The following is a 57,671-nucleotide window of genomic DNA, read 5'->3' on the forward strand; positions in this document are numbered from 1 at the left end:
ATCGTCAATACTTACGTCTCGTGAAAGACTTTCATCCGGAGTTAAAGGTTTATGTCCCGGAGAAAACACCGTCCGTTAAAATGAAAAAAGATAAAAAACATCAAAATAAAGTAACCGGACAAATGTCCTAATAGTAAGTAAGCGACAAAAGTTATAAGTGAAGGTTGTTGTAATAAGATTGGGGCTGGCTTTTTTGAGCTAGCCCCAATTTGTTTTTCATCGGTAGCAAGGTTTCAATAGAGCTCAACGAAGATGTAGGATTTTATTGAAGGTCGCACTATCAGGTAAATAGATTTATGATGTCTTGGGGATACAAAAATTTAATATCTAATTCATTGGTCTCGATAGTCTTATGACCGGCGAAAAGAACACACGTACTCTCTTTCAAATCATGAATTAAAAGTATCGAGTCAATAAAAGATACTTGACGTGAATTTTACTATTCCTCTCTCAAAGAGCCATTTGCAATAGTCTCGATATACTTAACCCTAAGTAATCGGGGCAGCAAATAATCCCAAACTATGCGATAGCAGTTGCCTCACCACTTTGAAGTACTGTAAGCCCTTTTTCCTAAGGAATTTACAGAAATTGATCTCTCATGCAATGCATGAGAAAATGGATTTCTTCGGAATTCTATAAACCCATTGAATATAAAGAGTAATTCATGTCGTCATTGATCTAATGCATAATTTGGGATAATTTATCAATGCATGTTTTTAAAGTAGCATGGTGTAAGGAAATAAATATTGATTATACCTAATTAACCAAGTCAAAATTAAATGGATTATAAGATAAATTTCCATGATCTCTGGTTGAGTAATAGCTAAAATATTGAGAATAATGTTTTCGTTTGAGGTGCTTGTAACTCAGCTAAATGTGATATAAATTGTTTCGGAAACATCATCTTACTATTTATTGATGTAATGTGATTAAAAAACATTTATTTATTACCGTTTTCGTGCTTACCCTCGTTGCGATTATTTTGGGCTGGCTATCCATGTTAACAAATGTGTTCAGCCGCTCAGGATCCCTGGAACCAGTACAAGTATATTTTGCAGATAATATTTCCCAAAGTCACGAGTTGGTGATTCAAGAATTTAATCGGTTGTATCGGGGAAAAATTGAAGTTATTCCCGTAAATCTACCGTTTGAAAAGTTCAGTACGAACGAGCGTAAAGAACTACTCATACGATCTCTGCGAAGTAAAAGTGATATCGATCTATTTGCTGTGGACTTCATCTGGGTACCACGGTTCACTCGGTGGAGTGAACCTTTGGACAAATATTTTTCGAAAAAAGAAAGAGAACGACTGCTATCCTATGCCATGGAGTCCTGTACCTATGATCAGACCCTTGTGGCTATGCCATTGTATATTGATGTTGGACTAATGTATTATCGAAAAGATATCATACGCCGTTTGCCCAAAGCTGAAGAGATCGAGCAACGGCTGCAATCCTCAATAACCTGGGATGAATTGCTAAAATTACGAGAACAACTAAAATATGGAACAAAACCATTCTATATTTTCCAGGCGAAAGATTATGAGGGTCTCGTCTGTAATTATTTTGAAATAGCCGTAAGTCGTAAACCAGATTTTTTCAAAAATAATTCGATCCCATTGACCTCCTCAGCTGCCGAAGAAGCACTCTCCATGATGGTCGGATTTGTCAAAACAAACGTGTCCCCAATAGCTGTACTCGACTTTGAAGAAAACCTTAGCTATCGATATATGCTTGATCATGATGCTGTTTTTGTGAGAGGCTGGCCAAATTTCATCGAAAATTTTAGACGGTTCTATCCAGATACAGTAAAACTTTCCAACATAGGGCGAGCACCATTGCCGCACTTCAACGGAGAAAAGCCTACATCAATATTAGGAGGATGGAATCTTATGGTTTCCAAATCCTCTACAAAGAAGGAAGCAGCGGTTGAGTTCATCCGTTTTCTACAAAGCGACCACATTCAACGCTTATTGTTTGAACGAGCTGGATATATGCCCGTTGTTAATTCGGTGTATCAAGATTCCTTGTTTTTAGTTTCTCATCCTGAACTTACTTTTTATAAAAAAATAATGCAGAACGGTTTCCATCGTCCGGCTCTTGTTGAATATACGAAAACCTCAAACATTATTTCTCACTTTATAAATTTAGCCATTAAGCAAGACCTCAAAGTCAAAGATGCTCTTCAACAGGCAAATGATATGATTCAATCGAATGCTATTCTGATAAAATGAAAATTCAAATGAATAAACGATTGTTCCAAATTCTCGAAGGATATCGTAAGTATCAATTCGAAATTCGACATTTGATTGTCCTGGCGTTGGTTCTCATCGTATTTCAATTTATCGTTTTATTTTTAAACCAAAACTCGGTGCAACAAGTTTTTGTTCAATCACAGCAGTGGTATCAACAAGACGAAGCAGAACGCATCGCGAACTTGACAGCTACCTCGTTAGAGTTATTACTGGCATCCAAAGGTTCGAAGAGCAAGTTTACAGAAAGTGAAGGACGTCAAATTGTTCAGGATTATAATATTATATTTAGCCAGCAGCTTTTAAATAAAAACGTTAAAAGTATTTGTATCCTTATTCCGCAACCCAGTACTATTATTGCAATTGATGATGGACAGCAATTGTTCAACTACTTATTCGGCGGTGGCGTAGTACAAGTTGCGAACGAAAATTCCCATTCTAAAGCAATTCGTTTGTTTACTCAATTGAAAGATTCATTGATCAAGTGCGAACAAACCATAACAGTAGTAGAAGGACAACAGATCTTTCATGTTTTTATACCATTTGTTCCCCGCGGAGAATTCATCGGTGCGGTGTATATGAAAATTACTCCCAATCTTTCATTTTTCACTCAAGAAATGTCGTCCAATTATGATAAAACAGCGTTTGTGTATTCAGGTTTAATTATTATTGGTCTGCTTGCTATGTTCTATATCTCGACACGAACACTCAATGAGCGTAATGAAATTCAGCGATTGTTTTATGAAGAGCAAAAGAAATATCTTACAGAGCAAATCAATCACCAGAATGAAATGCTCTTCACAAAACGAATTTATCATACGCACCATAAAGCAGAAAAAATTGGCGGTTTTATTAGTGAGGATCTCCGAATCCTGACATCAGAGAACATTGATCAGATAAAGTACCGCATCGATAAATATTCAAGTTTTATTGCTCGCGTTATCTACGACATGAAATGGTATAATCCACCTCTACACACGATACGGGGACCGATGTTTAGAACCAACGTAAATGAAGCTATCCAATTCATTGTTGAGAACATTTTTAAGCGGGTCTCAAAGGAATATGCTACATTTGAATTGAACCTCGATCCCGCAATACCTGATGTTGCTATTAATGAATATGTGATTTGGGAAGTACTGGAACCTATAGTTCAAAATGCATTGGATCATTCAGGGAATGATAATACACGAGTGCTCATCACGACAACGTATGATCCTACTTCACGCCAATCCACTATTCGTATTGAGGATAATGGTAACGGTGTTGATCCAAAACTCCTTGAACTTGATGCAAGCGGGGTGAAAAAAATATTTCTTGATCACGTAACTTCGGGCGAACCAATGGGGAAGCAACATTCTGGTTATGGTTGTTACATCGCCTATGAAATTGCAACGCAGCGTTTCGGTTGGACAATAGATGTAGAGAACAAACCGACAGGTGGATGCCAATTTACATTTACTATGTATCATTAATAATACCAGAGAGATATGATGTTTATTAATGGAATAATAAGAGTTCTTTTAATCGAGGATGAAGACTTTGATGTACGTCGTGTGCGCAATACGATACGTCCATTTAGTGATCAGATAAAAATCCTTGAGGTAGTTTCTAATGGCGATAGTGCCTTGAAATTGCTCGGAAGAGGAAAAGATCAATTTGATGTCGTGATTATGGATATGCAAATCTCTGGGCGGATCATGGGCGATTCTCTTATTCATGCTATCAAAAAGATTTCATCATCATTGCAGATCATTGTAATCACAAAAATGACTGTCAACATTACCGATTTTGATTTCGCCAATAAATTGCTCAATGCTGGTGCCTTTTGGTACTGCACAAAATATCCAACAGATATCAAAGATTTTATCTATCAGCCGACAGATTTTATTATCAGTATAGTAAATGCATATCAAAGGAAGAACCTTGAACGTGAACAATTGAGAGCTCAAAGAAAACTTTTACACAATGTTGAAGATAAACTCGCAAGTGTCCGGATTCTTGGGATTTCTGAACAAAGTCAAAAAATCCGAAGCCAAATTAAACAACTTTCAACATCCGATGCTACAGTATTAATTACAGGACCAACAGGGACAGGGAAGGAACTGGTTGCAACCAATCTCCACTATGAGAGCAAGCGAAAATTCGAAAACTTTGTTCCAATCAATTGTAGCAGCATTCCGCACGACCTTATCGAAAGTGAACTGTTTGGGTATGAAAAAGGAGCATTTACCAACGCTACAACGAGTAAGCCGGGATTATTCGAAGTAGCAAATCATGGAACACTTTTTCTTGATGAAATAGCAGATCTTCCACCACAAGCACAATCCAAGTTACTTCGTGTACTTGAGGGGGGAGAGATTGCAAAAATCGGTAGAACAGATAAAATCAAGGTTGATGTCCGAATTATTGCTGCAACGAATAAAATTCTGCAACAAGAGGTATTGGCAGGAAGATTTCGAGAAGATTTGTTTTATAGACTTAATGTTGTCCCTATCTACGTTTCGCTTCTCAAGGATCGTCCTGAAGATATTCTTGTTCTTTGGGAGCATTTTATTCGACAGATAAGTATAGACATTGGTAAAATACCGCCAGTTACCGCGGATAATGCACTTGATCTACTTAAAAAGTATTCATGGCCAGGAAATGTCCGTGAATTAAAAAATGTCGTCCAGCGCGTCCTATTGCGCAATGAGACCATTATTTCCGCTGAAATCGTGAAAGAAATCTTTCATCTGCAATCACAGCTCCAGTCACTCAGTACGATCGATGGAGTCTTATTTCCTCACCCAGAAGGTGAGAAGACCTTGTGGGACATGGAAAAATATTTTCGCAAGAAATATTTCGAATACATCCGGAAAAATTCTGCAACTGACGCAGAGGCAGCTAGAAGACTTGGTCTTGCTCCGCCCAATTATCATAGAATATGTAAAGAACTTGGCCTGAAATAGCGGCCCCAAAAAGACTGATTGTTCATCCGAAACGCCATCTCCCCTTAATCATTGCAAGCGGAAATTGTAATTCCAACATTATCAAACCCGATAACGCATCGGTTTCAAATTGATAACACAAAATAACACAGCCGCTATTTTTAAAAGAATGACAATAATTTTTATGGTATATAACTTGATGAATAATCTTCTGGAATAGCTGGGCTGGGTTTGGCACTTCTATGCCGGATAAAAGATGGCATGTAATTAGATTTCATGCCAGGAATGAACAGAGTGAGGGCGATCAATGGACGACTTTTATGTTCTACCTGCAAGGTGCGTCAGCGATCGATACATTGGTTGTATCAAACAGTTCATTTTTCCAACCAAACAAATGCTTCCTTTCTCAGTGAAAACTAATTACACTCATGACTGTGTAATCCATTTATTTCCACAGGTTCTGTCAGATATTGGTATTGCATCCTGTTGGGTCTCCTTGTCGTTCACTTTTTCTGATTGAATAATTTAAGTCTTCTTCACCAGATGCTTTTTTTCAACCTGTACTGTGTTGCGGAAAACATTTTTTTAAAAGCATAAGTTATTTTCAAATATTGGAAATATAAGGAACCTCGCATTGTATAAAGGAAATATGATTATTCTGAAAATTATTTTAATGATAATTCAAGTTATCATTCTTTTGTCTATAGAATCGCAGGCTTCGGATATCCATAACGATACATGCTCATCAAATGATAGATCCAGAAAATCGTTTTATAATACATCGCTAAATGATCAAAAAGCAATATACCTTACTCCGGAAAATTTTCCTGTAACTCCAAACAAGGACGGCGATGATTCTGATGCATTACAGGAAGCAATAAATAGAGCAGAAGAAAAGTCTGTGTTTGGTGTTGTCATGATTCCCGAAGGTGTATATCAAATCAGCAAAATTATCTATGTCTGGAAGGGAATACGTTTGATTGGGTATGGAGAGAACCGGCCCGTTTTTGTTCTTGAAGATAATACACCAGGATACCAGGAAGGTAATGGGAAATATATTATCCAATTTGCGAGTAATAGACCGGGAAATGGTCGTCCAATTCGTGACGCCAATCCCGGTACATTTTATAGTGCTATAAGTAATATCAACATTAAAATCAAAGACGGAAATCCAGCTGCAATTGCAATCCGCTCACATTTTGCGCAACATTGTTATATTGCCCATGTTGATATTGAAATTGGTAAGGGCAGGGCAGGTGTTGAAGAAGTAGGTAATGAAATTGATGATTGTCGTTTTATTGGTGGTGAATATGGTATAATAACTAAAAAGCCATCACCAAGCTGGCCGTTTTTAATGATTGATAGTTATTTTGAAGGACAGACAAAAGCTGCTATTTCAACTGAAGAAGGAGGACTTTCACTAGTTCGAAACAGTTTTAAGAATGTTCCGAGCGCAATAGTAGTAAATCCTGATCGTGCGGAAGAGCTTTTTATTATTGATTCGCGGTTTGAAAATATTAGCGGTCCCGCAATTATCATGAGCGATGAGTATAATGCTCGGGCGCAATTCAACTTAAAAAATATTGTTTGCATCAATGTTCCTATACTTGCATCATTTCGCTCGAGCAATAAACAGATCAAGGTTTCATATAAAATATATCAGGTAAAAGATTTTTGTCATGGATTACAAATAGCTGACCTTGGATATTCCCCTGAAATTAAAACCACTTCAAATATCATGCCACTTGAAAAGGCACCTGAACCGGTAGACTCGGATATTCCGGAACTGCCTGCATGTAAGGATTGGGTGAACCTTGTTTCTTTAGGTGCGAAGGGTGATGGCGTAACGGATGATACAGAAATTTTGAAAAAGGCTATTGCTCAATACAAGGCAATATATCTTCCCACAGGACGCTACATTGTAAAAGAAACCATTGCACTTGAACCGAATACAGTTTTGATCGGTCTTAATCCAATATCTACTCAGATTGTTCTCGCTGATAAAACACTTGAGTTTTGCGGTAAAGGATATCCAAAGCCGTTACTCATGGCGCCAAAAAATGGATCTAATATCGTAACAGGTATTGGGTTAGACGGAGGCGCATTCAATGAACGCGTTGTAGTCGCTAAGTGGATGGCAGATTCCAATTCAATGATGAACGATGTTCGCTTTATTGGCGGGCATGGAACCTACAATGTCGATGGATCCGGTGTTCAAGTTTATAACCAATTTCGAAACAGCGATCCATTTGTTGACCGCGATTGGGATTCACAATATTGGAGTTTGTGGATTACAGACGGCGGCGGAGGAACCTTTAAAGATATATGGACGCCAAATACATTTGCCCAGGCAGGAATTTACGTCTCTCATACAACAACACCCGGACGTCTTTATGCCATGTCTATTGAACATCATGTTCGGAATGAAGTCATTATACGAAATGTTTCGAATTGGAAAATTTATGATATGCAAATGGAAGAGGAGAGTGCAGAAAGTCCGCATGCATTACCTCTTAGGATAGAAAATTCAAGTAATATTACTTTTGCCAACTTATACCTCTATCGTGTTATCCGTATGATATCTCCATATCCTAACGCAGTAATTGTATATGCATCACGAGATATCGAATTCTGTGGAATTCATGTTTACAGCCCCACCAAATATTCTTATGATAACACTATTTATGATCAATCTTATGATTATCAAATTCGCGATAGGGAAATTGCCAGGTTAAATATTTCCGGCAAGCCTCTGAAGGAAAATAAAAGTGCAAATAATTCATCTGTCATATATCCCGGCGCACAAGTGGAAAAGGTCGTAGGAGGTTTTGAATTCATAGACGGTGCTGCAGTTGACAGTAAAGGGAATGTATACTTTACGGATTCGCGGTGGCGTCAGATTTATCGGTGGTCGACCGCAGATAATAAATTAACTCTTATGAGAGCACTTCTTGTTACTCCTGTGGGGCTTGCATTTGATCAGTCTGACAATCTTCTTGTAACTACAGGTGACGGTCAAGTTGTTGCATTTGATCCTCAAAATTCAGAAGATGATCTTCAAATCCTTAAATCTGTTCCCCCCGATTCACATCATGCAAAAATTGCTTTGATTCCAGGGCACAGGTGGCGTGACGGACATGATTTTTTAACAATCACGACCTATTCTAAAGAAAATCCGCCGATTACGGGTTCATCTTTTACTGCTTATCAACGTGAGGCTGTTAATCCGCTTACTGATCATTTTGTCTCACCGGATGGAACTACTTTTTTACCTCAGTGCAGTGATTTACGCAGAGCTTATTCTCTTCGTACCGCAATTTCAGGAACTCCATTTTTTATGGCAGATGAGTTCGGCCAAAAAACCTACAAGTTTTCGGTTAATCCCGATGGATCGCTTTCGCATCCCGAGCTTTTTGCGGAACGAGGCGAACTAGATGTTGCAGTAGATTCTAAAGGTAACGTCTATATTCCTGCCGGGAATATTTTTGTCTATGATAAATCGGGTAAACAAATTGATGAAATTAAAATACCGGAGCGTCCTACGTGTGTTGTCTTCGGAGGAAAAGATAGGAGTACACTTTACATTACAGCTCGATCATCATTATACAAAATTAATATTCAAAACAGTGGCCAGACTATAACTAAATAATAGGCAAGACAAATTATTCTTTCGAAATAATTATTGCAAATTGAATTATCTCTCATAAATGTCTCACGTATATCGTTCTTGTTAAAATGTCCAAAAAATAGATGGTCTATATTATTGGTGGAGAAAAATCGATGGAAAGATACTCGGAGAACAAAATACTGAAAAAAGTAAGAACGGTTTTTCTTTTCATGCTTATCGTTGTCTCTGTAAATATTAGTTATTCGCAATACACAACGAAAGACCAGGATATTATAAACATAAAAACGGGAGAAAAGGTTATTCTCCGTGGTTTCGGATTGGGATGCTGGTTGTTACCGGAAGGTTATATGTGGGGAATTCGAAAAATTGACAGGCCGTGGCAGTTTGAAAAAGCAATTAAAGGTCTCATCGGCGTGGAAGATGCAAAAGAATTCTGGCGTCTCTTCCATGAAAATTATTTGACCGAAAGTGATATCGCAGCAATGAAATTATGGGGGGCGAATTCTCTTCGTATTCCGCTACTGGCTTCAGTTCTTCAACCGCGAGAAGGACAACCGAATAATCCGCCTTATAATTATTCCCAGAATGGATTTGATTTGTTGGATCGTTTGGTAAAGTGGTGTAATACGTATGATATTGGAATTATTTGGGATTTGCATGGCGCGCCAGGTGGGCAAAATGCCGAAAACATTTCCGACAGCGATGGGGAAGCCCGGCTGTGGACGGAAAAGGAAAAATATTGGCCCATGTGTATCGAACTTTGGTATAAGATTGCCGAAAGATACAGAAATGAAAAATGTATTATCGGTTATGATTTGTTGAACGAGCCTTTGCTCATCCGCTATAATACTATTTCCCCAAAACTTCTCCGCGAACTTTATATTCAACTCACTGATACAATTCGTACAGTTGATTCGGAAGGCATAATCTTCATCGAAGGAGATGATTGGGCGCAGACGTTTGATTTTTTGGAGCCGATGAATTGGGATAAGCATCTGTCAATGGCATTTCATTCATATCCACCTACATCAAACCAGGAAGCACTCGGACGATGGGATGCGCTACGTAAAAAATATAATATTCCTCTTTGGCATGGAGAAACGGGAGAACAAGGTCCACCTTATGCACGCAATATTGAAGCGACAATTTTTCTTGAAAGCGCTAATGTAGGTTGGAGTTGGTGGACGCATAAAAAGTTTGATTTGCAGAGTCAACCATGGAGTATCATTAGAAGCCCGGGATTTTTAAAAATATTAGACTATTGGAACGGAATTGGAGAGAAGCCTTCTAAGGAACAGGCTACGATCTGGCTATTTGAACAAGCAAAAATGACTCATTCGGATTACTGCGAGTTCTTCCCGGAAATGGTACGATCTCTTGTTTCTTTAAATCCTGATAAATATGTAGAAACGATGGAAGTTAGGCAGCCGGAAATTGTCATTCAACCAGAAAATATGAAATCGGAAGTTGGCGGTGCCGTTCAAACTATTGTAAAAGCGCGAGGCTTTCCTTTGAGTTATCAATGGTCCAGGGACGGCAATATATTACCCGATCAAACAACAAATCGTTTGCATATTTCCAATCTTGCCATAAAAGACAATAGCAGCACATTTGTTGTAAAAATATCAAACGCAAAGGGAACGTCTCAAAGCCAAAAAGTTACTTTAAGCGTAACTCCATTTACCGGTCCAATTATTCAAAGCACATCCATTCCGATAAAAATCGATGCAAGTACTGACGACGTCTGGGAAAAAGTTCAGCCACTTATACTTAGTCATCTTGTTTTTGGAGAAAAGAAATCCGAGTCCGATCTATCTGCTTGGGTTAAACTTCTCTGGGATAAGGAGAATCTTTATTTGTGGGTGCAAATCACCGACGATATTATAAGCAACAGGAGCAACAGAAGGAATGCACAGGATGCATTAGAAATCTATTTGGATACGGACAATAGCAAATCGCAATCTTATGGAAAATATGATTATCAATTGCGTTACACGAGAAATGATTCCTCCGTTTTAGCAGTTCAGGGTAATCTTAACGGAAAAATAAATGCCGCACAAAAAAATGTGAGCAACGGATATCAGATGGAACTGGCAATTCCATGGACAGCCGTCCAAGGTAGACCTCACGCTGGACAATTTATAGGTATTGATGTGCATGTATTAGATAATGATAATGAGCGTCGCAGCTCGAAAATTACCTGGAACGGAAAACAAGATTCAGCGCGAAGATCTCCCATGTTTTTTGGAACCATGAAACTTTCAGATAAATAATAAGTTGCTTCTTGGCCTTAAACGTTATAATAAAATAATGTTAAAATAAATTAGTGGAGGATTTTATGAAGCAAGTTACAGGAGTTCTTTCCCTTTTTGTGGTCTCCATAATTACACTGACTTGTTTATCTTCAAATGCTTACAGTCAGAAAAAAGAGGTCATGGAAGCCACAGTTTACGTAACGGCACAATCATCGGAAGATAATATGTTTAATCATGGCCCCCAAGTTTTCGTACCCTTGGAACAACCGGATGAAAATTATCCAACTATTTTTGTCGATGGAAACAAAACTTTTCAAACAATCGAAGGTTTTGGTGGTGCATTTACTGATGCAACAGCGGTCATTTTTTCAAAACTATCGAGAGAACAAAAGGAAGAGTATATTAAAGCACTTTTTGACCCGATAGAGGGGAGTGGTTATTCTCTATGCCGCACCACCATTCATAGTTGTGATTATTCCGATGAAATGTATACCTATGACGACGTAAAGGGAGATAAGAAACTGGCGAATTTTTCTATTGATCATGATAAGAAGGACCGTCTGCCTCTTATGCAAATGGCTTTAAAAGCAGCGAGTGGAAATATTAAAATATTTGCTTCACCATGGAGTCCACCTGCATGGATGAAAACCAATGACAATATGCTTTACGGTGGCAAGCTCAAATCGGAATATTTTCAAACATGGGCAGATTATTTTGTCAAGTACGTAAAAGCTTATGAAAAAGAAGGAATTCCCTTGTGGGGTCTTACAGTACAAAATGAAGCCTTAGCGGTTCAAGTTTGGGAATCATGCATATACACCGCTGAAGAAGAAAAGGATTTCGTGCGGGATTATCTCGGACCGACTCTGAAAAAAAATGGATTGTCGGACTTAAAACTGATGATTTGGGATCATAACCGGGGAGTAATGTATCAACGCGCACAAGTTGCTTATAACGATCCTAAGGCTTCTCAATATATATGGGGAATGGGTTTTCATTGGTACGTCGGAGAGCATTTTGATAATGTCAGAATGGTTCACGACGCCTTTCCTGATAAAGGATTACTTTATACTGAAGCAGGAATTGGTGGAAGTTGGAATGATGCATTTCGTTTGACCAAGAATATGATAATAGATTTGAATAACTGGGCACAAGGTTATACATATTGGAATATGCTTTTAGATGAAACCGGCGGTCCCCGCCATGCTGGTGGCTTGTTTCGAGGATCGAATGTTGTTACTTTTAACACCAAAACAGGAAAGCTGATTTATAGTCCCACGTATTATATGTTTAGTCATTTTTCAAAATTTGTGAAACCTGGTGCAAGGAGACTTGCTTGTACATCCAGTAGCGATCACTTTATTGCTACTGCATTTAAAAACATAGATGGAAAAGTTGCAATCATGGTTTTAAACGTTAGCGATGCGGATCGCGACTTTCAAGTTTGGGTAAATGGAAAAGTAATCAGATATTCAAGTCCGACACATGCGCTTACTACCGTTGTATTTTAAAGGACTAATTAGTTACTGATGTTACGCAAAGTAAGTTGATTTATAGCCACGACGTTTACGTCGTGGACAAATATAAATGAAGTAGCATTGGCTTTAGCCACATAGTGTATCGTTTTTGGCTAAAGCCCAGATTTATTAAGGAGATATTAAAACCACGACCTGTCCCGAAAGGGATGCCCTTGGCAAAGGTCGTGGCAATATTTTGTCGGATTCTGCGTAACATCAGTTAGTAAATAAAGAATTATGATCTTCAATAAAGGGATAGAAATTAATTTTCTATCCCTTTAAAAAATGCTTATAGACCGTTAAATTATCGTTTAGTAGAGAAGTGTATCTTATCATTTTTTTTGTAGGGGAAAATTCTCAACGAAGTGCTTTAAGTGTTGCATTCAATGGAAATAAATTTTTGCAAAGAAATATTTTGAATTTATGTGGAAAATTCGACAAATTAAGCAAAAGCAACTTGAGAACTTGATTTTACTGCACCCGATTATCTTAGAATATCTAAGGAACTTAATCTGAAGTAGTGACCAAAAAGGTTTGTTGTTAACGCTAAATGTTACATCCTTATAATTAATGCTAGCAAAAAGATATTCTCCACATTATCAAGTCTGATAATGTTTCGGTTTTAAATTGATAACACCAAATAACACAGCCTTGGTTTTAGAAAGAATGCTCGTAATTTTTATGGTACATAACTTGCAGGTCATTCTCATGAACAAATAATGCGTTTTCTATAAATGCAAAGTGTATTTTGGTTGCCGAAACCATTTGTGGAAAATTAATGTGCTTCATAGATCATGCATAATTATTTTTGGAGCAGTACAAGTATTGAGTTATTATTAATCCATTCGAATCATTTTGACGTTATCGAAATGTTTCGTATAATCATTTAGAAAAAAATGAATCTAAGTAAGTTATAAAAAAGAGAAGGTGTTCCAACTATGTCGAAGACATCACTCAATTTTCTAGGTCGTCTCCTTGTTGTGTCATTTCTCCTTTTTCCGGTGATGGCAGATGCAGGTCAGACAGGCAAAATCGCTGGTCGTATACTCGATGCGGCCACAAATGAACCGCTCATCGGTGCTAATGTGAGTGTGAAGGAGACTTCACTCGGCACAATAACGGATATCGATGGCTATTATACAATTAACAATATCCCTCCGGGAAAATATTCTGTTGTTGTCGGATTTATTGGATACAGAAAATTTACCATGACGGATGTTATCATAAAAATCGATCTCACAACACAGGTAAATGCTAATTTGCAGACAGAGGCAATACTTTCCGACGAAGTGGTTGTTATGGCGGAACGGCCTATTGTTCAAAAAGACCTCACATCATCATCGGTGACGGTATCGAGTGAAGAGTTGAAGCGCATTCCGACAGAGAGTATCTCTCAAGTTATTAATATCCAAGCTGGCGTTGTTGGCGGTCATTTCCGCGGTGGCCGTTCGGGCGAAGTCGCGTACTTGATTGACGGAGTCTCAGTCAACGATCCCTACAATGGCTCGATGCCCATGCAAATCGACAATTCGGTTGTTCGTGAAATGGAAGTCATCAGCGGAACGTTCAATGCAGAATACGGGCAAGCAATGTCAGGCATCGTCAATGTTGTTACGTCTGAAGGATCGTCATCGTATCACGGTTCCATTTCCGCTTATACGGGTGAATATGCCACTTCGCATACTGATATCTTTCCGAACAATGGCAGTCTCAAGAGTCTTGGAATAAAAAATATTCAAGGAAATCTTAGCGGATATATTCCTTTCATTCCAAATTTGACTTTTTTTGTGACAGGTATGTATTCCTCAGACAGAGGTTACCTCTATGGTCAGCATGTCTATGATGTTTCTGATCAGACACCAATCCGAATGACAGACGCTATAGGTAATCCAGTGTTTTATACAGACAATAATGGCAACCCAATGTATGACTATCCAGTGTATGTCTACTTTGTTAGGGGTCAACTGAAGATGCCTGCAAGTCCAAGTCCATCCGATATCGCCGCACTTATTGGTAATCCAGAATATGTAGCAATGAATCCGTCTCAAAGACGTTCACTCAGTGGAAAACTTGCCTATTCTATTGGGACTCTTAAATTTGTTTATAACGGTCTTTGGGATGATAACTGGAATAAATACTATGACCATTCATTTGCGTGGACCCCGGATGGTATCCAGAACCACTATCGTACTGATTGGATTCACTCATTTCAGATCACACATTCCCCGACTGCCAATACTTATCAAACGCTGAAGTTCGGCTACAATTGGTATGACTATAAGGGATACCTTTATGAAAATCCTTTTAACACCCTCTATGTCAATCCTGACCAAGGTGCACCGACCGGCGGTGGTACTGCCTATACATTTCGCACAGGTGGCAACCAAACTAATCGCTATGATCGGTACTCCAAAGCAGCCATAGCCCAATATTCATTTAGCTCGCAAATTAATAATAAACAAAAAATCGGCGTCGGGGTTGAATGGCGCGCGCATGAACTTTATTCACATTCAACAGATTTAAACTCTTATATGGTATATCCGGACCTTGGCGCCCCGGGTAATCAGTTTTATCTTAAAAAGCCGACCGAACTATCCGCTTATGTTCAGGACAAAATTGAATACGATATGATGATCATTAATCTCGGCATCCGATTCGACCAATTTGATCCGGCTTCGTCTTATCCTATGGATCTAAAGAATCCGACAAAAAATCCCCTGTTTCCTTATCCTGACGTCTGGCAACCTGCAAGCAAAAAAACTCAATTAAGTCCGCGGTTTGGAATTTCTTTCCCGATTACTGATCAGGGTATCATCCACTTTTCGTACGGACATTTCTTCCAAATACCGAGTTTCGATAACCTGTATAGAAACTCCGATTATTTAGTTCCGGAATCAAGCACTCTCAACACAATCGCTGGGAATCCAGACCTTGAGCCACAACGGACTACCAAGTATGAACTCGGCCTTCAACAAGTTCTTTTCACTAATGTCGGTTTAGACCTTTCCGTGTACTACAGCGATATCCGTAACCTGCTCGGTGCGGAAATCATACATACTTACGAAGGACGCATTTATGCCAGACTTGTTAATCATGATTATGGCAATGTGAAAGGATTTATTCTTTCGCTCGATCGACGCTTTTCAGATTTTTACGGTGTGAAGCTTGACTATACGTATCAATTAGCTTCAGGCAACGCATCCGATCCCTTGTCGGTATATAATAATAACCAGACCGACCCTCCAATCGAAACTCCCAAAACTGCAATGCCATTGGATTGGGATCAACGATCGACTCTCAACTTGTCATTCACAGTGGGCAAACCTGAGGATTGGAATGTCGGACTCATTTTTTCGTATGGATCAGGATTCCCCTATACAGAAGATACTCGCGTATCGAGTGGTATACGCTTCGAAAACGGAGGACTCAAACCTTCTTCATACAATGTAGATATGCGTGCCGAAAAGACAATTTCTTTGGCAGGCGGTCATATAACTCTCTTTGCATTGATCTATAACCTCCTCGATACAAAAAATGAAGTCAATGTGAACGCGGCGAGTGGTAGAGCGAATATCGATTTATACACATATCGGTCGGGTCCCATTGTCGGTCTGAATACAATACAACAATACTTGAATAATCCGCAGAGTTACTCTGCCCCGCGTCAGGTTCGGCTCGGGTTCAGGGTTGATTACTAAGAATAGATTTCGAATTCAGGAGTTCATCATGCTTCGAAAAAAAACACTCATTGCATTCTTTTTAATACTGGGAGTCGCATTCTCATTTGGACAACCGAAACTTACATTCAACACACGATCGATTGATTTTGGAAACATAACAGTTGGAGAACTTTCGAATCTCGACACAACTTCCATACTGATTGCGAATATCGGGACTGACACGTTGAAGATTACGAGCATTATTTTTACCCAACCAGAGTTTTCAATAAATCAAGCGGCGTTCGCCATTGCACCGGGGTTACAGTCCATTGGTACAATTATATTTACTCCCACCCGCTCAGGCCTCGTTTCAGGGTGGCTTATTGTTACAAGCAATGATCCGACATCGCCAGATTCGCTGCCGATATCGGGATTGGGGCTTGTGGGATCTTTCGTTGACGCAAAGACTCAAGCTTATCGCGATGAACCCAAAGGCAACGCCCAATATAAGAAAGAGGGCGTCATGAATGGGAATCGCATTAATACTGTTTACAGAAATGATGGTGAAGTCGGATATTATCAAGAGAGCCCATCCGCTGAATGGCCCAAAGGTTCAGGAAGACAATATCTCGATGGAACCGCGGTGTTGGTTGCATCGAAGATTACAGCACCGGGGGGTCAGACCATCACTCCATTGGAATCCGCCTATCGAGAGGAAGTCAATACGGATCCCAAGAACTCACTTGTGCAATGGATTATGCAGCCTGTTCCCGGTTATGTAAATCCATCTTCTACAAGACCCGCGGTGAATAGGGATACTACAACTTTTCCACCGAAATGGCCTGCTGCGCTTGGCCTCACGTCGGCTTGGGATGGACACTGGTATGGCTATTTCGGACTTGGGGTTTCGAATGCTGATTTTGAAACATTTTTTGTTTTAGATGATTCACAAGACAAACAGTGGATCCGCGCCCCATATTATTATTACCCGATTGCCTCCGATACGAATAGAGGTGGGCTTGGACTACGGGTTGAAATACGTGGATTTCAATGGTCGCACGTCTTGGCGGAAGATTGCATCTTTTGGCATTATGATATCGTGAATATTTCTGATCATAACTATGATACGACCTGTTTTGGTTTTTATACAGATCCTGGAGTGGGTGGAGGTGGAGGTGGAGCCAATTATGCGCTGTATGATAGTAGCGCACGTGGGGCGGGACAATCACTTGCCTTGACTTATGCATGGTGTCCTACGTGTGGCCAAGGCGTACCAAGTAAAACCAACTATAAAACTGGTTACATTGGGTATGCCTACTTAGAAAGCCCAGGAAATCCTTATGATGGAATCGATAATGATAAAGATTTATTGATTGACGAGCGTCGCGACAATAATATTGATGATAATCATAATTGGATCACTTACGCAGACGTGAATCATAATGGAAGGTGGGATCCGGGCGAACCTTTGAATGATGACCTTGGCCGGGATGGTGTTGGTCCTACAGATATTCAATACACCGGTCCTGATGAAGGAGAAGCTGATGGCATTCCAACACATGGCGAACCGAACTTTGATGAGACTGATAAAGGCGAATCGGATATGATAGGACTGACCGCCATGACAATCAGAGCTCTTGGCGATAAAAGTCAAAATGGACCTGGATTATGGGTCAAAAACGATAGTACGATGTGGGTTGCTATGAATAACGGCTTCCGTGAGACAGCAGCTGTTAGCACTAATATTCAAATGGTGTTTGCTTCTGGTCCATTCCCGCTGAAACAGACAAAACGGGAACGATTTTCAGTTGCGATTATTTTTGGCGATAATTTAGATGCTCTCGTTTTCAACTTGATAACGGTACAAGCTATTTATAACGCGAACTACCAATTCACGAAACCGCCGCTAACTCCACATCTTACAGCAATTCCGGGCGATCAGAAGGTTTCTCTATTTTGGGATAATATCGCAGAATCATCAACAGATCGCTTCTATGGATTTGAAAACGGCGATATTGCACAGGGATATTTTAAAAGTTTCGAAGGTTACACGATCTACCGAAGTCAGGAACCGGAATTTGAAGACGATAAAAAAATAACGGATTCTTTTGGTAATCCTAAATACTATAAGCCGATTGCTCAATTTGATCTCGTGGACAGCATTTCGGGACCGGATCCCGTTGGTATCAATGGCGCTCGGTTCTGGCGCGGTTCGAATAGTGGTATACAACATGCATTTGTCGATACAACGGTCACAAATGGTATTCGGTATTATTATGCTCTTTGTTCATATTCGAAAGGTGGACCGACACCGAACGGAAAACCGTTGCAGCCAACAGAATGTTCAAAAATCATTATGCAGGACAATGCAGGGAATGTCAAGTTCGTTGATATCAATTGTGCTGTTGTGACACCCCAGAAACCGGTCGCGGGTTTTCAGCCGGCGCAAACAAGCGGAGATCTGGATCACGTAGCTCAGGGTTTAGGAACAGGCAAACTAAAGGTAACAATTATAAATCCATCGCAAGTCCATGAGGGTGATCAATATACAGTTCAATTCAAATCTGATGCGCCCATACCAAAATATCACACACAGTCATTTGATATTTATAGGACACGTAACAATGTCACGGACACTTTGATCCGTGGCGCGGATACTGCAAGCATAGGCAGTGGCAGGTTCACACCAATGTTTGATGGTATGGTTCTATCTGTTTTGAACGATTCAATTGTTTTAAATACAGGCCTCACAGGCTGGCTTGTTGGGTCTGGCAATGTGAATATTCAGGTGACGCAAGATGATTATGATTACCTCAGGGTTGCGTGGCCGGCTGATTATGAAATACGATGGGATAGCACAATTGTGGATAGTTCTGAATTTTCCTTTTATACTAAAAAATATAGCCGAGGATTTTCTGCTGGCCCGAGAATACCTGTCAATTTCCACATCTTCAAGAAGGATACTACTATCGATTGGGTTCCAGCGAAGTTCGTTATTCAGGATTTGGATACCTCTCACACATTAACAGTAGGAGATACAATCCGGATTGTCGAACAATTTGTAGATAAAAATCATTTCAATTGGGCATGGAAGATATCTTACGGCAGACCGTTTATGCCGCTCAGAGAACCACAACGAGGAGATCGTTTTGCCATAAAAACATACAGACCGTTTCTTTCAGGAGATTATTTTTTGTTTAAGACGATTGGTTCTCGAACAGACAACGATGCAGCGAAGAATCAGTTGAGTCAAATTACAGTAGTTCCAAATCCATATATATCTACAGCAAAATGGGAATCTCGTACGCTTTTCACAACTGGCCGCGGAGATCGTCTCATCCAATTCATGAAACTGCCGGCGAAATGCACTGTTAGAATTTATACAATTACCGGCGCTCTCGTGAAGACACTCTATAAGGATACGACGCCTACGGATGGTTCTCTGGCTTGGAATCTCGTCTCGGATGACGGAATGAATATTGCGTTTGGTCTTTATATTTTCCACGTCGATGCACCTGGCATTGGTGAGTATATCGGCAAATTTGCGGTAGTAAAGTGAGGTGCATCATGAAAATGAGAATTGAATATATTCTGATAATGATTTTTCTCTGTAGCGTAATCGTACATGCGCAATCGACCGACGTTTCAAAACGAGGTACTACAGCAGCACCATTTCTTTCCATTGCGCAAGGCACACGGGCGCTCGGTATGGGAGGCGCCTTTGTAGCTGTTGCGGACGATCCAAGTGCAATGTATTGGAACCCTGCGGGTATAGCTGATTTGCAGGGAATCCAAGTACTCGTTGATCACACAAGTTGGATTGCTGACCTTCAATATCAGTACATTGGCGCTACGACATCTCTCGGTTCGTACGGTGCGCTTGGTTTGAATGTTACGGTTTCTAACTATGGTGACATGAAGGTAACCACAGTAGACCAACAGGATGGAACAGGTGAAGTTTTCGGTGTTACCGACCTTTGTGTTGGCTTGACATATGCGTTGAAATTGACTGATGCGTTTTCGATCGGTTTTACTCCGAAGATCATCTATCAACAAATCTGGAAAATGAGTGCAAATGCTATTGCGCTTGACATGGGCGTAAAATATCGGACGCCCTTCAAGGGTGTCATGCTTGGAATGTCAATATCCAACTTCGGCTCAAAGATGCAAATAGAAGGTGAAAGTGCATTGGTTCCTTATGATCCTGATTTGTCAACGCAAGCCAATAACGCTAATATACCGGCATATCTGGCAACGGATGCTTGGGATTTACCGATGAATTTCCGAGTTGGTGTTTCCTATGATGTTCCGATTGGCTCCTTAGGGAAAATGACACTCGCAGCTGATGCAATGCATCCGAACGATAATTACGAATGCGTGAATGTAGGAGGCGAGTATGTGTTTTATGATTATCTGTATCTAAGGGCTGGAATGAAATCGTTGTTTCAAAAAGATTCAGAAGAAGGATTAACACTCGGTGTGGGCGTGAAACAATTTCTGATTGGTAACATGCAATTTGCAGTCGATTATGCGTATCAGGATTTTGGACGCCTTAAATATGTGCAGAAAATTTCTTTTGGTGTAAATTTTTAAAAGTCAACATAATGATGCACATATTATTTAGAACAAAGAAACTAAAGTTCGGAATATGCACCGGGAGTTATTAAAGAGACAATTCTTTATATCATATATGGTCGATCGATATTCTCATACCGAGCGAATGACAGAAGCCGTATATCTCTGCAGCAGTTTGAGGTTCGGAGGTAAATAACGGGCAAGGAAAGAACGTTCGCATCATTTTTTACATAGTATGATCCCGATAATTTATGGAATGAAATCTACTTCGAGATCTTCGGTCGCTCTATCGACGATGTACTTAGTATGATAACTCTCCTTGGCAGGTGAACCATGTAAATCGCGATTTTGTCAATGCTTTCGAAGGATCAGTCTGATCAGTGATAGAAAAATTTCATTAGTTAAAATGAGAATGTCCAATGAAAACAACAATTATCGTTATGGTCTGGTGTTTACTCGTAATGACTGCGTATGGTCAGAATGACAATATGAAGGATTATAAAACAGCAAAGGTGTATCAAAGCTCTAAAAGTGGCGACAAAGTCACACTCAAGGAAACTCTTAAATTGTCCACATCAAAGAATAATACATTTCCGATGATCATTGTATCGCCTGACACCATGTATCAACAGCTCGAAGGATTTGGCGGCGCATTCACACAATCCTCGGCATCCGTACTCAACAAACTGAGTCCCCCAAAAAGAAAAGAGGTTATTGACGCATATTTTCGTTCTGACAAAGCGGGGTACACGCTTACGAGGACGCATATCAATAGCTGCGATTTTTCAACACTGAATTACGCATATGCTAATACACCGGGTGATAAAGAATTAAAAGATTTTAGCATAGCGCGGGATATGGAAGATATTATCCCGTTAATTAAGGATGCTATGAAATGTAAAGGAGCCAATTTTAAAATTCTTGCATCGCCCTGGACTGCTCCACCATGGATGAAGGATAATCATGCCTGGAATAATGGATCTTTACTTCCTGAATATTATTCGACTTGGGCTTTATACTTTAGTAAGTATTTGTATGAATACGCGAAACAGGGAATAAACATCTGGGCAATAACGGTAGAAAACGAACCGGAAAACAATAGCGGACAGTGGGAGTCGATGATCTTTACTCCAGTGAGCACGAGAGACTTTGTCAAGAACCATCTTGTTCCACAGTTTCAAAAAGATAATTTGTCCACAAAGATTTTAATTTATGATCACAATCGAGATAATGTAAAGCCATGGGTAGATACACTTCTGGGTGATCCTGCGATTGCAAAATATATCTGGGGAACCGCAGTGCATTGGTATAGTAGCACTATCGAATGGTATCCGGATGTATTGAATTATATCCATAAAAAATCTCCGGATAAGCAAATCTTGCAAACTGAAGGGTGCATCGATTCTGAGATTCCGCGTTGGCAAGATGATACATGGTATTGGGAAAAGGATGCAAGGGATTGGGGATATACATATGCGACAGAAGCAGATAAACCGCTTCATCCCCAATATGTTCCGGTCTATCGCTACGCTCGTGATATTATTGGCGGGCTGAACAGTTGGATGGCCGGATGGATTGATTGGAATATAGTGCTGAATACTCAAGGTGGTCCGAATCATGCTAAGAATTGGTGCATTGCACCAGTCATAGCAAAACCGGAAACAGATGAAGTTTATTTTACTCCGCTTTTTTATGTGATGGAGCATTTTAGCAAATATTTTAGACCGGGAGCTTATAGAATAGGTGTTTCATCAGAATTAAAAGATCTCATGATTACATCATGTAAAAATCCCGACGGTACGATTGCAATTGCTCTTCTCAATCAAAAAGAAGATCTTGTTAATTATACCATTCTCATTGGAAATAAAACTGTTTCTACAAAAATCGAGGGTAATGCTCTTCAGACATTAATCATCGAATAACTTCGATAAATAACTGTACAAACAAACGCATAAGGTATTAGGAAAAAAGAAAAAATGTTTCTCACCACTCTTTAGCTGGAGAATATAATGGACAATGATTCGCAAAAACTTACTGTAAAAGAAAAAATCGGTTATGGACTTGGGGATACGGCATCGAACTTCTATTGGCAGATGTTCATGAGTTTTATCCTGTTTTTCTATACTGATGTATTTGGTATTTCTGCTGCAGTAGCAGGAACGATGTTGCTCGTAACAAGAATCTGGGATACGGGTATTGATCCGATCATGGGCGTGATCGCTGATAGAACCAATACAAAGTGGGGAAAATTTCGACCGTATCTTCTGTGGATGGCACTGCCAATCGGTATCATTGGTGTGCTCACTTTTACAACTCCCAATCTCAGTTTGAGCGGGAAAATAATTTATGCGTATATCACAAGCACACTTATGATGGCGGCATATACGGCAATCAACACTCCTTATTCGGCGTTAATGGGAGTTCTTACACCAAATTCGTTAGAAAGAACAAGTGTCTCTTCATATAGATTTGTTCTCGCCTTTGTTGCGATATTCATTGTCCAAGGTACAACTCTTCCACTGGTACAATATTTTGGAAAAGGAAATCAGGCGACTGGATTCCAAATGACAATGGTCGTGTTTTCTATTGTAGCTGTTATATTGTTTATTGTTACGTTTTTAAATACTCGTGAAAGAGTTCATCCACCGAAAGATCAAAAATCTTCAATCAAGAGCGATCTGCGAGACCTTCTTCACAATCGGCCGTGGATAGCCCTGTTCTTCATTGGGATATTTGCCCTTTCATACAATTCTATTCGTTCTGGATCGATCATATACTATTTCAAATACTATGTAGGCAATGAAATTTTAACTTCCGCTTTTATGGTAAGTGGTACTATTGCCGCCATCGCAGGGGTTATGGTCACGAAGTATTTAACGAAGTTGCTTGGGAAACGTACTCTCTATATGATCTTGTGGTTGGTTGTCAGCATTCTCACAGTCTCATTCTATTTCATACCGAAGGAAAGCATTATACTCATTTTCGCTTCCCATATTCTCATTTCATTTATTTTGGGGCCGACAGCTCCTTTGATTTGGGCAATGTACGCCGATACCGCGGATTATTCGGAATGGAAATCGGGCAGGAGAGCGACAGGTCTGGTTTTTTCAGCCGCAACGTTTGCTCAAAAATTAGGTTGGGCTATTGGCGGTGCTTTCACCGGATGGTTATTGGCATATTTCGGCTTTATCGCAAATGTCGTGCAAACCGAAGGGGCACAAGACGGTATTCGTTTGATGATGAGTATTATTCCTGCTGTCGGTGGTTTCTTAGCGGCAGCGGCTATGTGGTTTTATGTATTAGATGAAAAAATGATGGTAAAAATTGAAGAAGATCTATCTGCCAGAAAAAAAGAATAAATATAGAGGTAAGAATAATGAAAACGAAAATGATCCTTAATTATTCTTTAGCGGCTCTAATTTGTTTTCCGGCTATTCTAGTAGGTCAAAAGAATGATGAAAAAATTGACTTGACACAACAAAAATGGTTCGGTAATGCAATCTGCTACTCCGGATACCGAGAAGGCCAGCACCCTGATTCCAGTAAATATCCCTCCCACGCACAAATTCTTGAAGATTTTAAGATTTTGGAAAAACATTGTACGCTGATTCGGACGTACGGTTCCGATCGACACAGTAGAGATATTTTGGAAGTAATTCGACGGGAGAAAATTCATCTTCACGTGATGCTGGGGGCATGGCTTAGTGCCGAGCCTGGAAATGAGGCAAGCAATGCCAAGCAAATCGCAGAGTGCATCCGCCTTGCTAACGAGTACGGGGATGTTGTTATCGCGGTGAGTGTTGGCAACGAGATTCTGGTTGATTGGTCTAATCACAAAGTGCCCGTAGCCAAAGTGATCGAGTATGTCAAACAGGTCAAATCCGCAGTTCATGTTCCCGTGACAGTAGATGATGATTTCATGTTCTGGATTAAGAATGGATCGAAGCTGGCAGATGAAGTTGATTTTGTCGCCACGCACATGTATCCCATGTGGGGAAAACATGATATCGACAGTGGATTTGCTGTCACCGTGAGATTGTACGATATGGTGAAAGCAGCTTTACCGGGAAAGCGCATCGTCATTGGCGAAGCCGGATGGGCAACCTTCACAGTTGGTAATCTGCATGCACCGAGAGCAGGAGATGAAAAAAAACAAAAGCTTTACTTCGAAGCACTCACCTCATGGGCGCAAAAGAACAAAATCACAGTATTCTTCTTTGAGGCATTTGATGAGCCATGGAAAGGTGAAGGAACAGAAGGACATTGGGGTCTATTTTCTGTTAAACGGAAAGCGAAGCTAGCAATGCAACAGTGGTATCCGGAACTTATAACAAGTGAGCCAACATCTCCAAGTTATGATGATAAGAAGTAATGGATTGTATCTCTCCTCATTCGAGTGGCTAATGAGAATGTGATGTATAGGAATTTGATATGAAGCGAAAATCTATTCTTGTTGGAAAAGCTGATCTGAAAGTTGAACAACGCAAAGTTGTAGGCGACTATGTTAACATTCAGGGAGAGCAATTTTATAAAATTGCCAACTATGATCAAATGCCCCCGTTTTTCATGAGCATTGTTAGTTCGTCGGATCATTGGATGTTTATCTCAAGCAATGGAGGACTAACCGCAGGCCGTAAAAACCCAGACATCGCTCTCTTCCCCTACTATACGGATGATAGAATCCATGATTCGAAAGAGAACACCGGCAGTAAAAGCATCATCTTTCTTACTAAGGGTACGAAAACATTTTTATGGGAACCCTTCTCGCAAGTCTATGATGGCATCTATCGAAAAGAAAGAAATTTATACAAAAATGTCTATGGCAATAAATTGATCTATGAAGAAATCAATCGAGACTTACATGTTTCATTTCGATATGCATGGTTCAACAGCGAGAAGTACGGCTTCATCAAACGATCCCAAATTGTGAACCATAATCTGGGACCGATTAAAATAAAAATCTTGGATGGGATACAAAACCTGCTTCCTTCTGGATTAAATCGAAGATTCCAATTGGAATATAGTACGCTCGTTGATGGTTACAAAAAAAACGAATTGCAAACTGATTCCGGGCTGGGGCTTTTTATACTCAGCTCGATTCCAGTAGACCGAGCCGAGCCAAGCGAGGCTTTGAAAGCAACAACTGTCTGGTCGGTTGGTATCAAGAAATCAAAAAAGCTTGTCTCATCACTGCAGTTGGATGCATTCAAAAAAGGAATGCACATTAAACAGGAAACCGATATCAGAGCTTCACGGGGGGCTTATTTTGTTAATACCGAATTTTCTTTAAATAAAAATGAAGAGAAGGAATGGTTCATTGTCGCCGATGTCAATCAAGATTCTTCTGATGTTGCCACTCTATCTGAATTGATTAAAAAAGGTAAAAATATTCAGAAACAGCTTATGGATGATATTGCACAAGGCACCGATAATCTTGTGAAGAATGTCGCCAGTGCTGATGGTCTTCAAGTCACAGAAGATATGCTGATCTGTTCCCGCCATTTTTCGAATACGTTGTTTAATGTTATGCGTGGTGGTTTTTTCGATAACGATTATTGGGTTGATAGAGAAGACTTTATCTCCTTTATCAAAACCGCTAATAAACATGTAGCCGAAATATACAACGGCTTTCTGCAGACTCTTCCGGAAAAGATATTTCATTCCGATTTACTGTCGAAGATACTTGCGCTCAATTCAGTTGATCTGGAAAAATTGTGTTATGAGTACCTGCCGCTCACATTCAGTCGGCGCCATGGTGATCCAAGTCGTCCATGGAATATCTTCTCGATAGAAATTAAAGATGAGCATGGGAAAAAAGTGTTGAACTATCAGGGTAACTGGCGGGATATTTTCCAAAATTGGGAAGCATTAGCATTGAGTTTCCCTGGCTATGTTGAGGGGATGATGACGAAGTTTGTCAATGCGTCAACTGCTGATGGATATAATCCGTACAGAGTAACGCGAGATGGTTTTGATTGGGAAGTGCTCGATCCGCATGATGCCTGGTCATACATCGGATATTGGGGGGACCATCAAGTCATTTATCTAGTTAAGTTGTTAGAAATCTCGGCTCGTTACCATCCTGGGAAGATTCAAGAATTCCTGGTAAAGGATATCTTTGCTTATGCTAATGTCCCGTATCGAATAAAACCATATGTTGATTTACTCAAAGATCCTTGTAAAACAATTGACTTTGATATGGCATTAGAACGAGAGATTGAAAAACGTGTGGAACGGATGGGAACTGATGGAAAATTTCTTGCGAACCAGCATGGAGAGATCATTCATGCCAATTTAACCGAAAAATTTCTTGTCTCAATTTTAGCGAAGCTCTCTAATTTTATTCCTGAGGCCGGTATTTGGATGAATACACAACGTCCGGATTGGAACGATGCTAACAATGCCTTGGTGGGTTCAGGAGTTTCGATGGTTACCCTCTACTATCTCCGAAGATATTTGACGTTATTCCGCGAACTAATCCAATCTTCGAAAATATCGGAGGTTCAAGTATCAGAAGAAGTAGCAGAGTTGTTTGTCTCGATTACTGAAATATTCAAAACGCATTTGATATTACTGAATGGATCGATTTCCGATAAAGATCGAAAAATCATTCTTGATAAACTTGGCAAAGCCGGAAATGAATATCGAAATAAAATTTACTCGAAAGGTCTTTCTGAAAGAAAGAAAAAGATTACAAGTGCAGCATTAAAAGAGTTCTTTGAGTTGTCTCTCAGGCATATCGACCATACTATCGAAGCAAACAAGCGTAAAGATAACCTCTATCATGCGTACAACCTGATGAAAGTTGAAAATGGAGATGGAATCTCTATCCGTCACTTGTATGAAATGCTCGAAGGGCAGGTGGCAGTTCTAAGCTCTGGTTATCTCTCTGCAGCAGATTCTGTAGAAGTGTTGGATGCACTGCGAGCAAGCTCTTTATATCGAAAAGATCAATCGAGTTACTTGTTATATCCGGATCGACAATTGCCCCGCTTCATGGAAAAGAATATTATTCCAAAGGAAGAATTCGAGAAATCCGCCCTATTGAAGAAACTTATTGAGAATGGAAATAGGCAGATCGTTCTTTCTGATCTAAAAGGCGGGATACACTTCCATAGCAATTTCCGGAATGCTGACATTTTAAAGACTGCCCTCGAAGGGTTACAAGTTAGCGAATATCAATCTCTACTGCAGAAAGAAAAGGAATTTATTCTAGATATCTATGAACGTCTGTTTGATCATCAATCATTTACCGGACGTTCAGGAACATTTTATAAATATGAGGGATTGGGTTGCATTTACTGGCATATGGTTTCTAAACTGCTGCTTGCTGTTGCAGAAGTTATTACTCGAGCAGAAAAGAACGACGAAACTGCTGCAATGAAGAAGCGTCTGGCGGATCATTATCATGAAATTCGTGAGGGTATTGGAGCTCATAAGTCACCCGATAGTTATGGAGCATTTCCAACAGATCCTTATTCTCATTCACCAGGACATATTGGGGTTCAGCAGCCAGGAATGAGTGGTCAAGTAAAAGAAGATATCATTTCGAGATTTCTTGAATTGGGGGTTCTGATAAATAATGGCAAGATTGCTTTCAAGCCAATTCTTTTGAGAAAAAATGAATTTTTGAAAGCTCGAAAATTATATCACTACTATAATACCGATGGCATAAAGAAAAGTATCAACTTGAAAAAGGGTACATTAGCATTCACATTTTGTCAAGTCCCAATTATTTATTATATTTCAAGTGATCAAAAAATTTGCATCACACAAAAAGATGGAAATATAAAAGAGATTAGAGAACTTGTTCTTGATGAACATTTAAGTACTTCAATTTTTAATCGGATAGGTGAAATCCAGAGAATTGATGTGTTTATATCTCCAATTGTGACTTTGAAAAACAATAGTAAAATGATTCAGAGGAGAAATTGATGGCAAGTATCATAACAAACAATAACACGACGAGCGGGTCAACAGGTAAACAAGGAGTGAATTACACACCGGCGCTGACGGTTCTTACCTCTCTTTTCTTTATATGGGGATTCATTACCTGTTTGAATGATATCATCATCCCGCACTTAAAAGCTGTGTTTGATTTAAACTACGCACAAGTAATGCTTATTCAATTTTGTTTTTTTACTGCATATTTTGTGATGTCTATGCCTTCAGGCTGGTTGGTTGAACGTGTAGGATATAAGAATGGAATCATCATTGGATTGCTTACTGCAGCCTTTGGGTGTCTCATGTTTTATCCGGCTGCAGGTGAACGATCATATACCACATTTCTAATCGCGCTGTTCGTACTCGCATCTGGTTTTGCAATGTTGCAAGTTGCGGCAAATCCATATGTTGCTATTCTTGGAAAACCGGAAACTGCATCTAGTCGGCTCACGTTAACACAGGCGTTTAACTCGCTTGGGACGACTATAGCGCCTATATTTGGATCTATCTTGATCCTCGGAACAACTATAAAATCATCTGCCGAGCTTTCCTTTATGAGTCCGGGAGATGTAGAAGCATATCATATTACAGAGGCAGCATCTGTACAAACACCATACATTGGTCTTGCTGTAACACTCATAGCGATTTCCGTACTTATTGCTTTATTCAAACTTCCAAAAATTGAAGCATCAGAAGGAAAGTCAGCTTTGGATGGTGGAAATGTCCAGGACCATCTTCATGACAGTGCATGGAAGTATCGCCACCTGGTGCTGGGTGCTATAGCTATCTTCACGTACGTAGGTGGAGAAGTGGCAATCGGAAGTTTTCTCGTTAATTATATCAGTCAACCTTCAATTGGTTCAATGTCAGTCGCCGAAGCAGGGCGATACATTTCCTTCTATTGGGGCGGTGCGATGGTTGGACGGTTTATCGGTTCTTTTGTTATGAGATATGTCAAACCCGGAAAAGTCTTGATGACTAACGCTTTTACGGTTATTGCGCTTGTTATCATTTCAATGACTTCCACAGGTCACATTGCGATGTGGACGATTCTTGCGGTCGGCCTCTTTAATTCGATTATGTTTCCAACGATTTTCGCTCTGGCTATTGATGGACTTGGAAAACATACTGGACAAGGATCAGGAATATTATGCATGGCAATTGTCGGCGGGGCGATTGTTCCGCTGCTCCAAGGTGTACTCGCAGATAAGATTGGAATTCAAATGGCATTTATCCTTCCTATTTTTTGCTATGCGTTTATAGCATTCTATGGTATGAAGGGGCATATTCCAACGTATATGGAAGTTGAAAAAGCATAATGAAATATTAGAAGACTTGCATTATGACTAAAAATCAAGTCACACTCGGCATTGATATTGGTGGAACCAATACAGTCTTCGGCTTCGTAGATCGGATGGGTAATTGTTACGCAGATTCCTCGATTCTGACGAACGCTCATCAATCATCTGAAATATTCTTTGATCGATTGCAAAAGAAGGTAAAAATTTTATTTTCGAACCTGCAAGGAAAATATGAGTTCAAAGGAATAGGTATCGGAGCGCCGAATGCAAATTATTACAAGGGAACGATTGAAAATCCGCCCAATCTTAGTTGGGAGTATGTAAATGTTCTAGAAGAGTTGGGGAAGTTCTTCGAAGTGCCAGTATCCGTAACCAACGATGCAAATGTTGCAGCGCTCGGTGAAATGATGTTTGGTGCAGCGCAAGGAATGAAGAATTTTATTGTGATTACACTTGGCACAGGTCTGGGGAGTGGGATTGTTGCCAATGGTGAACTGATTCTTGGTTCAGATGGATTTGCAGGAGAGATTGGACACACAATAGTAGATCCAAAAGGCAGAGAATGTGGATGCGGCCGTCGCGGTTGTTTAGAGGCATATTCTTCTGCAACTGGGCTCCGAAGAACTGTTCAAGAACTTATGTGCACAAAGACGATGTCAAGTGAGTTGCGCAATATTAGCTATGAACAATTGACATCACGTATGATATACGAAGCTGCAGTGCGAGGTGATCGTATGGCATTGGATGCTTTTGAGGTTACCGGACAAGTTCTTGGAATGAAATTAGCAGATTCAGTCGCTCATCTGAGCCCCGAAGCAATTATTTTATTGGGTGGACTTGCCGCAGCCGGCGATTTGATTTTTAAACCGACCAAACGTGCTTTGGAGGAAAATCTTTTCGGTATTTTTAAAAATAAAGTGGCACTACTTCCCTCAGCAATTGCTGAAGGTAAAGCCGCAATTTTAGGTGCTAGTGCACTTATTTGGAACGATCTGGAAAAAAAAAACAAACCTTCCTGGATGCGAATGCTTTCTAATGGAACGAAAGAAAATAGAGAAAAGGCCACTGCATCCACATTGCAAAAATAATTCCTTCAAGTTTACGTATCCCCATCCTTTCATTACTTACAATCTGTATTCATAGATAGGTTGTTATGAAACTGATTTCCCAAGTTACGATTATTCTTATTGTATTTTCTTTTGTTCATGTTTCTGGCCAGTCACAGGGACAAACTACCTCACCGCAAGACACGATAGCGCGGATTGGCACGAGCGCGATTACGGTGCGCGAGCTATCCGATCGCCTCGAATTAATGCCCTATCCATATAAAGATAAACCATCTAAAACGGACTCAGCCAAAGTGAGAGCGCTGCTTGGTTTAATTGCTGAAAAGGTTCTTGCCAATGAAGCGCATCGTCTCAATTTGGCAGAGAATTCGACAATCTCGCGCATGCGTGAGGGATTAGAAAACCTCTTTGTCCGTGATGAACTGTTCAAACGCGAAGTTGAAGCAAATGCAAAGCCGACCGCGGAAGAAGTAATCGCAGGGATACACCGCTTGGAATGGAAGCTCAAAGTTGTTGCGTTTCTTGTTCGCTCGGAAAATGACGGCAAGGCTCTTGTAAAACACCTTCGCAGGAATAAAACAAAGAATATTTTTCAAGGATTGCCAAAAGGCTTATTCACAGAAACCGATACTATCAATATTCTTTTTGGAGGACCGGATTCAGCATACGAAAATGCTGCCTATTCTATCGGTAACTCCAGAGTTTCTAAACCATTCTATTCTCAAAATCTCGGTTGGTCTGTGCTTTATCTGCTCGATAAGGTTACGAATCCCGAGTCAGCAAAGATGACATTGGATGAACGCAGTCGCAGAGTTGAGAAAACCTTGAAAGAGCAACGCGAACAGGATATAGGTGAACATTATTTGCTTGCAGTACTTTCGTCGAAGAATGCAACAGCTGATTCCAATATTTTCAATGCACTTGCAAATTCTATTATTGAGTTGCGGAAAGAAATTGATCCAAAATATTATCAGAGAAAAGGTGGGTATATGATTACGTCGGAAATGGTGGACGTTATCATCGATCGGCTGAAGCCTTATCTTGATGCAACTTTCATTACCATCACGGGCGATAGCATGTCGCTTGGAAAACTACTCGAAATGTTTCGCTACGAAAACTTTATTTCAAAATCTTTGGATGGATTTTCATTCAAAATGGAGTTGAATGAGGAAGTAAAACATTTGGTCGGGAATGAGTTGCTTGCGCGTGAAGGTCGCAAACAACTCCTCCAGAATTCCACGGCGGTGCAACGCGATATGAAATTGTGGACCAACTATTGGGCTGCCATCCAGCTCTATAGTAATGTACGCGATAGTGTCAAAGTTACGAACGAAGATATCGTCGAATATCTTCTCAAGACCAAAGAAATTTTTGGCCGATACTATGAAGTCAATGTTCGTGAAATTCTGACCTCTAAACTGGAAGATGCGACGAGGATACTTAACGAAATTCGACACAGGAAAAATCTTGCCGAGATGGTACCTCAATATTCTATACGTGCGGAATGGGTGAAGAATGGGGGTGAGTCTGGTTATTTTGGAGTTCTTCGACATCCTGAAATCGGTTTTCGTGCGTTGCTCTCAGATACAGGAACACTCGTCGGTCCCGTCAAATTGGAAGAGGGTTATTCACTCTTCACTGTCCTCGGCAAAAGGCGCACAAAGGAAGCAATCGTCGGCTTTGATACACTTTGCCAGAACATAAGAAAGCGATTGTTGAATGAGAAGCAGAAGCAGGCAACCGATCGCTTTATTGCAAAACTCGCCCTTGAACAACAAGTAAGTATTGATTATAAAAAACTGAAATTGGTCAAACCATCGATAATCCAAATGTTTACACAGCGTTTTATGGGTTTCGGAGGAATGATGACTGCCGTCCCTCTTCTAATGCAGCAGTGGGAATGGATTAAGGAATATGAACAATCAATAAAAGTAATTCCATAGGAATAAACATCATGAAAATTCATTCGATTTTATCCATTGCTCTCTTACTTTCAATTCTTCCCACATGCGGAATGGCACAGCCGGAGAAGTTTCGGAATAAAGATTTATCGGTAGAAGAACGTGTGAACGATCTTCTTGGCAGAATGACAATCGAAGAAAAGATTAATTTGTTGGGCGGAACAGGTTTTGCGACGAAGCCGATAGAGCGATTAGGTATTCCCGAATTACGGATGACGGACGGACCACTCGGCGTAAGAGGGGAAAAATCCACAGCTTTTCCTTCAGGAATTTGTATCGGAGCTACTTGGAATCCGGCGCTTGCATATAATGTTGGCGCTGCAATTGGACGCGAGGTGAAGGGACATGACCGGCATGTCATTCTTGGGCCGTGTGTGAATATTGCACGTATCCCGCAAGGGGGAAGAAATTTCGAAAGCTATGGTGAAGATCCATGTTTGACGAGTCGCATGGCAGTCGATTATATTAAAGGAGTTCAAAGCGAAGGCGTAGCGGCGACTGTCAAACACTTTGCCTGCAATAACCAGGAATATGAACGTATGTTTGTTGATACAAAAGTTAATGAACGGGCCTTGAATGAAATTTACTTTCCTGCATTTAAAGCTGCTGTGCAGGAAGCAAATGTTCTGTGTGTGATGAATTCCTATAACAAAGTCAATGGTCACCATGCAAGTGAAAATGATGCTCTTCTGATTGATAAGCTAAAAAAAGAATGGGGATTTAAATGGCTGGTCATGTCCGATTGGGGTGCCGTGCATAGCACGGTTCCTACTGCCAATGGCGGTATGGATCTTGAAATGCCAACGGGTGAATTTTTAAATAATAGTACGTTAGCAAATCCGTTGAAGAATGGGGTGGTAAAAGAGACCACGATTGATGACAAAGTGCGACGAATATTACGTGTCATCTTTACACTAGGACTTTTTGAAAAGCCGAGCTTAAAAGACGAAAGTTTGATCGGCTCTTTAGACAATCGCAAGGCAGCATTCGAAGCAGCGAAAGAGGGGATTGTTCTGTTACAGAATAAAGAAAATATCCTACCGTTAGATTTTTCGAAACTCAAATCAATCGCTATTATTGGTCCTAATGCGGCGATCTGCAGAACTGGCGGCGGAGGAAGTTCGCAGGTTGATCCATTAGAAGCCCCGAGTCCTTTGGAAATTTTGAAAAAACAATTTGGCGATAAGATCAAAATCAATTATGCTTTAGGATTACAGCTCGGAGGTGAAGGCTTGCCTATCGAATCAAAATATCTTGTAACGAACAAAGGGGAGCCAGGTTTAGTTGGAGAATATTTTAAGAATATGGAATTAAAGGGAAAACCAGCCTTCGTTCGGATTGATACAATGATAAATTTTGATTTTGGCAATTCAGGATTGAACGCAGGATTTCCTCATAATGATTTCTCTGTACGATGGACTGGAAAGTTAAAGGCTCCGGAAACCAATACCTATCTTTTAGAAACCATTAGTGACGATGGCGTTCGTCTCTGGGTGGACGATACGTTATTAATTGATTATTGGAATGATCATGCACCGGAACCAAGTAGTGTTAGAGTGAAATTTGAAGCGTCCAAAGAATACAAGATTAAGATTGAATATTATCAACATCGTGGCAGTGCAATTTTAAAACTTGGATGGTTGACATCGGACTACGATCCGATGAAATCAGCATTAGCTGCTGCAAAGAATTCTGATGCTGCAATCCTCTTTATGGGAGACGCTCCTAATATAGAATCGGAAGGCATCGATAGAGACAATTTGGTTCTGCCACGGAATCAAGACGGGCTGATTGAAGAAGTTGCGAAGGTGAATAAGAACACAATTGTTGTTCTCAATACGGGTTCACCTGTTTTCATGGATCGCTGGCTTGGAAGCGTCAAGGCTGTCGTACAAGCATGGTTCGGTGGACAGGAGATGAGTTATGCCGTCTCGGAAGTGCTCTCAGGTTCGTATAATCCATCAGGGAAATTGCCGATGACATTCCCGAAGCGCTGGGAAGATTGTTCTGCCTTTGGAACCTACAAAGCAAAAGATAGTGTAACGGAATATTCCGATGGTATATATGTTGGCTATAGACATTTCGATAAGAAAAACATTGAACCGCTTTTCTCATTTGGCTATGGTTTGTCTTATACGACATTCGAATATAAAGACCTGAAGACAGAAACATCTGCCAATGTAACACAACCAGAAATCAAAGGATCATTAAATGTCTCCAATACAGGCAAGTGCGATGGCGCAGAAGTTATTCAAGTCTATGTGCACAATATCAAATCGACTGTTGATAGACCGGTGAAAGAATTAAAGGCATTCTTTAAGGTTCCTCTCAAGCCAGGCGAGACAAAGAATGTTCATTTCAGTTTAGACAAGAATGCATTTTCCTACTATAACGTGGAAAAAAAGGAATGGATTGTTGAGCCGGGAAAATATGCCGTTCAGATTGGCAGCTCATCGAAAGACATCCGGCTCTCAGAAATCATTGAATTGAAGTAGCTTGTTTATGGATATACTCACCGTGTGCTAAGAACCGGATTGAAATATCTGCTGTTCATTTTTTTCTTTTCCAATTTTGGATTTGCCCAACAATCTACGTTTGTGGGAACCAAAGGAAAAGAGATTGTAATGCCGGATGGAACACCGATTCTTCTTCGAGGTATCAACCTCGGAAACTGGCTTGTGCCAGAAGGGTATATGTTCAAGTTCGATTCGGCCACATCTCCTCGATTGATCAATAATGTTTTGTGTGAACTAGTCGGAGCAGATGAGGCGCGAATGTTTTGGAAAAAGTACCGCGACAACTATATTACACGCGATGATATAGAGTACATCAAAAAAGTGGGATTGAATTCTGTACGTATTCCATTCAATTGGAGGCTTTTTACTATTGAAGAATATCCGGACCTCTGGGTCGGTCCGGGATTCGAACTGCTCGATCGTGTGATTCGTTGGTGTAAAGAAGCAGGTATATGGGTTGTTCTCGATATGCATTGTGCACCTGGGGGACAGACCGGTGACAATATTGATGATAGCTGGGGATATCCTTTTCTTTTTGAAAATCCTGAAAGCCAAGAGCGCGCGATTCAACTCTGGAAAAAAATTGCCGAAAGATACAAAGATGAATCTGCCATTATAGGCTATGACTTACTTAACGAGCCTATCGCAGTTTTTTTTGATCAGAAGAAATTGAATCCATTGCTTGAACCATTCTACAAACGAGTTGTTTCTGCGATTCGCGAGGTTGACAAAAATCATATTGTTTTTCTTGGCGGTGCTCAGTGGAATACAAATTTCAGTGTTTTTGGCCCACCGTTCGATAAAAAAGTTGTTTACACTTTTCACAGGTATTGGTGCGATACAACACAGGCGACAGTACAGGAATATATTAACTTTCACAACATTTATAATGTGCCGCTATGGATGGGAGAATCGGGCGAAAACACTAATGCATGGATCGCAAGTTGGCGTCGACTTCAGGAACGAAATAATATTGGGTGGTGTTTCTGGCCATATAAAAAGATGGAATCACAACAATGCATGGTTACGTTCGATCGTCCCGCGCATTGGAACTTGTTAGTACAATTTGCGAAGAGTCCCCGTACAGGTTATGCAAGCTTACGTACTATCTGTCCATCCATTGATAGTGTTCGTACAGCTCTTGATGAATTCATTCGTCTTTGTCAATTTAAAAACTGCCTGTTGAACGAAGGATACACCAAAGCGTTGGGGAGTAGAACAAATAAATAAAATGTTGTGTATATTATTTACAAAGGAATTTGGTAATGAATATAAGGAGCCTCATAAATAAAGCATTCATGATGTGCCTGTTTTTTGGAATGCTGTTTGCTCTATGCTCCTATAGATTGAGCGCACAAACTATCGAAGCACGTATCGACACGCTGATTAGTAAGATGACGATGAGTGAAAAGATATTGCAACTCTGTCAGCAGGGGAACTTTAATACCGCCAACAACACCAGGCTGGGTATTCCAGGATTTATCATGTCGGATGGACCTCATGGTGTCCGCAGTGGTAATGCGACAAGTTTTCCTGTTGGTATTGGGATGGCGTCGATGTGGGATATAGAACTTGCTTATCGCATTGGAGAGGCGATGGGAAAAGAATTCCGGGGGAAAAGCAAGCACCAAGCTCTTGGACCCTGTCTAGATATAGATCGAGATCCACGTAATGGGCGTAGTCCGGAAACAGGTGGCGAAGATTACTATCTCTGTGCTCAGACTACAACAGCAGTAGTCAAAGGAATACAATCCACACCGTGTATTGCAACAGTGAAGCATTATAACGCCAATCATCGGGAGAATGGGCGAACATCAAACAATATTACAGCGAATCAAAGAATATTACACGAGGATGCAGGGTTGGCATTCCGAACGGCTGTACAGCAAGGCGGTGCAATGTGTGTGATGAACGCTTACAATCTTATCAATAGCCAATATTGCGCAGAGAATTACAACGTGCTGTCAACCATTTTGCGTACACACTGGGGTTTCCCATATTATGTCGTTTCTGACTGGGGCTCGATTACGAATTCAGAAAAAGCCATTAAAGCGGGATGCAGCATTTGTATGGGAGCCGATAACTACAAAAATGATTTACCGGGGCTTGTTGCCAGCGGGACAGTACCGGATTCGATCATTAATAGTGCAGTTCGGTGTGTCTTGCGAACGAAGATATTGGCAGGTATGCTCGACTATCAACCACCTGGTGATCCTAACGATGTGAATAGTACGGCTCACCAGCAGCTTTGTCTTGAAGCAGGACGAAAGTCGCTTGTGCTTCTCAAAAACCAGGATAATATTCTTCCATTAAATAAAAGCACCATCAATAAAATAGCGCTCATTGGTCCCAGTGCGGCGACACTGCAAATTGATGGTTCCGGTAGCGCGTATGTTACTCCGTTCTACTCCATCACTCCAAGGCAAGGAATAGAAACGAAGATCGGTGCTAGTAAAGTTCAGTTTGTGAATGGTTGTGATATTAATAGCACAGATACGAATAGCTTTGCGAGTGCTCGAACAATTGCCGCTACTTCCGATGTTGTAATCTACTGTGGAGGACTCGATGGAGGTCAGGAAGGTGAAGGGCATGATCGAGCCAGTGGATCGATTCAACTGCCCGGCAAACAACAGGATTTGATCAACGCATTAGCAGCGGCAAATAAGAATATCATTGTTGTTCTTTTCAGTGGCGGAGTTTGCGGTGTTTCCCGATGCATCGATAATATCAAAGGATTGGTGTATGCCTTCTATCCGGGACAGGAAGGAGGGAACGCACTCGCCGATGTATTGTTCGGTGATTACAATCCTGGCGGCAAGCTTCCTGTTACTATGCCAAAGAGCGACACTCAATTGCCGCCTTGGCTGCAAAATGACAATTTGAACACGGGCTACGGACGAGGATATCGTTGGTTTGATAAAATGGGATACACACCTCAATATGCATTTGGTCTTGGATTGAGTTATACAACATTCTCCTATACTAATTTGATTGTTCCTTCTTCTGTTACTCCAGGTCAACCGGTGGATATCAGCGTTGATGTTAGTAATACGGGACCACGAACAGGCGAGGAAGTGGTACAACTCTATGTCACTGATACATTATCATCTGTACCGATGCCTGTGAAGCAATTAAAAGGATTCAAGCGCGTTGCAATCAATCCGGGACAGACAGTGACCGTAACGTTCACTTTAACGGCAGATGAACTCTATTATTTCAATGAAACGACCAATACGTACGAAGTTGAGCCAGGGCAATACACGGTTCGAATTGGAGGTTCGTCAGATAATCTTCCCGTCTCCGGCAATTTCAATGTATCATCGGGCCCCCAAAAACCAGATTTGCTAATCACAAACATCAAAATGGTACCGCCATATCCATTTCCTGGACAAAAAGTAATTTTTCTGGCAACGGTGAAGAACCAAGGAACAGCAGCGACAACTGCTGGCTCTCAAGTGAAGGTTTCTTTCAATGTGAATGGCCAACAAGTATGCTGGTCAGATAATTTTACAAGTTCGATTCCGGCAGGTGGCATGGCTTTAATTTGCGGCAATACAGGTCCTGGTGAAACTAATACTTGGACATCAGGTGAGGTTGGAAATTATAATGTTGGCGCCACAGTCGATCCTGATAATACTGTAGATGAATGTGTAGAGACAAATAATTCTCTTTCGACTCAATTGACTGTCTATCTGCAACCTCCTCCACCACCGCCCAATCTTGCACTGAATAAATCTGTAAGAGTCACTTCTATGGAGAACTCCGGATTAGACGGACCTTATGCTGTAGATGGTGATATGGGAACGCGCTGGTCATCTGCGTTCAGTGATCCACAATCGATCATCGTTGATCTTGGTTCTATTTATCACATTGATGACGTTACGCTCTATTGGGAAACTGCGTATGCGAAAGTATATTACCTCAAGGCTTCAATTGACTCTTCAAACTGGACATTTATTTCATATAAGACGAACGGCATGGGGGGAACAGAAAAGATTTCTGTTGGGGCAGATGCCCGGTATGTGCAGATGCTTGGCATCCAACGTGCGACACAATATGGATATTCGCTTTGGGAGATCGAAGTACACGGGTCCGATTCTAACGGAATAAACTCTCTCGATAACATAATACCACCAAAGGAATTTTCTCTCTTCAACAACTATCCTAATCCGTTTAATCCCAGTACAATTATTGAATTCACACTTGCACAAAGAATGCGTACGACATTGAATGTATTCAATGTACTCGGTCAAAAGGTTGTGAACCTTTTTGATCAAATTGCAAATCCCGGAAAACTTTATCAGGTGAGCTTTGATGCATCAGGTCTTCCGAGCGGCATCTATGTTGCAGAGTTGGTATCTGGAACGCAACGGCAAAGCAGGCGAATGATTCTCATCAAGTAGCTCCAAAACTTGACCTATAAAGATCGAATGATAAACTCATCAAACTACAATCGAATATTGATTCAACCTGTAAAGTTGATATTCTTTTTGATCATTAGCATTTGTGCTGCAAACGAAATTCTCATTGCTCAAGGATATCTCCATACATCCGGAACGAAGATAATGAAGGGCAATGGAGACGAAATGATTCTCCGAGGGATTGGGCTTGGGGGCTGGCTCGTTCCTGAAGGATATATGCTTCACACCTCAGGATTTGCAAACTCCCCAACAGAAATTCGAAATAAAATTGTAGCGTTAGTAGGTCAAACAAATTCGGATCAGTTTTTTCAATCTTATCGACAGAACTATGTGACTCGAAAAGATATTGATTCTATTGCAAGATGGGGGTTCAATTCCATTCGATTACCAATGCATTATGAATTACTGACACCTAAAGGACAGTCAGGTGTTTTTCTTGAAGCGGGTTTTGCAATAATAGACAGTCTGCTCAATTGGTGTGAAGCAAATCATATATATCTTATTTTAGATTTACATTGCGCGCCGGGCGGCCAGAACAGCGCCAACATCAGCGACTATAGTGGCTATCCGTCGTTATGGGAGAGTACAGTATATAAACAACAAACAGTGGCATTGTGGAAGGAACTTGCAAGACGCTATTCTGATAAGCAATGGATTGGTGGATACGATTTATTGAACGAAACTGTATGGACATTCGGGACTACACCTGCAAACCAGCCATTGCGAGCTTTATACAAACAAATCACAGATTCTATCCGAACAGTTGATAAGAACCATATCATTTTCATCGAAGGAAATCAATGGGCAAATGATTTCGCAGGGTTGACACCACCCTGGGATACCAACATGGTTTATAGTTTTCATAAGTACTGGAACCCGAATAATACGAGTTCTATTAATACATATCTAAGTCTAAGAACTAACAACAATGTCCCACTCTGGTGCGGTGAGGCAGGAGAGAATTCAAACCAATGGTTCGCCGATTGTATTGCACTATTTGAAGCGAATAAAATTGGCTGGTCTTGGTGGCCGCATAAGAAAATTGAATCTACTGCAGTATTACTTTCATCCCCGATGTCGGCAGGGTATAATAATATTCTTCGATATTGGAATAATCAGGTTCCGCAGCCGAGTGTTCAGGATGCAATGGATGCCTTGAATAGTCAAGCTATGAATTTGAATATCGATTCATGTGCGGTTCGTCGTGATGTCATTGATGCAATAATACGGCAGCCCTTTACAACAGCGACAGTTCCGTTTGCAAATCTCAATATTCCTGGATATGTTTTTGCTACCGAGTATGATATGGGAAAGAATGGTTTTGCTTATGGCGATAAAGATTTTCAGAATATTAGTGGAAACAGCGGTGGGAGTGCTTGGAATACTGGCGGACAGTATAGAAATGATGGAGTAGATATTGAAACTTGTTCTGACTTTCCAACGAATGGGTACGATGTTGACGATATAAATAATGGTGAATTTCTAACCTTTACAGTGAATGCTTCTGAAACAGCAACTTATGATATGAGTGTAAGATATACAGCGAATGCGGCAGGAAGTATGCTCAGATTATTTATGGATGGAAACTATGATTCAGGTATTCTGACTCTTCCATCTACAAGCGGATTGCAAACGTGGAGTTCATTTAGTGCCGGACAGTACCAATTTACCGCAGGATCGCATCTATTTGGAATCTCTTTTTTATCAAGCGGGTTTAATTTAAACTATATTAAATTTACGAATGTGAATGCCCACGACCAAGATACCTCAGATTATCAACTTCAACAAAACTATCCGAATCCTTTTAATTCAACGACAGTGATCGAATATCAGTTGCCAGCAGTAGGAACACGATTTTTTGTGTCTTTGAAAGTATATGATGAGCTGGGGAGAGAAGTGGCAAACCTGATAAATGAACAGCAGGAGGCAGGTCCTCATCAAACTATCATGGATGCTCGTCGGCTGGCTAGCGGAGTGTATGTGTATCGGTTGTTGGCGACTGATGAGCAGAAAAATCAGCACACTTTCCAGAAGAAAATGCTTTTGTTAAAATAATTTTATTACAAAATTTATCAAAAGATAATAAATAAACTTATATAAAAAATCCATTGAGGTATCTTTGCAATTTTAAATAGAGGATACTTATATGCAAAAATCTGCGACTTCTTTCATCTTCCTTATAGTAATAAATTCAATGGCTTGTGCGCAAGTAAATGACGAAACTGTTGCTCCAAGAGTAAAAATTGTGAATGGTGTGCTTGAAGGAATTAATGAATCCGGTATCCGCACTTTCAAGGGAGTTCCTTTTGCTGAGCCACCAATTGGTGATTTACGCTGGAAGGAACCTCAGCCATTAAAGAATTGGTCAGATGTACGTAAAGCAGACAAATTTGGGCCTCGTGCTATGCAAATGCCTATTTTTGGTGATATGGGTTTTCGATCTAATGGTATGAGTGAAGATTGCCTGTACCTCAACATATGGACACCTGCAAAGACGGACAAAGAGCATTTGCCAGTACTGGTTTATTTTTATGGAGGTGGTTTTGTGGCAGGGGATGGTTCTGAAGCTCGTTACGATGGTGAAAGTATGGCCCGCAAAGGTATTGTGGCGGTTACAGTAAATTACCGTCTTGGAGTATTTGGATTTCTTGCCCATCCTGAGCTAACAAAAGAATCGCCTCATCGATCCTCCGGTAATTATGGATTAATGGATCAGTCTGCAGCTTTACACTGGGTGCAACAAAACATATCGGCCTTCGGCGGTGATCCTACAAAAATTACTATCGCCGGTGAATCTGCAGGATCGGTTTCCGTTAGTGCACAAATGGCTTCACCCTTATCAAAAAAAATTATAGCTGGTGCAATAGGCGAAAGCGGCTCATTACTGGGTACGCTTCCTTCTATTCCGCTCACTGCTGCCGAACAAACAGGTGTTGAATTTGCCAAAAGCATCCCGGCAAATTCCTTATCGGAACTCAGAACTATGAGCGCGGAAAAATTGCTTGATGCTGCTGCAAAGTTTAATCCCTTCCGTTTTTCATTAACCATTGATGGTTATTTCTTTCCCAAAAGCCCCTTTAAAATTTATGAAGCAGGAGAGCAGGCGCATGTGCCACTGTTAGTTGGATGGAATTCAGAGGAAATGAACTACCATAATATTCTGGGACCCAATAAACCCACTTTGGATAACTTTACCAGCGCTGTGCAAAAAATTTATGGCGAACATGCGGCACAAGTTTTACAAGTTTACAACTCATCCACCGATGAAGAAGTGGAACAAGTGGCTACTGATTTAGCTGGAGACAGATTTATTGGTTTTAGTACATGGAAATGGGGCAACATACATAGTAAAACTAGTGGCAAGCCAGTGTATCGGTATTTGTTTGCCCGTCCACGCCCTGAAATGAGACCAGAAATGGGAAATGCTACGGCGGGTCTGGCAGGTGGTGTGAAGAAAGATTCTGCTGCTGCCAAGGCACCTAAACCACCAGCGGCCCGAGGCGCGGTTCATTCTGCTGAAATAGAATATGCTCTTGGTAATCTACCTACCAACCGTGTTTACGATTGGCAACCTGAAGATTATAAGGTTTCTGAAATGATGCAAACTTTCTTTGCTAATTTTATTAAAACAAATAATCCTAGTGGTCTTGGTGTACCTGAATGGCCATCTGTTACTAATGCGAGACCGGTAAATGTAATGCTTATAGATGTCAATACTAAAGTAATACTCGAGACAATGATGCAACAACAGCGATATTTACTTCTTGATAAGCTTTCAGGGAAATAATCAAGATATTTTTAATTTGTTGCTGTTATTTAAAGTGTGCATAGGCTCGTTAAACGAATTTTGCGTTATGAAGCTTTCAGTGCCTTGCGCGCCATCCGCAAGATTTCCCAAAAAGGAGGCTCAAATCCATGCTCAACCCGTAATTGTTCTGTGCTTTTCTGTACCACAGCAGCAGCTACCTTATGCCGAGTAGCATAATAATCCCAAATTATGCGATAGAAGTTGCTTCACCACTTTGAAGTACTGTAAGTCCTTTTTTCTAAGGAACTTACAGAAATTGGTCTGATTTCTTCGGAATTCTATAAACCCATTGAATATAAAGAGTTATTCATGTCGTCATTGATCTAATGCATAATTTGGGATTATCATAGAATATGTAAAGAACTTGGCATGAAATATAGGTCACTCGCTTGTTGTCCGCTCCAACTACAACATCTTTTTAACCAAGGTTAATAAGGTAGTTCTCCACTCGTTATCATTTTTGATAAGAATTCGATTATTAAATGATATTGCTAAAAAAGCAATTCGGCATTTTTTTAAGTTTATGGTAACTAATTCTATGGTACATAACATGATAGGTAGGTGAATGAATTAAAGTGTTCCGTTACCACTCAGTAAGAGTAAATCATCAATGTTGTTACAACTTATGGAAATAAGCGCCATCGTTATTATTCTATTATTTCTTCTTTAGCCGCACACACATTCAATGATAATTAATTCACCATAAACAAGCATTTATAATCACCAAATCAATATATCCTTGACGCAGTGTGGAAGTTAAAAAGTAATGAGAGCAACGGTGGCTGTGACGGCTCACCTGAAAGAAGCAGAAGAGTTCATACGATTCAGAATGAAAGAAAAATTTAATTTGAATCCTAGATTTAATCAATTACATCTCGAATCAAATTACATCAAGACGAACCTGAAGGGAATTTATCCATATTAAGGAACTTGATCTGATTTGAGTTATTGAGAAATAGTGATATCTTTGCATCATTGAATAGAGACAGTATTATATTCGTTCACTCAATTCATAAGGGGAAAAACCTATGAAAAGTAGATTCCTTTTTTTGATATTCCTTCTATTGTTAGGACTGGCCTTTTTATCTGCGATCGGGATAGCAGGTACAACAGGAAAAATCGCTGGGACGATTACCGATAAATTAAACGGCGAGCCCATCATAGCAGCTAATGTCGTTGTCCTCGGTACATCTCTTGGTGCTTCTACAGATATAAATGGAGAATATTCTATCTTGTTTGTTCCTCCCGGAATATACAAAGTTCAAATCTCTTGCATCAGTTATGGAAAAATTGTCATGAGTGATGTGAGAGTTTACATAGATCAAACAGCGCGCGTCGATGTTACCTTAGAGGCAAAAGAAGTCCAAGTTGAAGAAACGGTTGTTTTTGGGGAAAAGCCCATCAAACCAGATGTGTCTGCTGCTGTTGTTGCAGTGAGTAATAACGAAATTAGTCAACTGCCTGTTGCAAATATGCAATCAGTTATTCAGACTCAAGCCGGCGTGAAGGAAAATATGCAAATCCGCGGAGGGGACCAGAGTGATGCATTGTTTCAGGTAAACGGTATATCACTCCGTGATCCACGCAATAATACACCTATATCAACGATTGCGCTGAGTTCTGTTAAAGAAGTTTCTATCGAACGCGGCGGGTTTAATGCCGAATATGGCCAGGTTCGCTCCGGTATCATCAATGTGATTGCGAAAGAGGGGGATAAATCAGACTACACCGTGACAGCGACTGTTCGTGCTAGCCCGTACCAATATAAGGCTATGGGTTTATCACCTTTTGATCAAAATTCTTATTGGATGCGGCCGTATCTAGATCCCGCCGTTTGTTGGACAGGCACGACGAATGGTGCCTGGGATACCTATACTCAAGATTCATATCCAAAATGGGAAGGATGGAATTCAATATCGCAACAAAGAAATACATCGGCGGGTTCTACATATCTTTCTCCGGCCGCGCTGCAAAAGCAATATCTATTTGAAACACGAAGACGACCTGTTGCCAATCCCGATTATGATGTTGATGCAGGTTTTGGCGGTCCCGTGCCTCTCATTGGTAAGTATTTGGGCGATCTTCGTTTCTTTAGTGCGTACCGGCAACAAGACGCAATGCTTTTAGTTCCATTGACTCGAAACGATAATTTGAATTGGGACTTGAATGTGCGATTTAACTCGGACATAACCAAATCCATGAAATTAGTCGCCGCAGTTTTTACAGGCAAACAATATTCGCAAGTTCAAAACTGGCCTTTTACGGTGTCTCAAAACTGGGCGAGTGGTATATATATCACAACTCCGCAACAAGTAGCTGATCAAATTGCAGGCTATGGTCAAACTGGAATCTTTAATCCCGATTATTTCAGCCCGTCTAAAATATCATATACCTCAATTTCAGCAGATGTTACTCAATTCCTTTCTCCAACATCGTATTATGAAATTAGGCTCGAGCGATTAACGAGATCGTACCTGTCCGAACCTACGGCGAGACGGAATGAGGATTCGGTTTATCAAATTGTGAATGGTTTCTTTGTTAACGAAGAGCCATTCGGATACGAGACTGTGAAATCTATGGGAGCAACAGGGATTGACTTGGGAGGTTCCGAATGTTTGTTTCGGGACCATACAGAAGTATCTGCGACAACGTTGAAGGCAGATTTTACGAGCCAGATTGACTTTAAAAATATGTTTAAAGCAGGAATAGAATTTATTTATAACGATCTGAATTTTGATTACGGACAGGCTTATGCATTAAGTAACGGTGTAGATTATCAACAGCATGTTGTGATGCGTGTTTATCCCATCAGAGCGGGTGCGTATATCCAGGATAAATTGGAGACAAATGGATTTGTAGCTAATTTTGGATTAAGGGTGGATTATAGCGATCCTCGGACGGATTGGTACACTGGTAATCCATTCAATGTATCGTTTTTTTCCAGTGCAAATTCAAATGCACCTTTGACCCCATCAAAAGCGCAATGGCAATTTAGTCCACGCATCGGTATTTCCCATCCAGTTACAGAAAATTCAAAACTTTATTTCAATTACGGACATTTTAAGCAAATGCCGTCCTATGAAAATATGTTTGCTATTGGCCGCACATCATCTGGACAAATTACAAACTTTGGTAATCCAAATCAAACTCTGGCGAAAACTGTTGCCTACGAGCTTGGGTATGATCATTACTTAGGTGATAATATTCTTATTCAAATAAGCGCGTTTTATCGGGATATCACAAATAATCAGCTCGATATAAATGGAAACACGCTTACTGTTTATTATATACCAAAGACTGGCGGGTACGCTCAGCCCACAAGTTCTGGCTATGCGGATGTTCGCGGCCTTGAAATTTCTTTACGAAAGACGAGCGGTCAATTTTGGACAGGATTTGCAAACTACACATATCAATCCACTTCTGGAGGTTATTTTGGTGATAATACCCAATTTCTGAATCTCACAGAACAGACAAATTATGATACACGAACAGATAGGTCGTACCAACAAGTGCCCGTCCCAAGTCCTTATGCTCGGGTGAACCTCTGTTTATTTACTCCTAATGATTTTGGTCCCCAATGGGGTTCCTTTAAACCATTGGGCAGTTTTTTGTTAAATGTGTTTTTCAATTGGCAAGCGGGTTCGTATGTCACGTATAATCCATTCGCAAGATATGGAATATTCAATAATGTACAAAACACAGATAACTTTGACGTCCAGTTAAGATTTAGTAAGACCTTTGATTTGAGAACTGTAAACGTCGAATTGTTTGTCGATGTGAATAATGCCCTGAATTACAAAAAGATGAATATGAACTCATTTGGTGGTTCTTCCGACCGTGATTCATATATGGAATCTCTTCATCTTCCTAAAAGTGATGTCTATACTAATGTGCCGGGAGATGATAGGGTCGGTGATTTTAGAGCAAATGGAACTGATTATCAACCCGTATTAAATTATTTACCAACTATTAGCAGCGCGGTCCCTGGGACAATTTATTATGACTCACAAACAATGACGTATAAAGAGGTTACGAATGGTCAATGGACGCCTGTTGATCAAACAAGAATGGATAAAATTTTGAGCACAAAAGCCTATATCAACATGCCTAATTTAACGTCATTCACATTTTTAAATCCTCGGCAAATATTTTTTGGAATTAAGTTATCGGTTAAAATATGATTGGAGGAGAAAATTCCATGAAACTGCTTATGAAAAGTAATACACTTTTATTTTTATGTCTTATTATTTTTTTTGCTGTGGTTCTTTCCACAGTTTCTGTGAAAGCACAGATAAATCAGTGGATACGTTTTAGTAACATCCAGTCATATTTTACGGATTATGGCACTGAGACGGAAAACGATGCAGGGACTTATGGTGGCGGCTCGGTCTGGCCTGCTGCGTATGGATTGAAATTTTGTTCTGTACGGGCAAAAGGCTTGTGGATCGGCTGTCAAAATTTCACAGATCCTGTTAGCAAACTACACTACAACTACAAAGTGCTGACAAACGGTCCTCGCACACAACCATATGATGGCATCAATGTAATAACCCAGCCGTTTAAATATATAGGAAAATATAATCATCCGGTGGTAACCGTCGATGGAAAAGTTGCCAATACGACCATGGGCCTTTATGATGTTATGGATGAGATGGACCCGACAATGCAGGCAGATCGGATGCTCGTCAATACGGTTAATCATCCGAACGGAATAACAATGACAAGAAAGATCATGGTTTTCCCAAATCAATACAATAGTAATTTCTTTGTCTATGATTATGTTTTTAAGAACACAGGTATTATTGATGCAGCAGGGACAGTGGTACCCTCGACTCTTGATAGTTGTATATTTGCATTCCAATATCGATATACTCTTGCCGGGGAAGCAATAGCAAGTTCTAATTCTCCTATTGTTGGTTGGGCGGGGGGAAGTGGCGTACGCTGGGGACAGAATTCATTAATACAGGTTATAGGTACAGACCCAACGAGTGCGGACTTTAAATATCGAGCGCATTATGGATATTATGGTCCCTTTAGTCAAGACTCCAGGACCTCGGACGACTGGGGCTGTCCTAATCCTTTTCAATCTGGAAGCGTGCTTGCTGCTGCGCGGTATATAGGTTGTGTGACGCTCCATGCTGATAAATCGGCGCACGATCAAAGCGACGATAAAACCCAGCCAATGAATACATCGTATCTTGATACGGATGATCCTTTAACTAATACTCCGTGTCCGCCTTATGATATAACATCAATGGCTAAATGGTATCAATTTATGAGATTTGGAAAGCCTGCAACAGGACTTCATCCGAAGAGTCATGCAGATGAGTTTATTGCAAGCACCGCAACATACTCAGATCTATTTAATAGAACATTCCTGGGTAGTAGTGGGGGACCAGGGGTAACGCAGGGATTTGGGCCCTATACGCTTGCCCCCGGCGATAGTATTCATATTGTCTTAGCTGAAGGAGTAACGGGACTCGATCGAGATACTAATCGCGTAGTCTCAAATAATTGGTATGCAGGGTTTAATCCATCAAGCGGAGTTACACCGACATACACGATGCCCTCAGGCGTCAGTATCAGTGGCAGCTCGCTTGTCAGTGCCAACCCGGTTTATACTAAATATAAAACCGGCACCGCAGAATATGACCTATACAAAGACGCATGGGTATTTTCAATTGAAGATTCCACAAAACCTTACTCAATCCAAAGAATGTTCCAGAGAGCAGTGGATTTGTACAATAATGGATTTAATGCTCTTCAACCGCCTCCGGCTCCGGAACAATTTATTGTAACTTCAGGTGCTACTGGTATCCAACTTACGTGGACAGCTATTGATGCCAGAGCATCGGATCATTTCAATGGATTTGTGATATATCGTGCAGCCGGTAGTGTGTTTAATGATGTAACGGTATACCAGAAAATATTTGAATGTGATAAATCGAATCCTAACGATTCGTATCTTGATACTACAGCAGCGCGTGCGACAGGATATTATTACTACATTCAGAGTAAAAGCGATGGCTTGGATAATACGATTGAGCCGGGCGTTCCATTGTTAAGTAGTCAGTTCTTAACCCAAACGGAGGAGGGTGCTTATTTGCTTAAACCCGGTAAATCCAACTCAGATTCTATCTATATAGTACCCAATCCATATATCGTAAGATCCAGGAAACTACAATGGGGATTGACACTAGATCCGACGCTTCAAAACCAAGGTTTTGATCAGGATAGAATCGCGTTTGTGAATTTACCGAAGGAAGCGTGTACTATCCGAATTTTCACTGAACGTGGTGAACTGATATGGCAGACAGAGCATACGAATGGGAGTTCAGGCGAGCAATGGAATCAAAAAACAACGTACGGGCAAACGATCGTCAGCGGGATATATATTGCTCATTTTCAAACACAAAGCGGTAAGTCCGTATACAGAAAATTTGTTGTAATTCGTTAAAAAATTAACTTGAGGAATGAATATTATGAAAATAAGAATAATTCTCTTAGTGGAGCTTGTCTTTCTGGTGTGCATGAGAAACGGCAGCATTGCTCAAGATAATGTTAAACTTGCGCAGACCGGTTTTGATTTCTTAAGTGTTATTTCTGATGCAAAGGCAGCTGGAATGGCAGGTGCAGTTAACACATTGCCAATGGGCTCGGGTTCACTTTTTTTCAACCCCGCCTGCTTAACTGATATGAAAAATGCCGCGGAAATATCGGCAAGTTATAATCCATGGATTGCCGATATTAAACATACGCAATTTAGTGCGGCTGTTAATTTGGGTTCATGGGGCGTTGTGGGTGTATCATTGCAGAACGTGAACTATGGTGATTTTTATAAAACCATAGTGACCAATGAGGGTGATAATTTTCTGTATTTAGGAACATTTTCTTTGCAAGCCAATAGCTTTGGGATAGGCTATGCTAATAAACTGACCGATCAGTTTTCTGTCGGAGGTCAGATAAAGTATGTTCAACAGAGCTTAGGAGATGGTGTTGTTCCCACAACCATAGACGTCAGGGATTCCACCACGGTAACAACCTCTTTCAAGTTGAATCCAATAGCGTTTGACTTTGGTACTCTTTTCAAGACGGGACTCAAGAGTCTAGCGTTTGGAATATCTATTCGTCATTTTTCCGGACAGCTAACATATCAACAAGAATCGTTTCAAATGCCGCTTCTTTTTACTCTCGGTGTGTCCATGGATATAATGGATTTTTGGGAGAAGATTAGGGAAGACCATAGCCTGGTAGTGTCGGTCGATTTAACACACGATCGTTCGTACCCGGAACAACTTTTAGTAGGCATAAATTATACATTTCTCAATACGATCTCCTTGCGCGGAGGCTATAACTCGCATGCTGATTTGGAAAAATTCAGTTATGGAGTTGGCGTATCACAGTTTGGCCTTTCAATAGATTATGCATACACACCGTTGAATTATTTCGATAACCTTCAGCGCATTACTGTAAGATTAAAGATATAGTGAGGAGATTAAACATGAAAATTTATATAGCTATTATTGCACTTGTAATCAGCATTGTTTTACTTTCAGGGTGTGTTGATAATACTATTCCGCCGGGCTGGCCGCCGGAGACAAATCCTGTCGCATCCCCTGTCATTACGAGCATATCTCCTGCGGATAGTGCGGTGGGAGGTGTTCTTGATATCACGATCAATGGAAGTAATTTTGGGGCTGCTATCGATCAATGCGTCGTCTATTTTGGAACTGAAACGGGCGTTATGACCAGTTTTACTTCGAATAAAATTGTAGCGCGTAGACCGGTAACCTACGGTGAATCTGTTTCAACAAGAGTTGTTGTTCTGCTTGCAGATGATGTTGCCCAAAAAAATTATAAAATAAAAAAAGTTGTATCACCGTTTGCTACATTTCCCGGTGCTGCACTTTCTAATACTATTGCCTCGGATAATTCTGGCAATATATACTTAGCATTTACTAGTGTTCATGACTCTTCCAATACTAATAGAGTAATTCGTAGACTTACGCCAAATGGAGCAAATCCGATAGTGAGCGATTATGCCTTACATCCGGTTGGTTTAACAGTTTCTTGTATGCGGGTCGCACCAAATGGGACAATATACTTACTGATGACGGGAAGTGGTGGAGAATTCCATTCCATTCCACCCGGAGGAGGAAGTTCGACCAAACTATTTGGATTTCAAAAAAACATGCTTTGTTTCGATTTTGGTCAAGATGGGACTATTTATGCAGGCGGACCCATTGATACAAAAAACGCCATAAATATCGTTCCACCAGGCTCCACCACATTTACCGCAGGGCCATCTTATCCCAAGCATATTATTAGGGCTTTACGCGTTTTTTCAAATTATGTTTATGTGTTGGCTGAGGTGGCAAAAACAGACACGATCAATGTACAGGGTGTTTATCGACATCTAATTTCTGGCGGATCATTGGGAGCACAGGAATTGGTATTAGCCTGGAGCGCTACCGGTGATTATGCAAATTCAAAGTTTAAAGATCTGACCTTTTCTGCTAATGGTGATATATACATTGCTACCGATAAAAATTCCGATCCTATTTTATTGGTCAACTATAATTCCAGCTCAAATGCAGTCACAGGAATGCGCTCATTGTACAAAAATCTTATTACAACCGGATCTTGTGGTGGATTAACTTGGACAGGTAATATTATTTATGACAGAGTGGTTCCACCGGTTACTGGAAGTGACCCCTCTATCATTGCTATTGATATGGGCAATCCTGGTGCCCCATATTATGGTAGATGACGGTTCTAGAAGACACAAAATATTCATATTTTATTAAAACTTATCTTGCTTTTGAGTAACTTTTTAGAAAGAAGTAAATATTTTTAAGAGAAAAAGAAACGAATGACAACAAACCGAACGAGTCACTATTTATGACATTGCAAGGTAACTCAGTGTGTCATAATAAACTTTTCTTAAATCAAAACATCATATGATGAAAAAAGACATCTATTTTTGTAGTTATTGTCTGCTATTGATTACAAGTTTTATGTTTTGTTCCTCCAAAACTTTCTCACAGGAGAAATACAAAGGTAAGCCTTGGAACGACAGCACTCAGCAAATACCCGGAATAATTCAGTGTGAATTTTATGATTTAGGTGGAGAAGGAATCGCCTATCATGATAACGACTCGGTTAACAATGGAAGTGGAAAACTCAATCCTGCGAACGGCACATTTCTGAATGAATTTCGTATGAACGAAGGCGTTGATATCTCCTACACCAAAACTGGAGATATAGACGATAATAACTATAATTTTACAGAACCTGTGATGGGACAATTGTATGTGGGATGGACTGTGCCCGGCGAATGGATCAATTATACTGTACAAGTAGTTGAAACGGGAAAATATGATGTCGGCCTTATGTATACTGCAAACGGAAATGGCACCATATCTCTTTCCTTCGATGGAAAAGATATCTCTGGTCCGCTACTCGTCCCATCTACTCATCAGGATAGAGACACCGTTGCATGGAGGCAATGGCATCATTGGAATCTTGCAGGTAATTTAGCACAGGTCGAATTGCAAAAAGGAATTCATATCCTCACGCTCCATACGATTACAAATGGAAACATGAATTACGACTGGATTGACTTCAAACTAAAAAAGAGCAATACAAAATAATAATAGCAAGGAAGACAAGATTGAGGATTTCAGGAAAAGAACTTTAAGGGCTTAATATGATTATTTTGAATTTGTTAACATCGGTGTTTGCACTCCGGAAAGCCGGAAAAGTTTCCCAACGCGGAACATATAGCGCAATGACAATATTCTTCACTGTTGTCGTTACCTGTTTTTGTTTATTTTCTGGAAATAGCAGGGAAGCATTATATGCGCAGGTAATTTCTGACTCAACAATTGAAGCGAACAAACCCCTGGGTGTAGAGCGTGGCATATTCCCGGGCAGAGTAGTATGGGTACACGATACGAATGTCGCAAAATGGGATGGCACGAAGGGCAATTGGTGGGATGATGCAAACACTTCACAAACTGAAACAGATAAAATGTTACCTGCAGCCCTCACATTGCTCACAGGAGAAAAGGATCAATCAAAAGCGTGGAATGCGTTGTTCAGGTACTTCAATAAATTAAAGAAAAATAAAGATGAAGGTTATCTTGCACATCAGAAAATTGCGATCAAAATTAATGAGAACAATACCTATAGCCATTCCGACGACAATGAACTGAATGCATCCCCACAAATGGTGTTTGCTTTGGTGCGAAGTCTTGTAAAGGATGCAGGTGTTCCGCAAAAATATATTACCGTATTTGATGCCAGCCGATTTATTACCAACAATGTTTTCAATAAGTGTCATGCAGAATTCCCCGATGTAATTTTTATTGATAATGCCGGAAATGATGGACGTGTGAAAACCACGTATGTCGAGAATGCTATTCTTTATTCTATCGATAATGGTCAATTAGCAAAAGGTTTAGCGACCTGCGCAGTGGAAGCTGATTATCTCATCAATATGGCATTACTGAAAGGGCACGTTGGTCAAGGTGTCACGCTTTGCGCCAAAAATTATTATGGTGTAACCAGTATTAACAGCGATTGGAGAAAAAATGCCCATAACAATTTTGATCAGAATAGGAATGGGAAACCCAAATACATGACTTTTGTCGATTTTATGGGACATAAAGATTTAGGTGAAAAGACCTTGTTGTTTTTGGTTGATGGTTTGTATGGCTCAAAATCAGTTGCCGGGCCACCGTCGCCTAAATGGAAAATGTCTCCTTTCAACAATAGCTGGGCAGGAAGTCTTTTTGCATCACAGGATGGAGTGGCTATTGATGCGGTTGGACTTGATTTTCTGAGTAACGAATGGCCGGATGCCCCGGATATGAAGTATTCCGATAATTATTTAATTGAGGCTGCATTAGCCAACGATCCTCCATCAAAGACCTTCTACGATCCCGAAAGAGATCAGGTGAGGTGTATAAGTTTAGGCGTGATGGAGCATTGGAACAATGCTGTTGAAAAGAAGTATAGCCGGAATCTTGGAAAGAATTACGGAATTGAATTGGTACACAATGAAATCAATGATTAATTCATAACCAATATATTTTATCATGCGGATGTTACTTGCTCACGTAAGTATCATTGCGGCAATATCTTTATCTTATTTTTAGAAAATCGATTTCAATCCTGAGACAACCAATTTCTTCAAATAGTCATGAGATGGTATTTTCATAATCGTTGCTCAAACCGTCAGTAAATATTCCTCCCAAGCACAAATTCTTGAAGATTTTAAAATTTTGGAAATACATTGGACGCTGATTCGGACGTACGGTTCCGATCGACACAGTAGAGATATTTCGGAAGTAATTCTATAACACTTGATGCAAAAATATATGCTCAGGCAAGCGGCGTGTACTTTTATTGAATCTTACTTGATGGAGTAAAATCAGATGTGCATAAGTGCGTGTTGGTCAAATAATTGAAAATGGATCAATAACGATCTGATAGAATTTGATTATGAATTGCGTGTTCTAACTATGAAGAGAAAATATTGCTTGAAGTGTACAATTATCTTATTAGGAGGATTATTTATACTGATAATTGTCACTGGATGTAAAAAAAATGACAATGGAATAAATTCTGTTCCGCCTTCGGATACTATTCCGCAACTCCCGGGATGGAAATTGGTCTGGAATGACGAGTTCAATGGGTCATCGCTCGATCTAACAAAATGGCAGTACGAGGTGAACGGAAACGGCGGCGGAAACCATGAACTGGAATATTATACTGCAGGTACATCGAACTCATACGTTGCAAATGGATCGCTTGTTATATGCGCAAAGAGAGAAAACTACTTGGGCAAACAATATACGTCAGCGCGCATCAATACGCATGGTCTAGGAGATTGGAAGTATGGCCGGTTTGAAATTCGTGCTCAACTGCCATTTGGAAAAGGGCTCTGGCCGGCAATCTGGATGCTCCCGACCGATTATGTCTATGGAAGATGGCCCAAAAGCGGCGAGATAGATATTATGGAATGCCTTGGCGATAACACGTGGAAAGTCTATGGCACAATTCACTTTGCGGATTCATTTGGTAATCATGCACAAAGTGGTGGCAGCTATTCGTTGCCGATTGATTCTGCCAGCTTTGCCGGCGGTTTTCATGTCTTAGCAATCGAGTGGGATTCGACTTCAATTCAATGGTCCGTTGACGGCAATCAATACTATTCAGTAAATAGATCAACGCCATTCGATCAGCGTTTCCATCTGGTCTTAAACGTAGCGATAGGCGGAGATTGGCCAGGAAGCCCTAATGAGTTTACAACATTCCCCCAAACGATGATAGTGGATTATGTAAGAGTCTATCAACGCCCTTGAAGAAATGTCCTTAGTTTTTCTATGACTCAGCCTGCGCAAAAAAGTTCATTTAGATAATACAAGTTTTTTTGTTTGTGTATAACTTCCTGCACTCAATTTATAAAAATACACTCCACTTGGTATTTGAGTCGCATTCCATTTCATTTCATACGTACCAGGATCCTTCATTTCATTAACCAATGTTGTTACTTCACGCCCGAGAATATCGAAAATTTTCAACGAAACAAAACTAGCCGATGAAATCTGATAACTAATGGATGTGCTTGGATTGAAAGGATTAGGATAGTTTTGTAAAAGAGAAAAATGATTGGAAACCTGACTGCGGCTATCTTCAACTGCGTTAGTAGCGACCTGATACACTCTCACATAGTCAACATACATAGTATCAGGGAATGGTGTTGTAGCGTCAGGATTTCCAGGCCAACTGCCGCCAACGGCAAAATTGAGAATAATAAAGAACGGTAAATGAAATTCATCGGTGCTATTTACATTGTTTGCGATATTTCCCCAAAAATATCTATTTCCATCAAGTAGCCACTTAATTGAATCAGCGTTCCATTCGATAGAATAGTTATGATATATTGATTCATCGCAAGACACACCTCCTCCATATTGGACATGTCCATTATTATCCCAATGCATGGTACCATGATTCATATTTTCTTTATCAATGTGTTCCATAATGTCAACTTCACCACATTTAGGCCAGCCAACTGAGGAAATATTTTGTCCCAGAGTCCAGAAAGCAGTCCACAATCCTTGTCCCACAGGGAGCTTAATTCTTGCTTCTATTTTTCCATAGGTAAAATATCGCAAGTCTTGAGTCTTGAGACGTGCAGATGTATAATTACTTCCACCATAAGATTCTTTTCTGGCTATAATGAGGAGGTTGCCATTATCTATCTTTGCATTCTCAGGACGATTTGTATAATATTCAAGTTCGCTGTTTCCCCAACCACCACCACCGATATCATATTTCCAATTAGTCGTGTTAATGCTTGCATCGTTAAATTCATCGGACCAAACGAGGTTCCAGGTCTGTGCGTCACTACGAATGCTGGAAAAAATAATCATAATGATGATACAACTTGTTTTCATTTTGGTCTCCTTTAATAATTGACAATGCAATTACAACCGACAATATTGACAGCGATGAGGATATATGACCTCCCCGCCGAATTATTCGTCAATGCAAATTTAGTGATTTTATCATGCATTGACAAGTTAAAAGAGTCCATCGTCTTGAAGAAAGTTGACCATAAAATCAACTCATTCAAAGAGAAGAAGGGGAGAGAGACTCCATCTCCACTTGCTTTGATCTCTTTGTCATCGGCAACCAGTATTATTTTCAACTCTCCATTTCCTGTAGCAATCACTGATGCAAATCCATCTGAATTATTCTTCTTTGTTCTATGATGCATTATTACTAAGTTCATAGTAAATTACTATTTAATGTGTATTAGCTAC

Annotated in this window: 31 protein-coding genes; 29 read left to right on the plus strand and 2 right to left on the minus strand. The window is 40.3% G+C overall.

What is annotated here, in order from left to right; translation table 11 throughout:
- The first annotated feature begins 925 nt into the window (after window positions 1–925).
- The 29 genes from NTX44_06350 to NTX44_06490 all read left to right on the plus strand — a co-directional run bounded on the left by NTX44_06350 (window position 926) and on the right by NTX44_06490 (window position 56,204).
- Window positions 926–2,233 carry an extracellular solute-binding protein gene (locus NTX44_06350; GenBank protein MCX6121223.1) on the plus strand — a complete coding sequence of 436 codons (1,308 nt, stop codon included), beginning with the start codon at window positions 926–928 and terminating at the stop codon, window positions 2,231–2,233.
- A gap of 8 nt (window positions 2,234–2,241) precedes the next feature.
- Entirely contained in the window at window positions 2,242–3,726 is a 1,485-nt protein-coding gene (locus tag NTX44_06355; protein ID MCX6121224.1) for an ATP-binding protein, read from the plus strand.
- 15 nt (window positions 3,727–3,741) lie between these two features.
- Window positions 3,742–5,202: a sigma-54 dependent transcriptional regulator gene (locus tag NTX44_06360; GenBank protein MCX6121225.1), complete on the plus strand. Its 1,461-nt coding sequence runs from the start codon at window positions 3,742–3,744 to the stop codon at window positions 5,200–5,202.
- A gap of 628 nt (window positions 5,203–5,830) precedes the next feature.
- Window positions 5,831–8,830, plus strand: a complete 3,000-nt coding sequence (locus NTX44_06365; protein ID MCX6121226.1) for a glycosyl hydrolase family 28-related protein — start codon at window positions 5,831–5,833, stop codon at window positions 8,828–8,830.
- 131 nt (window positions 8,831–8,961) lie between these two features.
- Window positions 8,962–11,082 (plus strand): cellulase family glycosylhydrolase, encoded by a 2,121-nt coding sequence (locus tag NTX44_06370; GenBank protein ID MCX6121227.1) that lies wholly within the window; start codon window positions 8,962–8,964, stop codon window positions 11,080–11,082.
- A 65-nt stretch (window positions 11,083–11,147) separates the two neighbouring features.
- Window positions 11,148–12,575 (plus strand): glycoside hydrolase family 30 protein, encoded by a 1,428-nt coding sequence (locus NTX44_06375; protein MCX6121228.1) that lies wholly within the window; start codon window positions 11,148–11,150, stop codon window positions 12,573–12,575.
- A gap of 944 nt (window positions 12,576–13,519) precedes the next feature.
- A complete protein-coding gene (locus NTX44_06380; GenBank protein ID MCX6121229.1) occupies window positions 13,520–16,279 on the plus strand; it encodes a TonB-dependent receptor in 2,760 nt (919 codons plus the stop codon).
- A gap of 28 nt (window positions 16,280–16,307) precedes the next feature.
- The gene (locus tag NTX44_06385) at window positions 16,308–19,799 is read left to right on the plus strand and encodes a hypothetical protein (GenBank protein ID MCX6121230.1); all 3,492 of its coding nucleotides are present in this window, start codon (window positions 16,308–16,310) and stop codon (window positions 19,797–19,799) included.
- Window positions 19,800–19,807: 8 nt separating this feature from the next.
- On the plus strand, window positions 19,808–20,833 hold the full coding sequence (locus NTX44_06390) for a PorV/PorQ family protein (GenBank protein ID MCX6121231.1): 1,026 nt from the start codon (window positions 19,808–19,810) through the stop codon (window positions 20,831–20,833).
- 401 nt (window positions 20,834–21,234) lie between these two features.
- Entirely contained in the window at window positions 21,235–22,737 is a 1,503-nt protein-coding gene (locus tag NTX44_06395; protein ID MCX6121232.1) for a glycoside hydrolase family 30 protein, read from the plus strand.
- A gap of 87 nt (window positions 22,738–22,824) precedes the next feature.
- Window positions 22,825–24,174: an MFS transporter gene (locus tag NTX44_06400; protein MCX6121233.1), complete on the plus strand. Its 1,350-nt coding sequence runs from the start codon at window positions 22,825–22,827 to the stop codon at window positions 24,172–24,174.
- Between the two features lie 17 nt (window positions 24,175–24,191).
- On the plus strand, window positions 24,192–25,187 hold the full coding sequence (locus tag NTX44_06405; GenBank protein MCX6121234.1) for a hypothetical protein: 996 nt from the start codon (window positions 24,192–24,194) through the stop codon (window positions 25,185–25,187).
- A gap of 59 nt (window positions 25,188–25,246) precedes the next feature.
- Entirely contained in the window at window positions 25,247–28,750 is a 3,504-nt protein-coding gene (locus NTX44_06410) for a hypothetical protein (GenBank protein ID MCX6121235.1), read from the plus strand.
- Window positions 28,750–30,078, plus strand: a complete 1,329-nt coding sequence (gene fucP / locus NTX44_06415) for an L-fucose:H+ symporter permease (protein ID MCX6121236.1) — start codon at window positions 28,750–28,752, stop codon at window positions 30,076–30,078. The genes NTX44_06410 and fucP overlap by 1 nt, the downstream gene beginning before the upstream one ends.
- 23 nt (window positions 30,079–30,101) lie before the next feature.
- On the plus strand, window positions 30,102–31,148 hold the full coding sequence (locus NTX44_06420; protein MCX6121237.1) for an ROK family protein: 1,047 nt from the start codon (window positions 30,102–30,104) through the stop codon (window positions 31,146–31,148).
- 65 nt (window positions 31,149–31,213) lie between these two features.
- A complete protein-coding gene (locus NTX44_06425) occupies window positions 31,214–33,070 on the plus strand; it encodes a hypothetical protein (GenBank protein MCX6121238.1) in 1,857 nt (618 codons plus the stop codon).
- Between the two features lie 11 nt (window positions 33,071–33,081).
- Window positions 33,082–35,583, plus strand: coding sequence for a glycoside hydrolase family 3 C-terminal domain-containing protein (locus NTX44_06430; GenBank protein MCX6121239.1), 2,502 nt, complete (start codon window positions 33,082–33,084; stop codon window positions 35,581–35,583).
- A gap of 39 nt (window positions 35,584–35,622) precedes the next feature.
- A complete protein-coding gene (locus tag NTX44_06435) occupies window positions 35,623–36,834 on the plus strand; it encodes a cellulase family glycosylhydrolase (GenBank protein ID MCX6121240.1) in 1,212 nt (403 codons plus the stop codon).
- 35 nt (window positions 36,835–36,869) lie between these two features.
- Window positions 36,870–40,007 carry a glycoside hydrolase family 3 C-terminal domain-containing protein gene (locus NTX44_06440; GenBank protein ID MCX6121241.1) on the plus strand — a complete coding sequence of 1,046 codons (3,138 nt, stop codon included), beginning with the start codon at window positions 36,870–36,872 and terminating at the stop codon, window positions 40,005–40,007.
- A 27-nt stretch (window positions 40,008–40,034) separates the two neighbouring features.
- Window positions 40,035–42,080 (plus strand): cellulase family glycosylhydrolase, encoded by a 2,046-nt coding sequence (locus NTX44_06445; protein MCX6121242.1) that lies wholly within the window; start codon window positions 40,035–40,037, stop codon window positions 42,078–42,080.
- A gap of 91 nt (window positions 42,081–42,171) precedes the next feature.
- On the plus strand, window positions 42,172–43,812 hold the full coding sequence (locus NTX44_06450; protein MCX6121243.1) for a carboxylesterase family protein: 1,641 nt from the start codon (window positions 42,172–42,174) through the stop codon (window positions 43,810–43,812).
- A 787-nt stretch (window positions 43,813–44,599) separates the two neighbouring features.
- Window positions 44,600–44,758, plus strand: a complete 159-nt coding sequence (locus tag NTX44_06455; GenBank protein MCX6121244.1) for a hypothetical protein — start codon at window positions 44,600–44,602, stop codon at window positions 44,756–44,758.
- Window positions 44,759–44,861: 103 nt separating this feature from the next.
- Window positions 44,862–48,014 carry a TonB-dependent receptor gene (locus NTX44_06460; GenBank protein ID MCX6121245.1) on the plus strand — a complete coding sequence of 1,051 codons (3,153 nt, stop codon included), beginning with the start codon at window positions 44,862–44,864 and terminating at the stop codon, window positions 48,012–48,014.
- A 17-nt stretch (window positions 48,015–48,031) separates the two neighbouring features.
- Complete coding sequence (locus NTX44_06465; GenBank protein ID MCX6121246.1) at window positions 48,032–50,290, plus strand: hypothetical protein; 2,259 nt, start codon at window positions 48,032–48,034, stop codon at window positions 50,288–50,290.
- Between the two features lie 25 nt (window positions 50,291–50,315).
- Entirely contained in the window at window positions 50,316–51,320 is a 1,005-nt protein-coding gene (locus NTX44_06470) for a PorV/PorQ family protein (GenBank protein ID MCX6121247.1), read from the plus strand.
- A 14-nt stretch (window positions 51,321–51,334) separates the two neighbouring features.
- Window positions 51,335–52,603 (plus strand): IPT/TIG domain-containing protein, encoded by a 1,269-nt coding sequence (locus NTX44_06475; GenBank protein MCX6121248.1) that lies wholly within the window; start codon window positions 51,335–51,337, stop codon window positions 52,601–52,603.
- A gap of 247 nt (window positions 52,604–52,850) precedes the next feature.
- Window positions 52,851–53,486, plus strand: a complete 636-nt coding sequence (locus NTX44_06480) for a carbohydrate-binding protein (protein ID MCX6121249.1) — start codon at window positions 52,851–52,853, stop codon at window positions 53,484–53,486.
- A gap of 56 nt (window positions 53,487–53,542) precedes the next feature.
- Entirely contained in the window at window positions 53,543–54,913 is a 1,371-nt protein-coding gene (locus NTX44_06485; protein ID MCX6121250.1) for a DUF362 domain-containing protein, read from the plus strand.
- Window positions 54,914–55,379: 466 nt separating this feature from the next.
- On the plus strand, window positions 55,380–56,204 hold the full coding sequence (locus tag NTX44_06490) for a glycoside hydrolase family 16 protein (GenBank protein ID MCX6121251.1): 825 nt from the start codon (window positions 55,380–55,382) through the stop codon (window positions 56,202–56,204).
- Between the two features lie 45 nt (window positions 56,205–56,249).
- Here NTX44_06490 and NTX44_06495 read toward each other — a convergent pair whose 3' ends face one another.
- Window positions 56,250–57,302: a family 16 glycosylhydrolase gene (locus NTX44_06495; protein ID MCX6121252.1), complete on the minus strand. Its 1,053-nt coding sequence runs from the start codon at window positions 57,300–57,302 to the stop codon at window positions 56,250–56,252.
- A gap of 11 nt (window positions 57,303–57,313) precedes the next feature.
- Complete coding sequence (locus NTX44_06500) at window positions 57,314–57,640, minus strand: hypothetical protein (GenBank protein MCX6121253.1); 327 nt, start codon at window positions 57,638–57,640, stop codon at window positions 57,314–57,316.
- Between the last annotated feature and the right edge of the window lie 31 nt (window positions 57,641–57,671).

It is taken from the genome of Ignavibacteriales bacterium (genome assembly GCA_026390575.1).
Lineage (GTDB): Bacteria > Bacteroidota > Ignavibacteria > UBA10030 > UBA10030 > Fen-1298.

What these genes read in the sequence shown, in the direction of transcription:
- NTX44_06355 (MCX6121224.1), top strand. Translation starts at nt 2,242, where the DNA reads ATGAATAAACGATTGTTCCAAATTCTCGAAGGATATCGTAAGTATCAA.
- NTX44_06360 (MCX6121225.1), top strand. Translation starts at nt 3,742, where the DNA reads ATGATGTTTATTAATGGAATAATAAGAGTTCTTTTAATCGAGGATGAA.
- NTX44_06365 (MCX6121226.1), top strand. Translation starts at nt 5,831, where the DNA reads ATGATTATTCTGAAAATTATTTTAATGATAATTCAAGTTATCATTCTT.
- NTX44_06370 (MCX6121227.1), top strand. Translation starts at nt 8,962, where the DNA reads ATGGAAAGATACTCGGAGAACAAAATACTGAAAAAAGTAAGAACGGTT.
- NTX44_06375 (MCX6121228.1), top strand. Translation starts at nt 11,148, where the DNA reads ATGAAGCAAGTTACAGGAGTTCTTTCCCTTTTTGTGGTCTCCATAATT.
- NTX44_06380 (MCX6121229.1), top strand. Translation starts at nt 13,520, where the DNA reads ATGTCGAAGACATCACTCAATTTTCTAGGTCGTCTCCTTGTTGTGTCA.
- NTX44_06385 (MCX6121230.1), top strand. Translation starts at nt 16,308, where the DNA reads ATGCTTCGAAAAAAAACACTCATTGCATTCTTTTTAATACTGGGAGTC.
- NTX44_06390 (MCX6121231.1), top strand. Translation starts at nt 19,808, where the DNA reads ATGAAAATGAGAATTGAATATATTCTGATAATGATTTTTCTCTGTAGC.
- NTX44_06395 (MCX6121232.1), top strand. Translation starts at nt 21,235, where the DNA reads ATGAAAACAACAATTATCGTTATGGTCTGGTGTTTACTCGTAATGACT.
- NTX44_06400 (MCX6121233.1), top strand. Translation starts at nt 22,825, where the DNA reads ATGGACAATGATTCGCAAAAACTTACTGTAAAAGAAAAAATCGGTTAT.
- NTX44_06405 (MCX6121234.1), top strand. Translation starts at nt 24,192, where the DNA reads ATGAAAACGAAAATGATCCTTAATTATTCTTTAGCGGCTCTAATTTGT.
- NTX44_06410 (MCX6121235.1), top strand. Translation starts at nt 25,247, where the DNA reads ATGAAGCGAAAATCTATTCTTGTTGGAAAAGCTGATCTGAAAGTTGAA.
- fucP (MCX6121236.1), top strand. Translation starts at nt 28,750, where the DNA reads ATGGCAAGTATCATAACAAACAATAACACGACGAGCGGGTCAACAGGT.
- NTX44_06420 (MCX6121237.1), top strand. Translation starts at nt 30,102, where the DNA reads ATGACTAAAAATCAAGTCACACTCGGCATTGATATTGGTGGAACCAAT.
- NTX44_06425 (MCX6121238.1), top strand. Translation starts at nt 31,214, where the DNA reads ATGAAACTGATTTCCCAAGTTACGATTATTCTTATTGTATTTTCTTTT.
- NTX44_06430 (MCX6121239.1), top strand. Translation starts at nt 33,082, where the DNA reads ATGAAAATTCATTCGATTTTATCCATTGCTCTCTTACTTTCAATTCTT.
- NTX44_06440 (MCX6121241.1), top strand. Translation starts at nt 36,870, where the DNA reads ATGAATATAAGGAGCCTCATAAATAAAGCATTCATGATGTGCCTGTTT.
- NTX44_06445 (MCX6121242.1), top strand. Translation starts at nt 40,035, where the DNA reads ATGATAAACTCATCAAACTACAATCGAATATTGATTCAACCTGTAAAG.
- NTX44_06450 (MCX6121243.1), top strand. Translation starts at nt 42,172, where the DNA reads ATGCAAAAATCTGCGACTTCTTTCATCTTCCTTATAGTAATAAATTCA.
- NTX44_06455 (MCX6121244.1), top strand. Translation starts at nt 44,600, where the DNA reads ATGAGAGCAACGGTGGCTGTGACGGCTCACCTGAAAGAAGCAGAAGAG.
- NTX44_06460 (MCX6121245.1), top strand. Translation starts at nt 44,862, where the DNA reads ATGAAAAGTAGATTCCTTTTTTTGATATTCCTTCTATTGTTAGGACTG.
- NTX44_06465 (MCX6121246.1), top strand. Translation starts at nt 48,032, where the DNA reads ATGAAACTGCTTATGAAAAGTAATACACTTTTATTTTTATGTCTTATT.
- NTX44_06470 (MCX6121247.1), top strand. Translation starts at nt 50,316, where the DNA reads ATGAAAATAAGAATAATTCTCTTAGTGGAGCTTGTCTTTCTGGTGTGC.
- NTX44_06475 (MCX6121248.1), top strand. Translation starts at nt 51,335, where the DNA reads ATGAAAATTTATATAGCTATTATTGCACTTGTAATCAGCATTGTTTTA.
- NTX44_06480 (MCX6121249.1), top strand. Translation starts at nt 52,851, where the DNA reads ATGTTTTGTTCCTCCAAAACTTTCTCACAGGAGAAATACAAAGGTAAG.
- NTX44_06485 (MCX6121250.1), top strand. Translation starts at nt 53,543, where the DNA reads ATGATTATTTTGAATTTGTTAACATCGGTGTTTGCACTCCGGAAAGCC.
- NTX44_06495 (MCX6121252.1), bottom strand. Translation starts at nt 57,302, where the DNA reads ATGAAAACAAGTTGTATCATCATTATGATTATTTTTTCCAGCATTCGT.
- NTX44_06500 (MCX6121253.1), bottom strand. Translation starts at nt 57,640, where the DNA reads ATGAACTTAGTAATAATGCATCATAGAACAAAGAAGAATAATTCAGAT.